The sequence below is a fragment of the Lawsonibacter hominis genome (assembly GCF_014287895.1).
GTDB lineage: Bacteria > Bacillota > Clostridia > Oscillospirales > Oscillospiraceae > Lawsonibacter_A > Lawsonibacter_A hominis.
Window position 1 is genome coordinate 1 of the sequence record NZ_JACOPP010000018.1, and the last position, 57671, is coordinate 57671.

The following is a 57671-nucleotide window of genomic DNA, read 5'->3' on the forward strand; positions in this document are numbered from 1 at the left end:
ACAAAAAGTACATGAATATGAAGCACCTGGAGGCTGCCGTTGAGGACGCCTCCATTGCTGGCTGACTTCATTCATTCCAGAGCCTGCAAACCAATTTGCGCAAAATCCTTGACACTACCTGTGCGGCGGCTTTTCGTTCGGCTCGCTTTAGCCGGAGAGTTTAAACGCCGGCAAAGCTTGCTTTTTCAACAACCTTTAAGCCTCCGCCCCGTTTTCAGGGGCGGAGGCTTCTTGCCCGCCGCGGCGGATGCGGGTGCTATTCCTTGTGGTCTTCTACGATGGCGCCGCTGCGATAGGCCCACAGAAGGGCCATCAGATCGTCGATCTGTTCCTGGAGCTGGCGGCCAATATCGGTACCGGCGATCTTCATACGCGACTCCAGCCGTTCGAATACGGCGGAGCTGGAGGCGATGTCCTGGTTTTCCCGAATGGCGTTGGCACGCCCGGAGAAGGGCTCATGCGAGACCAGCCGGAAGCAGGCGGAGTTATAGATCAGGGTATACCCTGCGATCCCCGTAGTCTTTTGATAGGCCTTACAGAATCCGCCGTCAATGACCAGCAGCTTGCCCCCGCCCTTGATCGGGCTCTCCCCTTTCTTGGACTTAACGGGGATATGGCCGTTGATGATGTGGCAGTGCTCGCCTTCCAGGCCGAATTCCTTCAGCAGTGCATCGCACACCGACGGATCATTGTAGAACCGATAATAGGGATTTTTGGGCTCGGTCCAAGTGGACTCGTCCAGGATCAGGCGGCGTTCAAACGTGGTCATCCGCTCCCGGCCAAAAATGGGGCTGTTGCGGCCCGCCCATAAAAACCAGAGGAAATCCATCCCAAATTCCCGCTCCGCCGTGCCCTGTTTGCTGTAATAGGCGCGGCGGGCGGTCAGATCGGCATAGTCCAGGAAGGCTTTTCCGGAGAGCGCCTCGCAGCCGATGGAGAACTCCATCTGTGCCCCCTGCTCCGTCATGGGGATGCAGCCGTGCAGGAGCAGGTTCCCATTGAAGACCTTGTACAGGCTGCCCTTGGAGTAGAGGAAGCGGATATGCCGCTGAAGCTTCTCACTGTGACGGAAGGAGGCGGTGAGCTGATCGATCAGAGCGGCCTCCTCCCCCGTAAGAGCATAGGGATCGGCCCGGTCCACGGTGGGGAAATCGGTATCCTCCAGGGGATAGGTGACGCCCTGAAGGGTAATGCATTTCCCCTCGTAGTCGATCTTATCCAGCAGCAGCCGGTCGGCCATGCCGAAGCTGGGGTTGCGCAGCAGCTTTTGCCCTTCCAGCTTGAAGAGAATGATCGTGATGGCCTTGTGCATCCGGGCAGCCAGCAGTTTGTCTTTTTCAGTGTAGTGGGAGGCGTCCTCGCCGGTCAGCTTGACTTCGAAGCAGTGTACGTCGCAGTCCCGGTATACCTCGTTGGCAAAGACCGACAGAGGGCGCAGGGAGATGCCGTAGCCGGTCTCGATGACTTCCAGGTTGTTGTAGCGCAGGGAATTGGCCAGCACGGTGGCCACCAGGGTGCGGGAGCCGGAAGCGGCCCCCATCCAAAGGATATCGTGGTTGCCCCACTGGATGTCCACGCTGTGGTAGTCCATCAGGGAATCCAGGATGATGTCGGCGCGGGGACCGCGGTCAAAGATATCGCCCACCAGGTGGAGATGATCGACCGCCAGGCGTTTGATCAGTTCGCACAGCTGGATGAGAAAGCTGGAGGCCCGGTCGATGTCAATAATCGTGGAGATGATATTCTCATAGTAGTCCCGTTTGTCACTGTCCTCGTAGTGGGTGTGGAGCATCTCGTCGATGATGTAGGCGTACTCGGGCGGCATGGCCTTGCGTACCTTGGAGCGGGTATACTTGGAACTGACCAGACGGCAGACCTCGATCAGCCGGTGGAAGGTGATGCGGTACCACTCCCGCATATCCTGGGTCTCTGCTTCGATCGCCTCCAGCTTTTCTCGGGGGTAGTAGATCAGGGTGGCCAGCTGATCCCGCTCGGCCTTGGAGACGGTGGTGGAAAACAGATCGTCCACCTTTTCCCGCACCACGCCGGAGGCGGAATTCAGAATGTGAAGGAAGGCTTCATATTCCCCGTGCACGTCGGAAATAAAATGCTCGGTGCCCTTTGGAAGATTGCGGATGGCCTGCAGATTGACGATCTCGGTGCTGGCCGCCTGTACATTGGGGTACTGCCGGGCCAGCATCTTGAGATAATGGAGGTCTTCCGAGCGGTAAGGCTTTGTCGGCTGCATAGAATCCCCACCTTTCCTATTCTGGGCCTATTATCCCACGATGTACCGGACCTTTCAAGTAGACGTTTCAAAGAAAAAGGGAAAAGCGGGAGACCTTTGTGCTATACCAAAGATAGAAGCCGGGATTCCGGGCCGGGCGTCTGCACAACAAGCCGCGTGGGTACGCCGTATAAGCGGCATGCCGAACAAGCAAAAACGAGTCCGAACGCGGCGCAAGATGCCAAAGGGGAGGGCGGCCTTCGAGGAGGCTGCCCTCCCTTTTGGGTGAGCGGACAGAACATCATGCCAGTTCCATTTTAACGAAGGGATGAAGGGTCACACAAAACGAGGATATGCCCGTCTGTTTCAAATGCACTTTCTCACAAATTCGACGGGGTGCTGAATGATCTCCGAAACTTCCTCAACAGAAAGGCCCTGAGACAAATAGCGCCTTGCGATCACTTCCATTGATTCACCAATTTCGATCATATGAAAATCGGGGTCGTAGATTCGGACCACTCGTTGCTGCCATTCGTGCTTTTTAGGGGGATGGACAAGCTTGACTTCCTTATGCTTTTCCAAAAGAAGCAGGAAGTCATCAAAATTTTCCACCTCAAAGTACAATTCCATGTTGTTTGAATGTCTGACAACAGAAGCAGGGTCAATGTCCGTAAGCCATGCAAAATCTTGCTGTATTGCAAATCCGCCGCTAAAGGTCACGTTCTTGCCTAAGTCCAGAACGACCTCTTGTCCAAAGAGCTGCGTGTAAAATGCTTTTGATGCTTCGACGTCTTGCACGGCTAACAGCGGCAAGCAAAATTTCATTTCATCCGCCCCCGATTCCATCCATAATTTACTGTTATTCTATCATGATTTCAGGAAAAAAAAGACATGCCTTCTCCATAATAGAAGGTATGTCTTTTTTGTAACATCAAAACGCTGTAGATGTCATGTTATCTCCGCAAAACTCAAATTATTTATTCTTGTTTTGATGAGTCAACTTCCGATTCGGAGATACCCCCTTCAATCAAATCGGTTATCACTTGATTGAGTTGGGCAGCATTCTTTTCCGTAATAACAGGGACACCTGTTTGCAACTCAATAGCCTTTCGGGCATCTCCAGCGACTTTACCGCCTGCACGAGCCACTTCGATATTATCAGAAAAAGATTCCGGTGCTTTCTGCTTGGAAATTTCTGTGGTCGTAGCCTCGGCCAGCATATTCAGAACCAATTCCAGTGTAGTCATATTGTCCCGCAGGTTTTCCTTTTTCAGCCCCTTGAGATTCTTATACTGTCTGGTGGACATCCCGGACCATGCTCGGGATATCTCATCTGTAAGAATGGCATACTCAATGCCCTTTTGAACACCACGGGCATCCCATTCATCGGTCAGCTCTTTGCGGACCTGGATCGCCTGCAGTCGCTGATTGATCCATTCACGGGTATAGCCTTTCTTCAGATAGGTTTCCAGCGCCCGTTCAATGGTCAGTTCCGGATCTATCGTTTCTTCGATTCGCTCCCGACCAACCTGTGCCAACCATAGCTTAAACGGCTCAGCTTTGGGAGATGGTATGGACTGGATGATACGCAGAAGCTGTTCCGTATCTGCCACATCAGTATTATACCGTTTTCCATCCTTTGGGGACCTCAATTTCAGTTGCTGACAATTTGTCAGCAACTGATCTGCACCTTCTTCTTTAAGGCGTTGTTTCAACTTTGCCCAGTAGTTGCTTGCGCCACGCTGATCCGGCTGATCGGTCAAAACTGCAACGACATCAACAACAGAAAAGTACCATTCCTCTTTCTCCTCGTCCCAGGCGGTGCGGATGCGCTTATCTTCAAAAAGCTGAATCTTATCCTCTTGCCCCATTCATATCACACCTCTTTTCTTCAGCAAATCATCAAGCAGTCTCTGACAGCCTTCCATAACATCCCGCCAGGTCGCATCGAAGTCGCCGGTGTACCACGGGTCGGCTACCTCTCCGGGTCGGCTTGTAAAATCCATCAAAAGGTGCATTTTGTCGGCAAAGTCGCCACCACAGATCTGGTACATACTCCGGATATTGGCGTGATCCATACCGATCAGCAGGTCGTACTTGTCGTAGTCGCTGTTCTGGAGCTGCCGTGCTGTTTTGCCGGAACAGTCGATTCCATACTCGGCCAATTTCCGGCGGGCAGGCGGGTAAACAGGATTTCCGATTTCCTCGGTGCTGGTAGCAGCTGATTCGATCTGGAACTCCTGTGCCAGACCAGCTTTCTTCAACATATCTTTCATCACAAACTCGGCCATCGGGCTTCTGCAAATATTCCCATGACAGAGAAAAAGTATCTTGATCATTTTCGGAACTCTCCAATTGATTTTCTTCATGATCAGTATAACATGGAACCTCAAATTCGTCGAGCGTGAGTTCCTGATGAGCACATTCCTGGATAGCGTTCTGAAGTGCGGATTTTGACCATCCGTACTGTTTTGCGGCCAGCAGATACCAGCGTCGCTCCGCCATGTTCAGGTCCGCCTCCAGAATCACAACATTTTGTGTCCAGGAGATCTCTGCGGCGAGTTTCAAAAGTTCTTCGTTTTCACCATACATCCGGTAAAAATCACGCATCCTCCGCAGATTGCGCGGGGAGAAGCCAGGGACATTCGGATACTGTTCAGACAGGTATTTGGCAGCAGCAACCGCAGCACCCTTTTCAGAACGACCACATACAATTCGGCCTAATTCGCAGTATAGTTGCACTTGAGAAAAGTCAGCAGTTACTGCTGCATCCAAATCCGCAAACATAGCAGAATAGTCGATGTTTTTGCGAGTGTTCATAGTTTCTCCTTTCTGATAAATTATGCTTAACCGAAAACAGGCCAAAGAGAAACGCAGGATATTCCTGCACTTCTCTTTGGCCTGTTTACACCACCCGGATCATCTGTTCCCAGAGAAGAACGAATCGGTCATCCAGGATTTTGTTGTCATGATAGTGTCCGAACAGCCAGTAATGAAACCGGGTTCTTTCTTTGACTTCTTCCAGATAATCTGTCAGGGGATCATGGGCATATCCTCCTGCGCCCAGTTGGTCTACAATACTGCTGGGAGCACAGTGGGTGATGATATAGTCCACTTCATGCCGGACACGCTCCAGATTGTTTCGGGCTTCTTCATATTCCGCAGCACTCGGAAGCTCCTGTTTCCACCAGGAACGATGGTTTACACGGAAACTGACCCCCATCCTGCGGAGTGTACAGTACTGTTCTTCAAAATCTGGAGCGTAGGGATTCAGTACACCGTATTCCATATCGTGGCTCCTTGCTCCACCCATAGTAAAGAATGTGTATCCCTGCAGTTCAAATACCTGTCCCCGCATCAAGTGGATCACATGCGGGCGGATGCGCTGGACTTTCCCACCGTTCCATTCCTCGACAGGGTATTTCTCCAGCAGATCAAAGTTCTCGTGATTGCCGCTGACAAACAGCACGGTGAAGGGTAAGGATTCCAGCCAGTCCAGGTTCCGATTATCTTTTTTTCGCCCGTCCCACAGACCACCAAAGTCGCCGCAGATGATCATGTAATCCTCTTTGGTCATTTCAGCTTGCTCCGGGAAGTATTCGGGCTGAAACCGCTCGAAATTGCCATGGGTATCGCCGGTCGCACAAATCATATCGTTCACCTTCTTTTTCTCATTATATCATATCCTGCTCCACTTGAATGCCCCCACGCAGGATCACCGTGATATGTTCCGCAGAGACGACCTTCACCGTATCCACCAGCTGTCGGATGAGGGTTTCATCCCATTCCTGGATCTCTGCAGATACGCCCTCCATGACCGCGGCAGCTTCTTCGATCCGTCGAATTGCCTGCGTATTACTTTTTCGCTGTTCTTCTATGGCTTGCCGTTTTTCCTTCAGAACAGCGGCCTCGTCCATAATTTCCTTGAGCTGGACTGTATAGATGGATGGATTTTCTGCATGAGCGGCTTTTGCCACCAGAGTCCTTGTCAGGTCATTCAGCTCATCCAGCCGACTTTCTATATCTGACAGGCTCATGCTCTCGCCTGGAATCGGTGCCAGCACCTGTTCCATAGCTCCGGTGATTTTCCGGATGAGTGTGCTTTTCCGGCTCATTGCAGAGTTGATTGCTGCGAGAATCGACCGCTGAAGCTGATCTTCATCGACTGATGGCGAGTTGTGGCAATATTTTGTTCCATAGTCCAGTCGGCTGACGCAGCGCCATACAACCCGTTTTTTGCCCCGTTTGGACCATGTGCATCGGCGGTACAGTGTTCCACATTCTCCACATACAAGCCGCTCTGAGAGCGCATATTTGCTGGCATAGGAGGTCATTCCCGTGGGAGCATTCTTTTTTGAAGGACTTTTTCCTGCGTTGCGCCTTGCCATTTCTGCCTGTACCGCATCGAATGTCTTTCGGTCCACGATCCCATCATGATGGTTTTCCACCAGGTACATTGGGAGCTGACCTGTATTGCGGATTACCTTCCGGCTGATACAGTCACTGATGTAGGTCTTTTGGAGCAGGACATCACCGCAATATTTTTCATTGGTCAGGATGCTGCGGATCGATGATATGGTCCACTCTGCACCTCCTGCCACATTGGGGATCTGCTCCGATTCCAGCCAGTCTTTGAGCATCCGCAGACTGGCGCCAGTCAGGTACCGGTCATAAATCGACCGGACGACATCTGCCTGTTCCGGAATGATCTGGGGCATACCATCCTCGCCCTTCTCGTATGCATACAGGCGTTTGTACTGTATGATGGCTTTACCTTCCCGCATGGCCTGCCGCTTGCCCCAGCGGACATTGGCGCTGATGCTCTCACTTTCCGCCTGGGCGAAGGCGCCCAGCATGGTGATGAGGATCTCGCTGTCCGACTCCATGGTGTTGATGTTTTCTTTTTCGAAGATGACTGCGATACCCAATTCCCGGAGAGCCCGGATATAGTTCAGGCAGTCTACCGTATTTCTGGCAAAGCGGGAGATGGACTTGGTCAGGATGATATCGATTTTCTTACGCTTGCACTGGCGGATCATCTTCAGAAATTCAGGGCGCTTTCGGGCAGAAGTTCCTGTGATGCCCTCATCGGCAAAAATGCCTGCCATCGTCCAGTCCTTATTGCCCATGATTTTGTCGGTATAGTAGGTCTGCTGGGCTTCGTAGCTGGTGAGCTGTTCCTCGTCATCTGTAGATACCCGGCAGTAAGCGGCGACTCGCAGCTGCCGCTGGACAGCCTGCTGTGCTGTGCTCTCCACTTTCGCGGGGATCGTAATGACTCTGGGTGGATTGTCTCTCATTGTGGTTCACTCCTTCCTATGATTTGATTATTTTTCAGTCGTATGGCTATGGATTTATCACTGTATACACGGATTGCGGATACCGTGGTTTTCAGCAGTTTTGCGTCCAATTCACGCATGACCGGATGCTGGGCAAATATTCGCCGGAGCCGGATACTCTCATATTCATCTGCATCGATAGCACTATATTGTACAGAGGCAATGGAGCGGATAAGCTCTTGAGCTGCATCTTCGTCGATTGGCTGGCAGGATAGCACTGCATCCAATTGCCTTTGCAGTTCCACATTCTCGCTTTTAGGATGGGGCGACACCACTTGAATCCGTTCCGGATTGTTGAGCAGCATATTGAGCAGACCTAACACCTGCTGTTCTATCTGCTTCGTTTCTGTCCACCCACTGAGACGGCGAAGGATCTTCTGTGCCTCTGTAATATGGGTGGTCACTTGCTTGGCGTTGCGTTTTTTTATCGCACTTGTCATAGTTTCTTCCTGCAGGATAGCAGGATAGCCCTTGTCACCGATATAACGGCGATTCTCCAGAATCCGTGCTACCATATTTTTGTTCCAGACCCTTCCAACATCGTATGGAATCTTCTGCTCCCGAAGCCACTCAACCAGGCTGTTGTAGGATTCTCCGGCGATATACGCCTGGAAGACATGCTTTACCAGCACTGCCTCCGGTGGATGAGGTACGATTTTACCCAGTTCCATGTGATAGCCGAAGGGCAGTTTCCGATTTCCCATCAGCGCACCGTCCTTTCAATGGTTTCTGTAAGCTCCAATCCGTTTTTCAGGCGGAATCGAAGCTGTTCTTTACTATCCACAATAATCTTGTCAATCAGTTCACCGAACAGCTCTGCATCGAAGGCATCAAGGAAATCCGGCCCTGCTTCTAAGATATCCATCAGCTCCTGCGTTTGAGCGATGGTGTTGTCGCCATCGGAGGCTAACAGGCGTTCCTTTTTCAGCTTTGCAGCGCGGAGCTGTTCGGTCAGCTCATTGCTCTGGGATATAAAAATGTCAGGATCAATGAGGCCCTGCTGTTTCAGCGTGGTCAACATTTGATTCTGACTGGAAAGTTCAGATATTTGCTTGTTCAGCTCAATGACATCCAGACTCCAGAGCATTCTGCGGTTGCGGATCGTCAGGAGACTGGTGATCATCTGGGAGAGGATCGGCTCTCCATGGTGCTTGAGGTTATAGTACAGACGCAGGACGGCTTCCTCGATTTGGGACTCTGGTATCTGTTCCATGACACAGGCATCTTTTTGTCTGTCGTGTTTGCGGCACACCCAGTATGTTATGTCCTTTGACATTTTCCTTTTGAAGTATGTCCCACAGTTTCCGCACAGGATCGTCATGGTGAAGGGATATTGCTCCCGAGGTGAATGGGTAATTTTAGAGCTTTTCGCCTGATACAGCGCCTGCGCCCTTTCAAATATGAGCCTGTCCACAATAGGTGGGTGACTGCCTGCAATGTAGTACTGATCCTTATTTCCATGGTTTATCTTCTTTTTGACCGGAAGGGTATCAGTCGAATATCGTTTCTGCAGCAGGGAGTCACCGACATATTTTTCGTTTTGCAAGACATAGCAGACCGTTGTGTGCTGCCAGTATGGGATTTTATCTCTTGTGGGAATTCCTAAGCTTGTGATTTCCGATGCGATTTCTGTGGTGCTGTACCCAGCCAGGAACCTGTCGAAGATCAACCGCACGATTTGTGCTTCGGATTCTACGATTTCAAGCCTCCCATCGCACAACCGGTATCCAAACGGCGCCTTACAGGTAATGAACTTACCGCTTTGCATTCGTTTCTGATAGCTCCACCGCATATTACCTGAGATTGATTCGCTCTCCGCCTGAGCGAAGGCAGCGAATATGGCCGTCATCATCTCACCGGACATGGTGGATGTGTCGATATTTTCTTTTTCGAAGTAGATGCTGATTCCCAGCGCTTTCAGTTCTCGGATCGTCTCCAGACATTCTGTGGTGTTTCGGGCAAATCGGGAGATGGATTTCACCAATATCCGGTCAATCAGCCCTCTGTGGCAATCTGCCAGAAGTCGTTGGAAGTCCTCCCGCTTTTCAGCAGAAGTGCCTGTGATACCCTCATCTGCATAAATGTCCACCATGCTCCAGTTTTCTTTTCCGGAGATCAGGTCTGCGTAGTACCGATTCTGAGCGGCGAAGGAGTTGAGCTGGTCATCGGAAGCAGAGCTGACACGGGCGTAAGCAGCTACCCGCAGCTTGATGTCCTGCTGCTTTTCAGTAGCCTCTATCGTAATAACTCTGCACTGCTTTTCCTGCAGGGCCATACTTCCATCGGTCAGCTGCTTTTTCTCCATGTCAGTTCACCTCCTTACAGCAACAAACACTACCACACTTTTGCCCCAATAGCTATCACCAAATGCAACGAAAATCAGGGAAACAGAATGATCTCCACACCATCCTGCACAGAGAGGTAGCTTGCAATTTTTTGAGCCTCTTTTTCGGTGCATTTCCCAATCTGGACAAGGTTTTTAAGCAGCGTGATAATGCCACAGTAATCGATGTTTACATTCTGTACTGTCATAGTAATCCTCCCTTCATTTACGGTTTTACTGAACCTTGATACCACAAAAATAGAGGCCGCCCAATTTGGTTGGGGAAGCCTTGGCTTGCTCTACTACATTGCAGGCGACCTCCATTGCTTCTAATATCAAGAATTTTTGCCTGTATTCGACACTACTTCCCCAGGCAGGGCGGCAACATAAACTGTGCTGGCGCACATCACGGGAATCTCACCCCTCCGGGGAACGCCCGAAGCTGCGTACAGGAGTACCATTGTGGGCTGACGGGATCTTGGCGAAGCAGGGTGCCAATCCTGCTCTGGCCTGAGTGGGTATCGCTCTGCACCTTAATTGGCCGTCCTTAGATGCGGAAATGATCCGCACAGGTGGTCTTCGCGCACTCGGCCTGACGCTGGCTCCGTCAGCTGATGTATCTATGCTACCGGATATGACTGCCTGGAGCAGTATTTTTCAAGGTACTGTGAGATTTACTGATCTCACTAAGATTGTAACTCTGTGTGTTTCAGAATCACATAAACAGAATGGAAGGTTACCTACCCAAAATGGAAGGTTTTAGAGTTTTGCCTCCAATTCAGACAAAAATGCAATGGTCATTCGCAGGTTCTGCTTCTGATCCATAGCTTTAAATTCTCTCCCCGACAAAAGATAATCCAGGGAGACATCGAAGAATGCTGCAAGCTCCACAGCCAGTTCAACTGAGCCGGTCTGCTTTCCGTTTTCAATTTTCAGGATGTATGTACTGGTGATGTTCATTTTCTCTGCCAGCTGCTCCTGCGTAAGTCCTCGGCTTTTCCGTAAATTCTTGATTCGAGCGGCATAGCTATCTCTGTTGAAGCCCATAACACTTTCCTCCGTTTTCTGAAATTTGGATGAGACCGAATTTCAGTTCGGAGGATCACGGCACCCAACAGAAAGATTATCATTAAAAAATAAATTGCCGATCCCGTGCAAAAATGGAGAATCGGCAACCTGTGCTTGATCTGCATTAAGAAGTCCAGGGCGGGATACAGGGGCAGCAGGCGGAGGTTTTTCTTTCTTTCTCATATGCCCAGCTTGCGTACCCCGTTTTTTTCTTGACAGTCTTCCTCGTGCTGTCCTGAAAGCAGTGTGACTCGGCTTAACCAGATGGAACAACTTAATGCGGCAGCTGTTATCTGCCATGTTGCATTTCTCCTTGTCCACTTACGCGGCCGGCACACAGACAGCCAGCATCACCCCCTTAAAATTTTTGTTCTTCGGCAAATGCGACTGTCTTGCCGATAATGTAATTCAGTTTTATGTATCTCAGGCTTGTTGGTTCGTGCATCGCGATACATCTAACAAGCGAATTGTGTCGCATTCACCCGCAAAAAGATGTATTGTAGAATATCTTTGAGGTGAACTGCGATGTATGACTTCTCCTATCCATTGGGAAATGCGGTGAAGAGCACACGTTATCAGCGCGGTCTGACCCAGCTTCAGGTAGCAGACATGGCGGATATCGATGTGCGAACCGTGATGAATATTGAGAACTACAAGGCAAATCCCAAGATGGAGGTGCTCTACCCTTTGATCCGTGCCCTCCGTATTGATGCCAGAACCATTTTTAACCCTGAGTTGCAGCGCGAAACTCCCGCTCTACAACAGCTTCGGCTTATGATTGAGGAATGCAGTGAGCAGGAGGCCGAAGCGTTGATCCCGGTGGTGGAATCGGTCATTGCCGCACTCCGGACAAAGGACGCCATTGAGATTGGATGACTACATAAAAAAACAGAGCCTGCTTTTCCCCGACAGGGGGATCAGCAGGCTCTGTGCTTTAAGCATCCGGCTCGTCGCTTAATACCATCTTCAGTTTTACCACATTGACCATGAATTCCTTTTTACATTTTGGACAGTATAGCGGGAATTTTACTAAAACCGTTTCTTCATATACTTTGACTTTCGTTTCGCTGCCGCACTGAGGACAGCAGATCCATTTTGACTCATGCCGCATAGCAATCACCCATTTATTCGTAGTTACAAGTTAGATAATTGCAGTTGGTTTTTCTTCATTGATACCCAATCATTCTATGAAAACGCCGCCAATTTCGCCAGCAGATATGCCAGAGAACTATCATAGAAGACGAAATCATCGATCAGTCCGGCATTTTTTGCATCTATGACACGGCTGCATACGGCAGACTGTTCCGGCCTGACCAGAAGCAGGATCTTGAGGTCCTGTTCAACCTGCCGAAGAGGTTGGCAGATCCCGACCGCCTGATCCATATCCGCCTGATCCACAATATCCAATATCACCACATCCGCATGAAAGATATCAACGCCGACCACAGCCTGCGGATAATGGAGCTGGGCCGCCCACAGGAAGTCAAGCTCCGGCTTTGCATGGATGGCCGCTGACAACCCCTGTCCCAGCACCTTATTGGATGATATAAACAGCACTGTTTTCATGATCGGCACCCTCTATCCAATCCGATAAATACAGATGGTTTTCTGATCGCTCCCGCCTGCTCCGGCTTCCATGAGCCGAGCCTCCACAGCCGCGCCGCCTGACTCACGCCCAGGGGTCGGCGGACTTGGGGGTACGGACACCGGTGAGCAGGTATTGCTCCCAGAGGAACCACTTCCCATCGCTACCCCGCTGTCGGAGTTTGATGGGGCGAGGGCTGTCCGCGCCGCCGCAGGGGATAAACAGTTTCATATAGCCCTGCTCCTCACCGGAAACATGGTTGCTTTCCACCCGGATGGTATAGGGCTGGTTGGGTGTGTAATTGTTGTCGGGGGTAGAGCCGGCAAAGTAGGTGAAGGGAAGGTAGGTCTTTCCGTCACGGAAGCGGTCGTTTAAGAAGGAGATCTCCTGTCCGCTCAAAGGACGGGGCCCCCGCAGCCAATTCAGCATATCCGTGCCGATCTGCCGGTCAGCGGCATAGGCGCACAGGGCCAGCACGGTCAGCGCCGCCGTCTGAAAGGGTGTGTCAAGGGCCGCCTCCGGGAGAGCCTGCATCTGGGCAAGGCTTTCGGGGAGGGCCGCGAAGGTAAAGGTTTCCCGCTTGTTTCCAATGGCTGTGGCTGCTGTCGCCGCGGCATCCACGGCGGACTGCTTTAGCCTGTCAAAAATACTCATGCAAATACTCCTTTCACGCCTGTCCCACACTCGTGCGCCTGATGTTCTCTCAGCCATAGGCGCGTATCAGATCCATACAGGTCATGCCCTCGCCAAAAAAGGGCGGACACACACCGGTTTCACGATCCTGCTGGATATGGAGAGATTCGCCGGAGGGGTCGATCAGCACCGGGAAGCTGCCGCTCATGCGGGTGCCCGCGCCGTCCGAGAGGTCCAGATGCAGGCAGTCGCCCTCCATACGCCAGATGCCGGAATACGAGTACGCATACTCCTGCCCATCCTCCGGCTGATGGTAGAGATCGATGCGTCCGGAATAGTCCGGGTCGCTGTCGCCCCAGCCGAACTCTATGTACCAGTGCTCGCAGGTCCAATTTGTGTAAGCCAGCCCCCAGTCTGTGGGCGGCAGCCACCAGTCGTCCCCGGACGGCTCCCAGTCCTCGGGGTAGTCCAACCCGGTCACATAGCCCCAGATGCCGAAATCCATCAGCGTGGGAAGGTAGTTCTCCCCGGTGGGCACGATGGGAATGCCGTATTCATCGGTCAGCGGGAGCCACTTCATCTCCACGCCATCGTTTGTCACAAGGACGATCTCCGTGTCCGGTTCATCCCGCCATTGCTCATAATTTACGAATATCAGTACAGGCTGGGCACACTCCTCCCGGTAGAGCACCTCACCCGGTACAGGCCAAACGCCGTTACCGAGAGATTCCCAGGTGACATGGTTCACGGCAAGGCTGGTATTCTCATCCCGGGGAACGATGCAGAATAAATCCCCCCAACCTGCGCCGAGGATACGTTCGGCCGGTATATGCAGTAGAAACGGCATCGCCTCGACCAATCCGGCACAATTCTCCACCAGCCAGTCCGACAGTGGGGTGGAGTCCCCCTGCTTCCTGTATCCCAGATAGGCGACCGCGCCGGCGTACTGGTCATCGTATGCCATGGCGTCATACAACAGGTTCAGGGACTCCTCCGCCAATTCCGCCTCCACTGTTTCTTCCCCGCTGCCGGAGAACACACCCACCCCGGAATCTTTTTCTCCCTTGCTGCCGGAAAGTGTGCCCATCGCACCGTCCGTTTCCGTTTCAACGGGCGGTGTGTCTTTTCCTCCGCAGGCAGACAGGCCAAGGGCCAGCGCCATGCACAAAATCGCCGGGAGAAAGCGGCGCCGGAGCAAATTCTTCATTATCCGGCCTCCTTCTCAGAATTTCCCGCTGCGGCCGCTGCCGCCGCCCCCGCTTTCGCTGTAGGTGCTGCCGCCGCTGCCGCCCGAGCTCTCTTTCTGGATCTTGGTGCGTGTTTCGGTGGTATGGGTGTACCGGTCGTACTGCTTTGTCAGGTGTAAGCCGCCAGCGGTGAGGTACGCATCGGCTTCCGCCTTTTGATGGACGGACTTCATCTTACGCAGCAGCCACAGGCAAACCGTCCCCGCGGCCAGACAGGAGCATCCTGCTGAAATGACGAACCAGATCCAGTAAGGACGGCGCACCGGCTTGCCGGCGTCGGCTTTCGTCAGATATTCCTCACAGGCGTCTAAGTAATTGGAAATGCCGCCATACCAGTCGTCTTCCCCAAAATCACCCAGGAATTGCTCCTCCAGCTTCTCCTTCCCATATTCATCAAAGGCATACTCGGCGTATTCGCCGTAGACGAACATGGCATAGTTCCGCTCGGCCATGCTCAGGAGCACGATGATGCCGTCCCGCCCGCTGCCCATACCGAGCTCACTGCCGTGATAGAGCTGATAGGTGACCTCATAGATACTGCCGTTTCCGAATTCCGTGTAATCATCTACAAGAGCAAAATAAACGCCGCAATCCTGCTTTTGGGAAATAGCTTCGGCCCGAGCCTCCAGCTTTTCCCACTTCTCATAGGGAAGAAGGTCTGCAGCATCAAATACATACTGCATCGTGACGCTGCCCTGCACCGGTTTTTCCACACCGGCATCCTCGCCGGAGCCGGCCGGCGGGCAATTTGTGAGGATGTAATCCTCCGCCGTTTCTGCCATGGCGTCCACTGCCTGGGTCAGCGCCACGGCGCTCATGGTCATGTCCTCGCCGTTCCACGCCCGCGCCGCCATATAGGGCTGTACCGCATCGTAGACGGCGCCGGACAATTCCTGGCCGTTGCCCCGCTCATCGCTCAGTCTGGCGTAGACGCACCAGTCATTTTCGTCAACCATCCTGTAGGTATCCCCATCCTGCGCTTCCAGCAGAATGGTCAGCGTAACGCCCTCCTTGTGCTCGCCATAGCCGTAATCATATTCCTCATAGATCCCCGCGGCGGCGTCGCCAAGTCCGTCATAGCTGTTTTGGGTCAATACATCCACCCGCAGATCAAGGCCCAGCGCCTGGGAGAGCTGGGGGAGGGTCTGTTCTCCCTGCATGGTCAGTTCCTGCGATCCCAAGGATTCCGTTTCGTCATAGATCACGCCGTACTCCATTGCCGCCATTGCGGGAGTGCAGAGGGACAGCGCCAACAGGAACGCCAGCGCGAGAGCAGTATATGCTTTCTTCATATCCGGTCCGCCTCCTTTCTCACGGCAATAGGACCAGCGCCGAACTGATCACAGACAGGGGGACGGCGATGGCGGCAAACAGCCCCCAGAACTTCCCCCAGCTGACCGGCAGGTCGCCCACCAGCTTTCCGGTCTGTCCATTCATGGCAAAGAGGAAGTCCTTCCCATGCCACTTGGTATTCAGCATCCAGACGGGCATCAGGGCGTAATGCACCTTGCCCCTGCGCAGATGAACGCTGCTGTCTCTGAGAACGCAGAGGTCATAACGCTTCACTGTGCCGCGCAGCGCGGAGGCAAGGGTCCCCTCACAGCGCTGATCCGCCCGCTGCCGGCTCTGTTCCACCGTCACATCGAACTTATCGGCCAGGAAGCCGGGGAGATACGCGGTGGAAAAGGGCTTCAGCTCTTTGTAGTCATAGGGTTCAATGGAGTCCATGTGGCCGTCCGGCATCTTGCTGGAGGCGTCCACCGGCACCTTCTCAAAGGTGACGGCTCCGGCCCGGTAGACATCGTAGTGTTTCGTCTCCGTGATCTCGTAGTCGCCGGAGCGGTATGTACGGGAGCGGGCAGCCTCATAATGGGCGTCGCCCTCCGCCTCGCCGTCGAACATCCAGAAGGGAACATAGATCCCCCGGATCTCCTGCACATGATTTTCACCGGTAAAGCTTTTCGGCAGGAAAAACTTCCCTTTGTAGTGGGACTTGAGGGCCTTTACCGCATCCTCCTTGCTCAGCTTGAACGGAACGATGAAATCCGGCCGCAGTGCCCCGGAGAACTGGCCCGGCACCACGGTGGGGTTCCCGCAATAGGGGCAGGAGGTCGCCGCCGTGCTCTCCTCGCAGATGAGCTCCGCGCCGCAGCTGGGGCAGCCGTAGGCCCGCATACCGTCGCCCTCAGCCCCCCAATCCTCGCAAAAGTCAGAGGTGTCCCATGCGCCTCCATCCGCGGCTGGCGCGCCCTGCCCGGCGCCGCCTTCCTCCGTCGCCTGCTGGGCTTCTGCCGCCTTTTTTTCTTTCTCTGCGTAGAGCGCCTCGATCTCCGCCACATCATAACTGGCGCCGCAGTATTCGCACTCCAACCGGCCGGACGCACCGGAGAAATGCAGCGGTCCCGTGCAGCTGGGGCATTGATAATTTGTTACCTGTGTTGGCATCTGAAATTCCTCCTTCCCATGCCGGCGCTGTAACGGTCTATACCGAAACAGGCCGTAATCCGCAGAAGATCAGCCGAGCGGGTCGGTGAGCAAGCTGTCCAGCGTCAGGACGCACAGCTGCGCGTCGTACTTCGGCATAAACGGCAGGCTGACTTCGTTCTCCCCAGCGCCGATCACCATCTCCTCGCCGCTGGGACTCATCAAAATCGGATAAGTCTCCGAGATATAATACGGGCCGTCTGTGACGCCATAGTTATCACCGCCAACAAGGGACAGGCTGACGGTCACATAACTGGGCCCATCCATGACGGATGTGGTCGTCCAGAAACCGCTCCACACCTCTTCCCACGTCGTTTTAGAAGGATCGGCACCCTCGTATTCCCAATACAGTTCGACCGTTCCTCCCATCTCATCCTCGGGAAAGAACCACAGGTAGTAATTTGCGATACGGTCCGTATCCCATGCCGCTGCCTGCGTTGTCCAGCTGCCGCCAAGCCCGGAGGCATAGACGCCGCTCCAGCCGTCTGCCAGCCACGGTGCAAGCTCGGAAGGAACGCCCTGCCAGCCGTATTCCGTAAAGTCGAAGGAGAGGTAGTCTCCGTTTTCCGAGAAACATGGCACGATGTGCCCCGTTGATGTATAGAACTGCGGCTCCCACACGCAGCTGTTGCCTGCGTTGTCTACGATCTGAACCTGTATGTAGGACAGGTATGCGTATGCATCGTCCCCGCCGGCTGCAAAGATCAGCAGCGGATCTCCAACTTCAGACCGATAGAGAACCTCGATGACCTCTTCAGTATCTGATTTCGAATCCCACCGCATGAGATTGACGGAAACCGTGGCATTTTCATCAAGCGGCACGAGACAATACAGATAATCATCGTCCCCGATGGTATGCCCCGTATCGATTTCGGAAATAAAAGGGTATTTCTGCAGCGTCGCTTGGTCTGTTTCTGACAGCCAATCTCCATCAGACGCTTCTCCGGTATAGCCCAGGAAGGCCGCGCCGAACATGGTCTGCGGAAAAGCCATTCTCTCCCGCAGCCAAACAAGAGATTGTTCCGCTTCCGCGGAGAATCCGGTCGGTGTCGGCTGCATATCCGATCCCCCGGCCCCCGGGCGCAGCTTTTCCGGCAGTTTCTGATTGGGCATACCAGACAGCGTCTCACCATCGGCGCTTCGATTTGGTTCGTCTGTTCCCGCTTGCTGTTTTTGCGCGCAGGCACAGAGAGACAGCATCAGAACCAGTATTAGAAAAAATGCGATCACTCGTTTTGATGTCCTTTTCATAACTGCTCCTTTCAAATGTCACTGCTCCATACCATTGCGCAAATGGGGATCGTTCCCGCCCCAAATGGGGCGGGAACGATCCCCATTCTGGTGTCATCCAATGCTGTCCGGCATAGGCTCCTCCGCATCGATCAGAGGCAGATACCAGCTGTCATAGAGATTGGGCAGATCCTCCTCATCCACATCCACCCAATAGGTCCCCCACGGGCGCAGGTAGATATCATAGTGGAATGCATCTCCGCCGTTTTCGTAATCACCGTCAATGTGGATCATGTCCCCATAGTCCACCAGTCCCGGGTCAACGATCCAGTCCCCGTGCTCCAGCGCAATATCCGTGAAGGCACCGCCCTCGGATGTCATGGTGCCATATATGCTGGTCCCATCATCACTGAGGCTGACCGATGCGGAAACCATCGGTTCCGACTTCGTGTAGTCCTCATCCCAGAGGGTGACAGTGCCCGTGCCGTCCCCGCCGATGTCAATGGCGCCGCAGATGTCCCACCAGGCGCCCTCCAGATCCTCGTAATCGCCCGAGCAGCCGGTCATGATCCACCAGCCGTACCAGTCGCCGTTCCACCAGTCCAGCAGTATATCTCCGGTCCCAGTATCCTGACCTGTACCGCTTCCCGCCGTTTCCCGGCTGAGTGTGGACGGATCGACGGTGATCTTACCGGTTTTGTCGCCGAATGCCTCCTCAAAGGTCACCTCGACCTTGCTGGTGGTATCCGCCAGCACAAAGGCGGTGCGGAGTTCAAGGGTTTCACCCGGCGCGACATCCGTAAATTGACTGTCGATCACCGTGTCGTAGGAGTCGCTGTCCGTAAAGACGGTGGCGACGGCCAGCTCTGCGCCGTTCTGCATCGCTGTTTCAGAGATGGACCAGACATAGGAGCCGCTGTCCTTGCTGTTGTTGGTAAAATCCAGCGTCAGGACCAGCGCGTCGTTTCCATCTGAGTCCTCCATGATGCTGGCCCCCTTGTAGAGCAGCGCATAGTCCCCGATCTGGAGCGAATTGGACTCTTTCGGGTCGTCCTTGCCGCAGGCGGCCAGACTGAGCAGCATCGCCGCCGCAAGCAGGACGCAGAATAACCTCGTGCGTTTCATGTCAGATCCTCCTTAAAAGCCGCTGAGTTTGAATGCCACCAGTTCCATTGCGGACTCGTCCGCTCTGTCTTCGGTCATAATGGCAAGGATGCTGCCGTCAGCCAGCTTCGCGCCGCCGCAGAACCAGGGATAGTCCGTGCCGAACAGGTCGCCGTCATCCGCCTCGCCGAGATAGGTGCCGTCCTTGGTCCAGAGCACCACCTCACGCATATTTCCGTCCAGGGCCAGATAGCCATTTGCGGTCTGCGTAATAAAGGTAATGCTTCCCAGGCCGCTTCCGTCGGAATCTGCCAAAGTCATTTGCAGCGCGCCATTGCTGTCATAGACAAACACCTTGTGACCGCTGCCATCCACGGCAGACCCGCAGACATAGATGTGGCTGTCGTCGATCAGCAGGTGACTGAGGATGTCCACTTCCTGGAATACCATGGGCTCCGTCTTGAGGGCTCCGCCGGAGAGCGTGATCTTTTCACATTCCGGGCCGGAGAACCAGCTGACGCCCCAGGTCCCGGATGGGTGCATGGTGACGTGATCCGGGCCCTCATAGGACGCCGTCTGTGCGCCGTCCTTCCAGCTGATCAGCGGCTCCATAAAATTCGCCAGCCAGAGGGTCCCTGTGGTGTCGGCGGAAATATCCTCATATTCCGCGTCCAGCACAATATCCTCCGCAAAGTTCAGAGATGCGCCGTCGTAATCGAAGCGCTTCAATTCTCCGTCCACCAGAAGGTAAGCCTGATCTCCTGTGACAGCAGCTGCGTGATTGAAGGTCTCCTTTGTGATGATGCAGTCTGTAATAGGCAGCCACTGGCTGCTGAGCGTGTGCGTCCCCACCATGACGCTGCGGGGCTGGGCGGAAAAGGGCTCACCCTCCCAGTACCAGGGGCCATCCTCGTTTCCGGTATCCTCCAGATGGATCGTCAGGCCGGAGAGCAGCTTGTCTACACGCTCATCCTCGTACTCGCCGATGATCTCCATAAATACGGTGGCTCCCGCGCCCTCCACCCGGTTCATATACCGCAGGCAGGGGGAGCCCCAATAGTTTCCTTCTGCTTTGAGGCAACCGATGCCGCCGACGGGAGTAAGATCATAGGCCTGATCGACTGCATATTCGTACTCGTCAAAGCCGTAGCTGGTGAGATAGTCCCGGAAGGTATACGGATCTTCCACAGAAACGCGGATCTCCGCATCGACGATGCTTCCATCCTCGCCTTCCTTGGGAAGCGTCAGGATGATCTTGGAGGATGTTTCATCGTCATGAAGGTCGTCCTCCTCATAGACCCAGCCGTCCGCCTCATCGTAAGTAAGATCCCACAGATTTGTATGGATCGTTGTTCCGCTTCCCGCTTCCACAGGAGGCTTTGTCTGCTCGGTTCCTTCCGATGTCGAGCTGGGCTCCGGGTTGTCCTTGCCGCAGGCAGTGAGGCTGAACAGCATCAGCGCCGCAAGGAACAGGCACGACAGCTTGAACTTGGTTTTCATGGCCATTCTCCTCTCTGTCCTTTCTTATTTTTTGTTGCTGAAAAACGGCGTCAACAGTTCGGCCACCTTGCTGATGGGCATGGTCTGCAGGATCACCTTGCCGGGTCCCCGGACAACGGTATTGAAAATACCCTCTCCGCCCAGGAGCATGTTCTTTGCGCCCTTGACCGGAACCACATCCATGGTGCAGCTCTCCTCCATAGCCGCCAGGTACCCCGTGCTGACCAGAAGCTCCTGTCCGGCGCCCAGGTCATATTCTGCCGCGTGACCGTCGATCTCAATAAAGGCGATCCCGTTTCCGCTCAGCTTCTGCATGATGAAGCCCTCGCCGCCAAAGATGCCGGAGCCCAGTTTTTTCTGGAAGTGCATGGATAGTTCCACACCCTCCTCAGAGGCAAGAAACGCGCTTTTCTGCACGATCATGGACCGGCCGGCACTGATGTTCAGAGCCTTGATGGCCCCGGGAAAGCTGGAAGCGAAGGCGATGATCCCGTCCCCGCCCTCCGCAGTGAACTTGTTCTGAAATGCGGAATCGCCGGACACCAGCCGCCCCAGCATCTTCTTCATACCGCCTCCGGTGGTGGTCTCCATTTTCATATTTGGGCTCATCCAGCTCATGCTGCCGCTCTCCGTGATCATGGATTCGCCTGGGGACAATTCACATACGACGACCGGCAGATTTTCTCCTAAAATTTCATACTTCTTCATGGTGAAGCTCCTTTCATTTTCGTTGTTTTCTATTGCTCCAAGGTATTCTTATCCGTTGATTGCACCGCCGCAAAACTCGCAGCAGCCGCTGGCATCCGGTGTGGTGGTCGCCCCGCAGTACGGACAGGTCACCGCCGCCTTGGGTGCTGCGGCCGCGGCCGCTTCCTCCCGCGCCTGCTGCCGGACCTGCAGCAGCGCATCCCGGATCTCACAGCCCATTTCCTCATATTGCCGGTATTCCACGCTGGAGCGCACCTCCTCCGCGTTGGAGGTCAGGGAGCCGCCGCCCATTCCGCCGGCTTTAGCCCGGAGACCCCCGCGGGGTCTGCGCATGGCGTCGGGTCCATCCAGCAGTGTTTCCTCATCGTTATCCACTGAGCTGCTGTTGAGCTGGAAGCGGATCTCGCTGAAATAGGGATTGTTGACGTTGATCACGATGTAGAAATCGTAGGAATAGGCATACCGTTTGGGATTGAAGCTCTGCCGCTCTCCATCCTTATCCCTGTATTCGATCTCCGTCCTGCGCTCGTCGATGTCCAACTTGCAGCCAGTCACATCGGAGAAGGACAGCACATCCGGATTGGCCTCCTCCCAATTTCTGGCGGAGGTGACCATAAACAGACCCGCATCCTCGTCCAGCAGCACCTTGGTACGCTCACCCAGAGTACGGGTGGTGCGAAAAGAGGATACCTTGGCTTGATTGGTCTCCCGGTAGGCCAGCTGCTCCTGAATCTCCGCCACCGTGCTCTGGCGGCGGTCGCTGAACCAGGGGGAGAGCTTGGCGGCACATTCCTTGCACAGATTGCCGTCCTCCAGCTTGCGGTTGCCCAGCAGCCCGATCTCGCCGCCGCAGACCGAGCATTCCTTTTTATCAAATAGTTTTCCAAAGAGCCCCATCATCTGCACCCCTTTCTGAAGCCGCTTACGCGGTGCCCTTCATCTGCATGGCGCCGTAGACATACAATCCCGGCAGCAGAAGGTTGAGCACCAGACTGGTGATGCTGAACTGGCCTCCGCCTACAAAGCCGATGATGATGGAGATGATCGCTAAGATCGCAATGATAATGCCCCATTTGACGCAGGAAGCGGCCTTCTGGGGTGCGCTGCAGGCCCCGATGCCCTTAATGCCCGCGATAAACTGGATCACAGAGGCCACAGTCACAAGAATGGAGCTGGCATAGAGCAGGCCGGTACCCTCCGCGCTCCCCGACAGGGCTGCCAGGGCGCTGACGCCGAGAATGGCGATGACGCCGGCGATGGCGGCGATGATGCCGCCGATGATCATGAGAATGGATGTGACTTTCAAAATCTTCTGACCTTTCATTTGTAGTACCTCCTATGTTCTGTTTTTATGGATCGCTTTGCGTACTATGGCTGTTCATCCAGCAGGCACAGGGCCAGCTCTGTAAAATACGCCCGGAGCTGCTTCGCTGTTTCCTGATCCAATTTCTTCTGCTGCTGTTTGCCGTCAGAGTAATAGAGGGTGCAGGCCGGCTTTTCCGAGCTGCCGTCCGGCTGCTGCTCCAGACGGATCTCCTCCGCAAACGCGGTGAAGGCATCCCACTCCTCATCTGACACGGCCCAGTCACTCCAGATCTCCTGCTTCCGACCGGACGGGGTAAATCTGGCCCGGAGGATATAGGGGGCGTCCTCTCCGTACACAACAGACGGACCCCGGTCGAATTGGAAGGAATAGTCCTTGGAGAAGAGAGCCCCGGACTGACCCATATAGAAGCCGCTCAGCTCCGGCGTGGCATAGCGGGGGATCTCCCGTCCAATGGGGTCGGCCAGCTCCTCCAGCAGAGCGATCAGCGTATGGATACGGCGGTCGTTTGGCGGATCATAACGGATGCTCCGTGTTCCGTCTTCTGTGCTCCAGGTCAGGATCAGGCTGGTGGAGTCCCCGCCATCCATGACTTCGATCCCCGGTGGCAGCTTCACCTCACGCCGGTTTTCCGGGATGGGCTCCATCAGCGGGTAGAGCTCCAGAATGATCTGCTCCACATCCGACCACTGAGCCGCGGTGATGGGGACATTCTCTTTGGTGGACGGATGATACCAGTCCTCGTCCTCCGCCGTATCCGGAGCAAGGGCCGGATAATAGCTTGTTTCCAGAATGGCCTCCGGCGAAAGCGTGATGGCAAAATCCGCTCTGGCAACCATGCCGCTGGTGTGGCTGTATGTGACGCCGGTCAAGGTACCGGGCGGCACGGCAGATTTCTTCTGTATGGATGAATCACCTCCCTGATGACCTCTGAAACAATATCCCGCAGCCGCCAGAAGCAGGAACAGACCTACAACAGAAAATACGGCGGTTTTTCTTCCACGGGTCATCCCTGCACATCGCCATCGTCAAAGGGATCGCCGCACTCCGGGCAGAACTTGGGCGGATGGGCGGGATCATCCGGCTCCCAGCCACATTTGTCGCATTTGTACTGGGGTACGCCAGCGGGCTTTTTCGCCCCGCACTCCGCGCAGAATTTCCCTTTGTTCACCGCGCCGCAGGAACAGGTCCAGCCGTCCGCTGCGGGCCGGGGCTTGCCGCACTCTGGGCAGAATTTTCCGGTGACGGCTGCACCGCAGGTACACTGCCAGCTCTCTGCTGCCGGCTTGGGCTCCGGCTTTTTGCTGCCGCAGTTAGGGCAGAAGCTGCTGGTGATGCCGCTTTGTCCGCAGGCGCAGGTCCAGCCAGGGGCGGCAGGCGGGGGCGTGGGTACAGGGGCGGGGGTGGGCTGAGCCTGCTGCTGTGCGCCCATCTGATAGAGGTTCTGGGCGTTCATGCCGCCCATCTGTCCAGCCATCCCCATGCCCATAAAAGCCATAGCGGGACCGGCATTGGGGTTGCTGGCCGCGGACTGCATGGCGCTGGCCTGTGCGCCTACCAGATGGGCCGCCGCCCGGGTGGGGTCCATAAAGGCCGCGTTGCGCTGCAGCTCCTTGATCATCTGCTCGTCTTCCTCGTTGGCCTTGACACTGGAGACGCCAAAGGAAACGATCTCCATGCCCCGCAGGTCCCGCCACCGGGAGGAGAGCTGCTCGTTGAGGGCTTCTGCCAGCTCCAGGGTGTGACCAGGGAGAGCGGAGTAACGGATACCCATTTCCGAGATCTTTGCGAATGCGGGCTGCAGGGCGGTGAGCAACTCCGTCTTCATCTGCCCCGCGATCTGCTCGGTCTTAAAGTCCTCGCTGACGTTGCCGCAGACATTGGTATAGAACAGCATGGGGTTTTTCAGGCGGATGCTGTACTCGCCGAAGCAGCGGATGGCGATATCGATGTCGATACCCGCCCGCTGGTCCACCACCCGGAAGGGGACGGGGCTTGGGGTTCCGTACTTGTTGCCGGTGAGCTCCTTGGTATTGAAATAGTAGATGCGCTGGTCCTTGGGGGCCTCTCCGCCGAAGGTGAAGCGCTTGCCGATGTTCTGGAACACGCCCTTGATGGATTCGCCCAGATCGCCGGAGAAAAGGCTGGGCTCGGTGGACATATCGTAGGTGTACTCACCGGGCTCGGCGCACAGATCCACGATCTTGCCCTGCTCCACGATGAGCATACACTGGCCGTTGGCCACGGCGATGACAGAGCCGTTGGTGATGATGTTGTCATCCCCCTTGGTGTTGCTGGAGCGGCCTGTGGCCTTCTTCTTTCCCTTTACCGCCAGCACATCCGCGGGAATCGCTTCGCAGTAGAAGAATTCCTTCCACTGGTCGGCCATCACGCCGCCGGCTGCGCCCAATGCAGCTTTGATCAGTCCCATAATGCGATCTCCTCTCTTGTTTTATTTTGTTATGGTGTCAGGAATGTCCACCCATCCACCAGATACCCGTTTGTGTCGGTGATGGGCCAGAGGTACCAAAAATCCTCCCAGGAGCGCTTGATGTGCAGGCACAGGTTCGGTACGCCTTCCGGGATCGTCAGGGAAAACCACCGAGGCTCATCAATGTTGAGCGTTTCGTCGTACAGGATCTCGTCCGTGACCCAATCCAGAAGCCGTCCGCTGTCATCCCACAGGGGCTCGCCCGTACAGAACCGGATCTGTGTTTCATACCAGCGCCCCACCACCAGCAGCCTGTCCAGTCCATCCGGCTCCAGCTTTGTGACCGGCAGTACCTCCAGCCATGCGGATACATCGTCCGGTGGGTTGGGCCAGTAGAAGGTCAGGCAGTCAGAGGGCTCCTCATACAAAGCCGTCTGCAGCGTTTCCGGCAGGAATGCGTCTACTCTCTGATAGACCGCCGTGCGGAGCGCCGGAGCGCCGTCCGTCTCGTAATGCTCCTGGAGATACAGCGTATCCGGATCGGTCAGGGTGAGAAAGAACTCCGCGCCGGTATCATCGTGAAAGAGCCGGACGCTCCAAAGCTCGTTGGAGAGGCCGTGGAACAGCGGTTCCTCCAGCAGTTCCGTCCGAAGCTCGGCTTCCTGCCGGTATTCCGGCTCATCCGTATCCAGAAAGTCCGCGAAGTAATAATCCGCGCTCAGCACATATCCCTCGATGGCGTCGCTCCACCTGCTTTCAAAAACCAGCGTGGAGGCCAGACCTTCTTCCCGGGCGTTATAGCTCCAGCCCTCCACCTCGCCTGTGGTCATGCGCCATGTCCCATGCAGGTTTGCGATGCACAGTTCGCCGCCCGGGCCCGGCCGCTCCGCTTTTTCAAAATAGAATCGATCCCCATAGAAGGATTCCAAAATGATGCGGCCATCTTCAATGCGGCCATTCATCTCACCATCTTCATCGCCGTCCGAACTTGTCAGCCGCAGGGTGTGATCCGCGCCGAGCCACCAGGTCCCGCTGCCCAGATAGCTGTTAAAGCTGTCGCCCAGGACCTCACGGAATTGCGCCGTTCCGTCCTCGTTGAGAAAGAGATCGGCCCACCACCGCTCCGTGGGCATCTGGCTCACCTCTGTGCGATCAAAGAGATCGTTGTAGGACTCGTGCTGTACAGCCGTCCAATAGGTACCGCCCAATGAACTGTCGGAGTTATGGTCGGACGGAGGGGCGGAGGTCGCTGTGTCATCAGGAGACTCGGACGGCCCTTCTTCTCCGCCGCCGGGGGTGCCGCCGCAGGCCGTCAGGCAGAGCGCCAACAGCAAGGCCAGCATAGACATCCATACTCGTTTCATCTCACTGCACACCTTGACATCATCATTTTCCTGTTTGCAGTTACTTGCATGACGACACCTCTTTTCTTTCTGTTTTTGTTCCTCTGCGCTCTACTATGGTTTCATTTTACCGGGTGCCGCTGTTTTGCGCCCTACCCGCAGCAGGTAGTTTTTCGGACAAAACGCAAAAAAGCGGAGCGGCATTTGCCGCCCCACTTGGTAAGAATATCCTGTTATTATTCCACATACCGATAGAGGAAGGTGACGACCTGGGCGCGGGTGCAGTTGTTATCCGAACCGAACAGGCCATTGCCGATCCCGCCAGTGATGCCCTTGTTCGCCGCCCATGTGACCGCGTCGGCATAGTAAGCGCCGGCCTTTACATCGCTGAATACACTTCCTCCGCTGACCGCAGGGCTGCCCGCCGCACGGTACAGGAAGGTGACGATCTGAGCGCGGGTACAGGTAGCGTCGGGGCTGAACTTACCGCCGCCCGTGCCGCTGGTGATGCCGTTCTCAACGGCCCAGGCCACCGCTTTGGCATAGTAGGCATCCGCGGGGACATCGGCAAAGCTGTTCATGCTCTTGGGGGCGGGAGATCCGGCAGCCCTCCACAGGAAGGTGACCGCCTGGGCGCGGGTACAGATGCCGTTGGGGTCGAAGGTCACAGCGCTGGTGCCGCTGGTGATGCCCTTCTCAACCGCCCAGACAACAGCGTCCTCGTAGTAGGAGCCTGCGGGCACGTCGATGAAGGGGTTCTTGCCGGTGGGGGCAGAAGCCTTGAACGTGGCCGCCACAGTGACCTTGCTGGCGGGCATGGTGAAGGTATACTTGCCGTTCTTTTCGGTCAGCTTGAGATCCTTGTTGTTGCCGTCCAGCACAGTGAGGGTATCCAGTACATAGCCCTTGTCGGGATCGACCGTCAGGATGACGGTGGTGCCCTTGGCAGCGGACTTGTGGCTGGCAATCACGTCACCGTTCTTGGAATCCTTCACGGTGATCGCGTAGGTGGTGACACCGCCTCCACCACCGCCGGTACTGCCGCCGGTGGAGGTGTTCTTCTCGAAGATTGCCTTGATCTCGACAGCCTCGTCAGGCATGGTGAACTTGTTGTCCGTGATAATCACGCTGCCCGTGACGACCTTCCACTCCTTGAAGTGGTAGCCGCTCTTGGCCTTGGCGCTCAGGGTGATCTCAGTACCGGCGACAGCCTTTGCGGGAGAGGCGGAAGCCGTACCGTTGCCATCGTCCTTGACCGTAACGCTGTACTCGATGAGTTTGGGGATACTCTCGGTCTTGTCAGCTGCGCAGGCAGAGCACTTGTAATAACGAGTCCCCTCGGCGGTCACAGTGGGCGGGACCTCGTGATCGACTTCCCAGCTGTGGTTCTCGGTCTTTTCATAGCCGCAATCGGTGCAGGTGCCGGTGTGGGTCTTGCCGTCGCCCTTGTCCGTCCAGCTGGTGATGCTGTGCGGGGCTTCCTCGTAAGAACCGTCGTTCGTCGTGCAGTAACGGATATGCGTATCGGGAGTTGCAAAGATCCAGCTGCCGTAGGTATGTGTATGGGGCCCAGCCAGTGCCGGGAAGGCGTAGCTGAGGGTCACGCTGGTAGTCGTGCTGCCCGCTTCGGGAGTGACCTTGTGGCCGTTGATGGTAAATACCGCATCATTTGCGAAAGTATAGTCTGTCTCCGCAGTCAGTGTAACGGTTGCGGTATAAGCCTTCTCGCCAAATGCTGCCTCGTCGGGAGTCCATGTCACAGTGGAAGCCGTGCAGTGAGCAGTACCGGTAACCGCCGCCGTGGTGTTGGGCGTAGCGCCGGAGGCCGGAGGCGTGATGCTGACGGCTGCGCCGTTCACGATCTTATCGTCGGCAGCGGCGGGCAGCGTGTAGGTCACGGTGATCGCGCCGGACGGCATCTCGACAATCTTGGTTGCGGCCGTCGGATTCTTAATGGTGATGTGCGCCAGAACGTTTTCATTCACAGCGGGGATCTCCAGCCTGTAGGTCTGTCCGGCCTGTGCGGTCACGCTCTCGCCGGTGACAGTATTATTGTGAATCACACAGCTGGGGCCGCTCCTCCACGCCATTGTCTCGCTACGGTAACAGTCCTTTACGAAATCGAAGTTGGGGGTTCCTTCAAAAACGGCCCACTTTTCCTTGAGGTCGTCGCCGGCCTTCAGCTCCGGCAGGGTGATGTTCAGGTCGCCCTCGTTCCTTGCGGTGATCATAAATACGATCTGCACTCTGCTGGCGCCGGCGCTATTGTCAGCAGGCGCCTGAGTATACCAGCCCCAACCTTCGGGGACATTCGCATCATCATACGAAGGCTTGTTGCTGAAATAATACCACCGCCGGACACCGTATTGTTCGATGGTGATGCCTTCCATGTCGGTGTAGAGCTTGAAGTTATCCTGGTTGGTTTTGAAATCTTCGTAGAATGCATAGCCGTTCTTGGCGTCAAGCGTCAAATGGGCCTTGTACTTAGCGCCGGTCTTGAACTCCTTCTCATAATCAGAGTATTCCGTATCCGGTCTGAGCCAAAGAGTTCCGTCTTTCGTAGTCCACTTTGCAAAGTCGGGATTTTCCGCAGGATCGTCATAGGCTTCCGGGTTTGTTGCGGACAACTTGACCTTTTCATTGCCGGTCGCGATAGAGAAGGACGGGTATTTGATCGTCGAATCGCGGTGTGTCAGCTTATAAAAAGATTGTCCGGGAATTTCGGTATCCGCAACGGTCTCGTCGCCTTCCTGATGCACAAAGTTATGCGGTCTCATGCCGTCCATGGGGTAGTTTTCCATGTTCAGCACAAGGCTGGTAACGTGCTTCACATTTTTGTAGTCAATGGTGGTCTCGGTATAGCCGCAGCCACTGATGCAGGAGCGGTTATATACCACGCCGCCGCTCGGAAGCGTATCGCCCGCGACCCAATCGCTCATGGTGTGCTGTTCGCTGGTGTTCATGATCTTCTGGCCGCAGGAGCAGGCCTCCCAGTGATACTTGGCGTTATAGCTCACGTGATCTGCCTTATGCCGGTGAACTACATCCAGGGGGAAGCTGTAATTGAGCGCACCGTCGCCATCGACGTAGCCGATGACATCCACGCCGCCGAACTTCAGGGTCGTGACCTTGCCGTTCTCGCCGCTAAAGGTATAGCCATCCGGGGCGGGAATCGTAAAGGAGACATGGTTGATGCCCTCCTGAATGTTGTCATGTTCCCACGTTACATTAGGATGTATCGCCACGGTATTTCCGTTTTTATCCTTGGCCTCGAAGCTCAATTCACCCGGCTCACCGACGTCAGCCTTGTCCACGTTGAACGAAACGGTAGAAATGAAGGTATCCGCCGCTTCGCTCACCACCAGCTTAACGATATGCTGGTTGCCTATGATGCCGACGGAGCTGCCGTTCTTATCCAGATTCAGCTGCAAATCATAGGAATAGACCTTGGGGTCTGCGCCCGCAGGAATGGTGATCGTATGCGAGGTTTTATCGGCAGCGATGGTATCTGTCTGCTGTACTGCAGTAGAACCGGAGATATAATGCTCGCACGTGGTTCGATAGGTATAGCCCGCATTTACCAATTCACTCGCCAGAGGATACCACTCGAATTTGAGGGTATGCGCCGTGCTGTTGTCCATCCGCTCAACGGTGCCCTTCCAGTCCTTGAAGTAGTCGATGGGGTCGCCGTCCAGCGTGACGGACTTCATGCCCCATGCGTTGGGGATGACCTCGATGGGGCCCTTCAAGTTTAAATTCAGATAGAAAGACCCACCGTAAGGACTGTCGTCAAATATCACGCGCGAGCCGATGTTCTCGGAGGTATAGATCTTCCCGTTCACCTTTATCGCGCTGTTCGGGAAGAACTTCATAACGCGCTCTATCACCTGCTGTTTGACCCGCAAATCGTACCCACGCTCTCTGGTGACACCGTAAATATCGAGCTTGAGATACTGGCCGGACGCGTCAAATACGCCGCTTTTGATCAGCATCGCCGGCTCGTTCCCCTTATAATTGCTTTCTTTTATGCTTTCGGTAACATAAAGGCCATCGTTGAAGCGCGCCCCGTCGATGACCATCTGCGTCTTATTTTCCAGCAGGCTGGTCACCGCAAACGGGAAGTTGAACTCGCCGCCGTTGAGAAGAACGCGCGGCTCCGCATCTCCCTCTTTCCACGACAGCTTATCTGTCCAGACTATGCCGTTGAAGGTGCCGCCCTTGACCGTGAGATTGGAATAGCGCAGCAGCAGCGCCGTCGGCATATACTCAACCTGCCTCATACTGGCATTGCTCCTGTCCCAGCTGTACGGGCAGTTGATCGTGCCGCCGTTGATCGTGATCTGCGGGCGCTCACCGCCCTCGAACGGAACAAAATAGTTGTCGCTGATGCAGCCGTTGTTTCCATAGACATTCGAATCTATCGGATTCAGCCTTGTCAGCGTGCCGCCGTTCATTGTGAATTTGGCAGGCGCGCCAGCACTGTCGGGGCTTATCATGATGATGCAGTGCCCCTTGGAGTCCCTCGCAAATTCAACCTCGATCGCGCCGCCGCCCTTGCTGTCGTACAGCGTGAATTCGCCGGAGCGAATTGTGATCAGGTTGTAAAACTCCGCCCGCTTGCTTGCGTCGATCCTGATCTTATGGCCGTTCAGGTCCAGTTTTTGGCTTTTCTTTATAAGGATCGCACCATCATCATATCCCGTCGTATAATCGATGTCATTTTCCAGCGTGAGATCTCTTGAAGTGGGCGACTCGAGATAGCTTTTAAACCAGTCCCAGTTCTTGATGTTGCCGTATCCGTAAGTATCATCCGCCGCGCTCGCCGTCACGCCCATGGCGGGCACGAGGGAGAGCAGCATGACCAGCGTCAGCAGCAGACTGGTAATTCGTTTTCTCATGTTCTATCTTCCTCCTATTTTGATTGGATACCCATTGTCCGCGCATTGTTTCTCGGCGTGCGGCCTCTTTTTTCCTCCCTTCTGCCTCCTAAAACCGCAGCACTTTTTCCGTTGTCTCTTGGTGTTCGCCGCCAGGCCGTCTTTGTGTATAAAACCGAATCGACCAGAGCCGGATCAACGCCTACCACGGTAGGCGTTGAAATGGGGGGTACCCCCCATTTCAAAATGATCTTTGCCTCTCTCAAAGGGATTGCAGACTGGCGGCCAAATAGTCCAGAGATACATCATAAAACACAAAGTCGTCGATCTCGCCCCTACGCTTAGCCTCGATGGCGCGGCTCACAGCCTCCGGCTGTCCTTCGGGGCACATCAGCATGAGCCGGCAGTGGGGCGTGACTTCCCGCAGCCATGCGCACAGGGCCAGACAGAAGTCGATGCCGTGATCGCCGTCCTCGGAGACCTCCAGCAGTGCCCCGGAGGCCAGATGGCTGCGGATGGCCACATCCGCGTTGGCATAGTCCGGCTCATAGCACAGCTGTATTCCCGGGGCGTCCCACACTTTCGCCATCAGGCCCTGAGCCAGCGATGCCCGCCGCATGATCAGGAGCACAGTTTTCAGCCTCCCCACCTCCCATACCTTCTGTATTACAGATTTATTGTAGAGCTTATTTCGAATTTGCACCCTACCCGCTGCGGGTAGTCTTTTCCCTAAAACAAAAAATCCACCGGCACAAAGCCGGTGGATAGGAAGTGCAATTCTTTAATACAGGGGATTGATCCAGCCGTTGGAGATCATGTAGAAGGCCAGATCCACCGCCTTGGAAAAGCCGGTCTTGCCCAGCATGTTCATCTTGTGATACTTGACGGTGTTTTCACTGATAAACAGCTCCTGGGCGATCTCTTTGTTGGTCATGTGTCTGCACATCAGCCGGAGTACCTCCATCTCCCGGTCGGTGAGGGGAGCCTCTCCCTGGGGCATGGGAATGGTCCTGGGCTCCGGGAAACTGCTGCCCCCCGCCATCACCGTCCGGGCCACCTCCAGAAAATCGTGCAGGCTCCGGCTTTTGTAGACAAAGCCGTTGGCCCCGGCGGCCCTGGCCCGGGGGATATAGGTGATCTCGTCAAAGGCGGTCATGACGATGATCTTGACCTCCGGATCTGTTTTGCGGATGGCCTCCACCGCCTTCAGCCCAGAGGCGCCGCCCTCGGTGCAGACATCCATCAGCACCAGTTCCGGATGCAGATGCTTACAGAAATCCAGGGCATAGTCTGCGTTGGGCACTTCGCCCACCACAGAAAAATCTCCCGCCGCCGTCAGCGCCGTGGTCAGCGATTCCCGCATGGAAACGTGATCCTCCACAATCAGAACGTTTGTCATTTCTCCACAGCCTCCTTTGGAACAGACAGTTCGATTCGGAATCGGGGGACAGTATAGAGCTCCATTCTGCCGCCAAGCTGACGGACCCTGCGGCGCATCCCGCCGATGCCGCCACCCTCCCGGATGGGTCCGGCGGGCGGGATGCCGTTGTCGGTGACCGTCATGCGCCAGCAGTCATTCTGGAAAAAGTGGAACTGGATGCGGGTGGCATACCCGTGGCGCACGGCGTTGGTGACACATTCCACGGCGATCTCGGCAAAACTGTCCGCCACCGCCCCATCCTCCGGCAGCGCGCCCTGGAACTCCACCGACACCTCCATGCCCTGGAAGGTCTCCCGCAGCATCTCCAGACGATGGGCAGGGCTGGGTGTGCGGTCCTCCCGGAGGGCCGTGGGAAGGCTGCGGGCAAAGTCCAGCAGCAGCGACTCATCCATCTGCCGGTCATCCCGCAGCGCCCGGAGCAGCAGGCTGATCCGCTGTCCCAAAAGGTCATGTACCCTCGCCTTGCTTCGGGCGATCTCCTCCGCTTCACAGATGGCCTGTAAATGCGCAATGGTGCTGCGAAGCTCCTGTCCGCGCTGCTCCAGCGCCTGGTTTTGCCGGGCAAGAAAGGTCACCGCGTCCCAATGCTCCGTGACATCATCGGCAGTCAGCAGAAGCATGGTCTGGCGCCCCATGGGGAGCTCATGGGCGGAAAAGCTCCATACGGAGGAATCGGGGAGGCGAAACACCTGCTGTCCACCCAGAACTTCCCGTGCGCAGCCGCCGCACAGCGGGCCGCACTCCAGCAGCCGCTGAAACAGCCTTCCGTCCTGTACCGGCTGCCCCGTCATCTGCCGTGCCAGCTCCTCCATGCTGCGGTTGCATAGCAGGAGTTCCCCCGACCGCCGAAAGAACAGCAGACCGGTATGCAGGGTATCAATGGCTTCCTTGACGGATACGGAGGAGAGCTGGGTGTAGAGCTCCCGCCGGCGCAGCACGCAGATATGTACGCTGCGCAGCAGGAAGAACGCCATACTCATCAGAAAAAAGACGGGATAGGCGGGCCCTGTGACCGTCTCTGTCAGGGGGAGCAGGACAGCCGCCCCGCCCACGGCAAAAAACGGCCAGATCAGTTCCATCCCCACCGCGGCGGTGGTTCCCAGCACCGCAGTCAGCAAAAACACCGCCTGCCGGACAAGGCCGTAGGCGCTGGGCGCCAAAAAGCCGCAGAACAGCCCATACTGCACCTGTGCAAGAAGGGCGGCGAAGAGGAACAGCATCCCGAGGATGGCGCACTCCATCCCATTTTCCACCCGGCGCACCCAGCCGGTGGGCAGACGTCGGATGCTGTAAGAGATGGCCCTTGTTTGAAACACGATGCACAGGGCGGCCGCCATCACCAATGTGGTCAGCGCCCAATGGGGAAACCGGTAAAATTCAGCCACAGGACTCACCTCCCAAGGGCAGCGTCATGCAGATCCCAACGGCATCGTCCAGATCCTTGCAGGCGATCTGACCGCCCAGCGCGGCAGCCGCCGTCGTCAGTTCCTCCGAAAAGCGCCATTGTCCGGGATCACCGCCCGGAATAAAGCGGAAAACCAGATGGGCGCCCTCCGGCTCCAGATACCCCAGCAGAGGAGAGGCGTTCTCCCCCAGGGCCCAGGATATGGCTTCAAAGGCAAAGTCGTAGCACAGTGCCGCCCTGCGGATCTCCAGCACTCCACGCTGCCCGCAACGAATGAGCAGCTGCAGTCCTGCATAGCGGGCCAGTTCTGCCAGCTCATCCAGATAAATGCTCAATTCCTCTCCGGGCAGTCCATCTCCCTGACGTGCCAGGAAAAACAGATTGCATCTGCGTTTGATATGGCACAGGCAAAGAGTGATATAGGCGGTCAGGTCCCGGGGATGGGGGGTCTCCGGCAGAGCCTCGATCAGCCGTCCCAATGTCTGGATGCGGCGCTCCATGTCCCGGTCCAGCTGTTCAAACATGGTGCGGTTTGTCTCCGCAGCCAGCAGGCGCTTTTTCACATCGCCCTCCTCACGCAGCAGGGCGTTGGCCGCCTCCAGACGGGCCTGCACAGCCTGGATCTCTCTGCGCAGCCGGTTGAGCTGGGAGAGGTCCTCCTGCCATACCGCCATACCGCCGTGAATAGGAACCGCGTGAAGCTGGGTGTCGCTGTCCCGCAGCAGCGGATGGGCCATATCCATGGAGATCCTCCGCCAGATGGAGCGGGAGACGGGAGGCGCGCCCCGGGAGGACAGGACGGTGCGGCCCTGCTCATCCAGCAGCGTCAGCCCAATGGGAGTGGCGGTGAACAGGCGCTGATACTGAAGATTGACCGGGATAAACCCCGCGTGGAGGGCCGACTCAAAAAACAGGGCGGACAGCACGCAGATGTTCACGGTAAGATCGCTCTCCCACGCCAGAGGCACCCGCCTGATGTAAGCAGTGATGTAGGCCAGCAATCCCACGCAGAACAGCAGCGGAACCACCCTGCCGGCCCAGTAGGGGCTATACCGCCCCCTGTGGAGCAGCTTCCAGACTGCGCAGGCCAGGAACAGGAGGGATAAAGCCATTACGCCCCAGTATCCCGGACCGTACCGGTAGTCTGAGGCCCAGTCCCCGGCCGGGTCAAAACGAAACACCAGCTGGTGGAGATCGTTTGTGAGTACCAATAGCACAGAGAGGGCATAGCAGGCCAGAGGCGGCCACAGAGGGCGCAGCGGCTTTTTCTCACCCTCCGGATGGTCCAGGATTACGGCCAGATACAGCAGCGTTACCGGAAGGGCGAGCTGAAAGATGTAATAGCCGTACCAGCACATCCGGCACAGAAGCCCATCTGCTGTCAGCTGATATTTGAACAGGCGCAGCAGCAGCCATCCCACCATCAGCCAGCCCATGACCCCGACTACTCTGCGGACATCCCGACGGATCATCCGATGGGATACCGTCCCCTTCCACAGCAGGATGGCGGCGGCAAGGAACAGGGCGGATAAAATATGCTCCCGGAGATCTGCTGTAGTATAGCGCCGGATGTGGAGCACCTGCCGGCGCAGGTCCCGGCTGCTGTCCCCGGTCAGTTCCAGAAACCAGCCGTAGTCCTCCTCGCTCAGGGTACGGGCCGACCGGTAATCGCCGGGGAAGTCAGTCGGCCGCTCCCCGTCCGCCAGGGGCAGCCCTGCTGACAGAAGGGTTTCATCCAGCCCCGGCTCCAGCGTCAGAGGGACATCGGAGAGCAGCCCCATACGGCAGGACAGCGTGCCCTCCGCCGGCACGATGATCTCATAATTTCCTCCGTTCCGGTTCCACGCGGCGGCCTCCCAGTCCAGACAGATCAGAATGGGGGCGTCCGGCGCCTCCAGCCGGAAGTTTCCGTTCTGACCGAGGTGCTCCAGCAGCTCCAGAGCGTCACGCTTGGAGGGCGCCTCCCGGTCCAGACCGTAGGACAGGGCGCCCAGAGCCAGCATATTGCGGATCACGGAACTGCTGCTGATACCCACGGGGACCGGACTCTCCCGAAGGCTATTCCAGCCGGTGACGGCGGCGTCCGTCCGGCTGCGGTCCACCGCCAGAATCACGGTGGCCGTGACATGGGGATACCAATACCGGCCAATGCCCCGCTCCAGCGCCGGGATGGCCTGTACATCAAAGCAGGCCACGGCGCTGCCTCGGCTCACCTCCGCGTAGAGGGTATCCTCTGCCGTCTGAAGGGAATACCCGGGGAGGAAGGGGGCGAGAGCCGCGCTATACGCCTCGGCGCCCTCCGCCGCGGAGATCAGACGGCCCCCTGTGTCCACCGTGCCGCACCCGGCCAGGATCAGGCACAGCAGGAGGAGCGGCAGCCAACGCCCTTTCATGGCGCCACCGGCTCCCCGGACTCCTCCATCCGGCCGGCACACTCCCGGCACAGATCCATCTCATCGCAGATGAGGAAACAGGCGTCGCAGACCAGCCGCCGGCAGATGGGGCATTGGCTGAACCGCTCCCTGGCCTCCTGACCGGCCGCCTGCATGGCCCGCTGCTTCTCCCGCTGATAGATGGCGTCATAGAGTTCCTTCTTCTCCCGGTGTTCCGCCGCCTGCAGCGCTTTGGAAAAGGGGATGCTGCTGCTGTACCAAAATTCTCCGCACACCTCGCAGCGGATGGAAAAGCAGAAATACTGGGGCGTGGACCGGTCCTCTAAGTGGCTGGACAAGAGATTTGTCATATTCCGCACCTCCTCGTTTCTACTCCTGTTATAACAGGAGTAAGGGGCGGGAGTATATGGTCCGTCGGATACTTTTTCCCACTTTTTCGCAAAGGTATCCATTGGATAATAGAGAAAGCGCACAAAACCAGTCCTCTGGTTTTGTGCGCTTTGCTGTGATGGAGAAACTTGTCTTAGAACAGCTCCTGGAGCCGTCCGCACCGGCGAAGCAGATCGATATAGAGCATCAGTTCATCCCGGGAGGCCACCCCCAGCTTCTCGTAGATGCTCCGGTTGTGCTTTCGGACCGTGCTCATGCTGATAAACGCCAGATCCGGGATGTCCGCGATCTCATGTCCATCGATGTAGTAACGGAGGATATTCCGTTCCGCCTCTGTCAGCAGATCCTTCCGCGCCACAAACTGGTCGAAGAGCTCGGCAATATTGGGGGGAAGCTCGCCCTGCTCCAGACGCTGGTTCCGGGCCCGGGCGTTGAGAAACTCCGCCAGTTCATCCACCTCCGAGATCCCGGAGGACAGCACCTGTTCCGGCAGTTCTTCCTGCTGGAACCGCTTCAGGCTGTCGGTAATAGGCCGGACAAATCTCCGCGCCAGGAAGAAGGAGAGGGCCAGCAGCACCACCAGCAGTCCCAGGGCCGCAATGATCCATGTTTTTTGTATTTCAGCGGTGTATGCCGCATAACTGTCCTGGGGGATCAGGATCGCAGCGGCCCAGGCGGTGTCCTCCGTCTCTCCCTTGGAGATGGAGATGGTCTGATGCAGGCCGATATACCGCTCGGCGCCTGTGTCATATTCGTTATAGTATCGTCCCTGATGGATGGCGAGCGTCTCCTGACCGTCCAGATAGGTACCGTTGACGCTGCCCACCAATCCATCCGACAGCAGAAGACGGCTGTCCTGAATGGGAGCCAGAACGGTAACGGCGGAGCCGAACTGCCCCTCCGCCGCGGGATAGGACAGCTGGAAGTACAGCGCGCTGAGCTCCACGCCGCAGACGCCGTATACGCTCCCATCGCTGCCCACGATGGGGACGCACAGCAGCATGGCGGATTCCCAGGTACCCTTCAGGTCAATGCGGCGGGACCAGAAATAACGCTGCGCAGGCCGGTCCAGAGGAGAGTCCATCAGTTCCCGGCAGCCCGGGATCAGATCGGTATCAAATTCCAGATTCCACCGGTTGTGCAGCTCCAGATCCTTTTGCCGGGCGATATCCGGGATACCGCGGAAGTAGACCACGGTAGGGGCAACCGGATTGCTGGCGCTGAGGTTGGTGTAACGCAGGTGGATCCCGCTTCTGGAGTGGTCTGCCACCTCCAGGGTGGTATTGGCCGTGGCATTTAAAATTACATAGGCTCCGTTGCAGTTGGCGGTCTGGAGGGTGGTATTGACCAGCGGGTACATGATCTGCTGCAGCTTCAGCAGCCGCTCCGGGTCATCGTTGACCTCTTGCAGTGAAATGCCCTCCCGTACCAGCTCCCCTTCGATCTCGCGGCTGAGTTCTTTGGAGAGATTCAAGCTCTGGGCGGTCAGCCGATCCAGGCGACTGGCCAGGCTATCCTGTGTATTTTTCAGTTGGAGCTCCATCACCTCATGGAGCTGCTCGTCGTTTTGGGAAAAGGCCCCGGCGATGGACAGAAGGAGGATCACCGCCGCAAAGACCACCAGGATCATGGACACCCAGTAGAGCATCAGTTTTCTCTGCATGCCCACGCTCTGCTTTTTGGCAAAGGCGTTCAGCGCCCGCAACTCCCGGAATTTGTTCAGCACGGTGTTTCCTCCTCTCTTTTGTTTATCGCTCCATGATCTCCCGGAAGGCCTGGAGCCGCTCTGCGCTGATCTGCTCCAATCCGGTTTCTCCGGCCCCCAGATAATCCTGACGGCCCAGCGCAAGCTGTGAGCGCACCTGATCTTCCAGGGTCGTTTCCAGACTCAGATAGCTCTCCAGCTGGGGCGGCACATAAAACTCATAGTTTGCCTGGGTATCCAGGTACGCCTGATAGAGGGAGGCGTATTTGGCGCTCTCCAGTCCCTCGATGGCCTTCGGCAGTTCGTTTTCAAAGGCGGCCCGAGTCACCGGCATGTAGCCCGTTCGGGTCACGAACTCCACATTGTGGTCCGGCTCGGTCAGCCACTTGAGGAGGGTCACGGCGGCCTGCTCCCTCTCTGGGGTGGAGCGTACGGTGCAGAAACCGGCTCCGCGCTGCATGACCAGTTTTTCCCCGTTTTCAAAGACCGGGCAGGGGCGGGAGACGATGGTGATCTCCTCGGACGTATTGTCCGGATAGGTTACCACATCGCTGTAATAGAGGATGCTGGCCGAGGATGCCACGCTCACAATGCTGTCACCGGTGCGAATCGATTCCGTGGCGTAACCGCCCTTGAGCCAGACGCCCCCACGAAGCGCGGCCCGGGCCAGCGGCTCCCACGCCGCCTGGAATGCGGGGCCAAAGGCCAGCTTGTCACCCTGGAAGAAATCCTCGCCCAGGGATTCCGCCCCCACCTGGAAATAGTTGAAATAGTAGTCGTGAACGAACATGGACTTGGCGTCGCCCGGAATATCCGGCGTCTGAGCGTCGGTCCAGTCCGCATAGACCTCTGCTGCCTTGAAAAGCCCCTCCCAGGTGTCCAGGTCCGCCAGCGTCACGCCGGTCGCCTGGGAGAAGCGGTCGAAGATCGTCTGGTTGATATACATGATCTCTGTGGATTTCGCCACGGGAAGGACCACCAGCCGGTCATTGACGATCCCCTCTTCCACGAAAGCCGGCAGGAAAGTGGACAGTTCTTCCTCGCTGAAGTAGTCCTGATAGTCCACCAGAATGCTGTCGTCGGGCAGCGCCATCACCGTCTTGGGATAGGATACGAAAAGGTCGGGCAGCTCCGGAGCTCCCGGCTCTCCGTTGGCGGCGGCCAGCACCAGCTCGTGGATGGTGTTGGTGTTGGACACGGAGGTGACCTGCACGTTGATCCGCTGCTCCTTTCCCACCGTCTGGTTGAACGCATCGATGAGGTCGTTGAGTGGGGAATCTGTCTGACCGCCATAGACATGCCAGACCGTAATGGTGGTCGGCGGCTCTTCTTTTTTGGCCGTGTCGGAACAGCCCGCGCAGCAGTAGGCCAGCAAGATACCTGCCAGCAAAAACGCCGCAATTCTTCGTACCTTCACATCGCATCACCTCGTTTTCATTATATCTGCTGAGGGTAAAAAAAGCCAGTTGAAACAGGATACTTTATTGAATTCATTTCGTGGAGTATCCATTTCAGTTCAGTATAACATGGATTCCATAAACCTGCCCTATCCGCAGCGGGTAGTTTTCATCGTTCAGGTTTTTCTTTTGATATCGTTGCCTTATCCGGGTGGATCAGAGTGATGGGCAGTCCCTTTTTTCTGGCGTAGTTGACGGTCATGCCCGTTCCGCTGCGGATAGAACGGTCGTTGTCATAGACCGCCAGTAAGCAGCCTGCACGGTCCACCATATACTCGTTGCGTCTCCGGTAATTGACCGCCGGGGGCGCTTCTTTATTACCCACGATAACCGTTTCCGCACTGTGCCGGATCAGAAAAGACATACGGCTGCGGCTGCGATCTTCCCAGTCTGTGTCGTGGCCCTCAAAGGGCAGAGCGATCTTCAGTTGGATCTCGCTATATTCCGGCTGTTCTTTGAGCCGCAGCAATATCTCCCCGGCCCACATATCCACACCCAGAGCGCCGCCTACCCAAAACTGGCGAAAGCCTTGCTCATAGAGCTGGATCAACTGATCCCGGATGCGTTTCTTGATCCGCTTGCAGCCGTTGTTGTTTTCATCATATTTGAAGCGAAAGCGTGTCGGTCTATGGCCGATGATGGCACAGGCAAGTCCCCTTGTCATATTGACACCTCACATAACATCGAACAAAATAGTGTTTTAATTATATATTGACGCTTTATAAGCGTCAATAATGCTTTAGGGTTAATTTTAGTATGCGCTGCCTTCGGATAAACTAATTCCGTAAGGTGGTGATAACTCTGGAATGGGATTTTGACTTTTCCGAGCGCATGGAAAACCTGTCTTATGCTATCGGATACTATCGCAAGAAAAAGGGATATTCCCAGGAACAGTTGGCAGAGATCCTTGATATTAGCCGCCAGCATCTCGCGTCCGTTGAAGCGCCCGGCATGAGTCATGGCCTGTCTCTGGATCTGCTGTTTAGGATAGCCACCGTCCTTGAAGTGGAGCCGTATCTGCTGCTGAAATTTCGACTTGAGAAGTAAGATTTTTCATTAAGATGATGATAAGTCTTTTCTCTGACCTAAATCTCTGATAGAGTGAGTCCTTCTGGGTGGTTCACAATGAACCGCTCCTGGGTCCAGCGAATGGGCGCAGTTCTCCCTTGGCGGAAGATTTTGAAATTGCCATTGATTCAGAGAGTGGTTTGTACTACATTTTGGTACAAACCACTCTCTCTTTTATTTCACGGTATAGAGATTGGAGGTGCTGCTCCCATTCGGCCTGTGCCGGGAAGCCTTTTTCAGATAGCCGTGCTGCTCCAGATCGTGCAGCGCCCGTTTGACCGTGGAGCGGGACAGCTTCATGTCCGAGGCAATGGTCTTGATGCCAGGCCAGCACTTTCCCTCGGCATCGGAGCGATCCCGCAGGTACATATAGACCGCCTTCGCTCTGGAGGGAAGCTCAGTGTCGGCGTAAATCGTTCCGAAGTAACTCATCGTTCCTCCTCTCCGAATGTCTTCATTTGCTTTCCTCTTTTTACAGCCCTCTCCTGAGCCGGAGCATGGGCGATGCCGCCCCGGCTGGATACCGCATAGCCGCGGCTTTCGTTCATCTCCTCCGGCTCACTGAGCTGCGGGAGATTCCGCTCCAAATCCACCCGGTTTGCATAGGCCACTGCTCGGTTGGCTCTCTCCGGCACGACATACGGCTCTCCGAAGGTAATGCCCCAGTTCAGGAAAAGCTGGAGCCGGGTCCGCATAGGATGTGTGCCGGTTTTCATGACAATGAAGCTGCCCTTGGGAATGGATTTCAGCTCGTCGGGCGTCAGCAGGGCACGCTCCATCATCTGGAGGCTCTGGCTGGGATCGTTCCTGCCCCGGCTCACCGAGCCGGAGAGGACGGTGCGGCTGCCCAGGGCTTTGGACAGTACTTCGGCAGTTTGGCTGTTGGGTGCAAAGCCGCCGAAGATGGTGTCCTGGCAGTTGTCCTGAATAATCTCGCAGCCCTCTTTGCCGTAGTTTTTTTCGAGCTGCGCCAGTGACTGGATGATGGGCACCAGCGTCAGCTTGCGAGAGCGTCCAGCTGAGAAAAGGGGCAGTATATCAAAGGGCGGCATGGTACCGAACTCATCACAGAACAGCACCACCCGGTTCTTCAGCTTGCCGCCGTTCTCATCGGCCACGGCGAACAGCTCCCGGCTCAGGTTCTGAATCATGAGACCGGCCATAAAGTTCTTGGTCGTGTCTTCTTCCGGCAGGATCAGGAAGATGACAGACTTCTCAGAAGCAAACTTCTCAGCGTCAATGGCGCTGTCAAAGCACAGGATCTGTTCCAGCTCGCTGTCCAGAAACGCATTCAAGCGGGACAGCACGGTGGACATGACGGAGGCCATTGCCTGCTCGGCGCTGTTGAGGGCGGCGCCGGCAAACCACCGCGCCTTGTGATCCGGCGGCAGTTTTGCCATCAGGAGTTGGAAGTGGCTCTTGCCCTTGACCCGGCTGGGCTCCAGAAGATCCTGTACCAGCTTGAATACGGATACGATATGGCGGCGCTCCTGGGGGTGGTCTTTATCGGGCGGCAGGAACTCGGCCAGCATCAGAATGACGGAGGTGAGCAGACCTTCCGCCGCATCGTAGAAGAACGCGTTCTGGCCGCGGTTGCTGTCATCGCCGTCCGGGTTGACAATGGTCTTGGACAGAATTTTGGCGTATTTCTCGGCCTTGGCACGAGCCGCAAGATTGTTCGGGTCATTCCGGGCAATGTCCATATACCGGTTGACCAGCGTCAGCAGATTATTGCCATCGGAGCGGGTGGGATTTCGCAGGTCGATCACGGCGACATTTTGATACCCATAGCAGTTCTTGGCGATGGAGCCGTAGTTGCGGGCCAGGTCGCCCTTGCTGTCCAACGCCAGCCAGCTCATGCCGCTGGCGCAGGCGTACTCCAAATTCGGATAGAGAAAATAGGCGGTCTTGCCGATACCGGAAGCGCCGATCATGAGGCAGTGGATATCGTCGCTGTCCACCAGAGCGGTGAGCTCGCCCTTCTTGCCCTTGCATCCCAGTACCAGCCCCTGCTCCGTGGGCAGGTTCTGGCCGTTGCGCCATTTCTCGACCTCAAAAGGGACATGGGCATAGGTCTGCCGGATCTCTTTGGTTGTGGCCCATCTTGCGGTGCCGTGCTGGCCGTCGCCGACCGTTTTGGATTTGATCCCGCTCAGGGTGTAGTAGTGGGACAGGCCCGCCAGACAGCCGATGACCAAAAACATCAGCCCGCCGGCGGCCAACAAAATCAGGACTTGGTGTGGCATGGTTAACCCCTTTCAGGGCACACCACTTCCTGCTCGGCATCATATTTCTGAATGCACACATCACTCTTGTTACGGCCTACTTCGGGCGAACAGGAAGTGGTGTGCGTTGTTGTTATTTACTGCATGACTTGTGCGTAGGACGGTTCCTCAGCGGTCAGATCATCATTCCAATCCTTGTGTGTGGGAATGAGCCTTTCCACCGTGTACCTCTCTGCCAGCTGTTCCTCCATGCGCCGACTGGCCAGGTGGCCAGCCTCGTCATTGTCGAGGCAGAGCAGGACGGTATTGATCTCCGGCTGCCGCTCCAGCAGCTTCAGAACCGGCTGAATGGAGGTGCCGCAGCAGGCCACATAGCTGTGGCTCTGCCAGTCCTCCGGATGGAGCGTGATGTAGGAAAGCATATCGATGGGAGCCTCAAACACATAGAGGCTTTCGTCTCTGCCGATATGGTGAAAGCTGTGGCGCGGGTCGCAGCCCTCCACATTGAGCCGGAAGGCTTTGCCGTAGCTGTTGGCACTGCGCTTGTGAGCATGGCGGGGAATACCATCTTCATCCGTACCCACGAAGACTGCGTTGTGGTACTCGGCATCCTCATACAGGAGCTTCACTCTGGCAAAGTGCGCCACAACGCTCCGGTCGATATTCCGGTGCTTGACCAGATAGGCATAGACCCGGCGCATATTGGAATTGGCCGGCGGAAGGACAAAGGGCTTCGGCGGCTCCTCTACCCGTTCTTCGGCAGAGGGATAAACCGTTCCCAGCTCGCCTCCCAGAAGCATGGTCACCGCCTCCGGATAGCTAAGGTGATAAAACCGCTGCACGAAGCTGACGGCGTGGCCGCCCCGCTCCTCGGCATGATCGTACCACTCGTTGCCGCGGATGGTGACACTATGGTCACGGGCCAGCCGTTTCTCTCTGCCGGAGGCAAGGAGCTTTTCGCCCCGGCAGCGGAGGAACTCCTCCAGATCAACGGAGGCGGCTCGCTGCTTCTGTTCTTCCGTGAAATGAATGTAAGTCGACATAGGCTCCTCCTGTTACATGGTCTGCTGATAGGATACCTGCTCCTCATGATCATCCGCCTTGTGGCCCATGGCCATCCGCTTTTCCGTCAGCCGCTTGCGCCGTTTGGAATCAATGCGAATCCCTGCCGGATTGCGAGGCGGCATGGAATTGTCCCGGAAGATCCGGCTCATGTGATGGAGCAGCTTGGTTGCCGCCAGCATGACGGACGGATCTCGGAACTGGTCAAAGCGGTCAAGGAAGAATTGAGCATACGCATTGCCCTGGGCAGCGGAGCGGGTGAACCAATCCCTGGCCTGCTCCCGATCCTGTTCCACATCCCGGCCCAGGAGATACAGCTTGCCCAGTGTGTACTGAGCAAACGGGTTTCCTTGTCTGGCGGCGGCAGTCAGGTACTCCAGAGCTTTTCTCACATCCTTCTTTACGGACTCACCGGTGAGACAGAGCTTCCCAAGGCGGTATTGGGCAAACGGATTCCCATGCCCGGCGGCCTGTCCAGCCAGCGCACCGCCTCATCGGTGCGCTTTTGAGAGAGCAGGAGCTTCCCGAGTGCGTATGCCGAAAAGTCATTTCCGGCCTCTGCGGATAAGCGAAACCAACGCTCCGCTTTTTCATGATCCCGCATGGTGGAGAGATCATCCCGGTAGAACTTTCCCAGTTGATGCGCCGCCACCGTGTATCCTTCCGCCCAGAGCTGTTCCAGCGCCCGGACGGCTTCGGCGTGTTCCTCATCCAGCGCATAGACATCCTGCAGAACCGTTTTGGCGGCACGATAGCGTCGAGCCTGTTCATATACGCTGCTGGATCGCTGCTCCTCATGTGCCGCCTCCGGCTCCGGCTCATCTTGCATTTTCTCATCTTCAAAAGTCGGGAGGCCGAGGCGGATGTTCTCGGCCTCCCGGATGATATCGTTTTTAATCCGGCGGAACTCTTTCTGCTGAGAGAGCGGGAGATGCTCCCGCGGTGTACGGCTGCCATAGCACTCGTTCAGCTCATCCCGGATCTGATTCCAGGTTTCATAGCACTTTGCTACTTCCGGCTGCCGGGCCAGCTCGTCCACGATGGTGTCCACCAATGCTTTGAGCGGTTTCTTCAGATAGCCATACTGCTTTTTCCTGGTGGTGGTTTCCAGCGCCTGCACCAGCTGGCGCATCTGCTTCTCGATGACAGGGTTGTCGCAGAGCTGATGCTCCATCTTCTGAATCAGCTCCCGCATGGTATCCTGCGCCACTTCGATCAGCTCTTTATAGGCAACATCCTTCCGCTCGTAGATCTGGATCATCTCATCCCGGAAGATGGTGTTGGTCAGCTTGGAGCGCATGGTCGCAATGCCTTCCCTGGTCAGGAAGCCCTCCTTCGGATCGTCTGACCAGACCATCATGTGGATGTGGGGGTGATGCCCCTCATTGTGGAAGGCCGCATACCAGCGGAAGTGATCAGCCGGTATCTTCATGGCCTTGGCCAGATCCTGTGCGTGCATCATGAGCAGGCCGCGCCATGCGTCCGCATTGTCGTACCCCAGCCGGGCAGCATCCTCACGGCGCAGGGAGTAGATGATGGTCCACACATTTCCGTCATGGGCTTCCAGCTCGGACATGGCTGCGTCGAGGTCTACTGCGGCGGCGGAGCTGAACAGGCCATGGGCCCCGCGGCGCTCCACACGGGGGCGGGTGGCAATGTAGGACAGGTATCCGCTCTCAGAATTTATTTCGTGGAGGTTTGCATCCAGCGCCATGGTGATGAAGGCTGATGCGGTACCAAGGGTAGGCGTCTTACGGTAATCCTCATACTCGAACAGCTCCACGGCATCAGGGAAATCATGCAGGAGCTTTTGGATCAGTTCCCGCTGTCCTTTGGTGACGGGACCGTTGCCGGTCAGCTTCTCCACACCTTCGCGGGTGGCAATGTATTTCATGTACCCGCCGGCCTTTTCGGATTTGATGTAGCCGCTTTTCTGTACGAGCTTTGCCATGAGTTACACCGACTTCTGGAAGTCCAGCGCATCCTTGAACGAGATGCGCCCGTTGGTGCGCTTCATATCCCGAATGGCGCGTCCCCGCAGACGCTGGTACTCGCCTTCGTCGATATCGGTGTCGTAGGCGATGATCTGCCCCAGCACATTGAGATCCACACCCTGCTTGAACAGGAGCGAGCCCATGCGTCCGGCAAAATTGTCCAGGGTGCCGGTGAGCATGGCGGAGAGTGCTTCGGGCAGGAAGCCGCCGGCGTTCTTCGTGTTCAGATAGCCGATGTAAAACCGGAGGGCATTCTCCACGAATTCGCTCCGGCTGGCGCAGTTGTCGAGGCGCAGGTAGATGTCTACCTTCTCGTCCAGATCCTCAGAGATCCAGAACCCCTTCTTCGTTTTTCTGCTTTCGGACTTCAGTAAAACCACTCCTTTTTTCGTCAAGTCCCCGCTGAGAACCCTTGCCACAGCGGAGCTTTTCCGCATCATAGGGTCCAACAGCTCTTTCCACCCGCCGGATTGTCCCCGCTGCGAAAAGCCGGAAACTGCCCGCACTGCGGGCAGAAGTGGGAGAGCCGGGGGCGGCATTGTCCCCGGCTCTTTCTCCTGCTTCGCTTTCGTCAGCTTCCCCCCTCCCTTGGAAAGCGGCCCAAATCCCGCATATTTCCCCAGGGTGGGGTACACGGTCGGCCAGCCGCTGAAAGCCGCACACAGCGGCTCACACGGGGCAACACGGCGCTACATCTGCATCTCCGGGGATGCCGGACTCTGCTCTGTCAGATAATCCGCACAGCACTCCTCCAAACTCTGCCCCCAATGCTCCTGACAGTAGGTGTTCATCTTGGGAATGAACAGAGCTTGTTCCTCTGGACTGAGCCGATATTTGAAGTCCAGCTCATCGCCATTGCTACACTGCAGGAACACTTCCAGTGTGTCGCAGACGCAGCCACGCTCCAGATCGTAGTTGGCGTAGATGTTCAGCCAGTCATCGTTCTCGGTGGTGTAGACATTGGTACCAAACACTTCGTCCGCATGGAACGATACTTCCATGTAGAACTCCAGCAGGTTGTCGTTCTGAATAATATCCTCCGCAAAGGAGATGTCCTCTGCACGGAGCGTCCGACTGCCGGTGAGATACTGCGGCTCCGTTTCGTATGTGACCTCTTTTCCGTGCAGACGATCCAGGAAGATACGCCACCGTTCTTTCGGCGAAGCGGTGCTTTTCTTCATGGCGAAGTAGACAGCGCTGCTGACATCCTGGATGCGAAATCGCTTCCAGCCGTCCATGATGTTGAGCGCATCGAGGTGTCCATTGTCCAGATCGATGTCGAATGCACCGACCACTTTGCCGGTGTTGTCCAGCCGCTCCGACACATATTTTTCGAACTGCTCACGGGACAGCTTCTCTCCACGAGGAAACATTTCAGTGAAGTGTGCGGGAGCATCACTGTCTGCCTTGCGGATATAGCTGCGAAGGCGTCGAGCAGTCTGGAGGAACTCAAGATTCTCCTCTGCCAGGAAGTAGTCGGAGCTGCCGCCCTCCGTGACATGGAACACCGCAAAGCGTCGGGCAGCTTCTCGTGCTTTCTGATCGTCCTGCTGCTCTTGCCGGATCTCTGCGCTGATACGCTCATACTCCTGCCCAGGAAGCTGGCGGCACATCTCATCGATGGTCTTCTCCAGATGTTCTTCCAGTGTTTCGTCTTTCAGATGCCTGTTCAGCGCATCGTACCAACGCTCGTCAATCCAGAGAGTGATGTCTTTGCTGTTCACTGCATCACCCCCATCTCCGGGCCGCTGTATTCCATCTCAGGGAACTGTGTCATGAGATACCACACCCCATCTTTCAGATTGGCAGAATGAATGGTCTGCTCCAGCAGCTCATCGGCGGAAAGCTCCATCGTGATCCCCGCAACGCCGGGATGTGCGACAGCACTCTGCCCGTCCAGAAGGGCTTCCGCTTGTGCGGCTGTCAGCTCTACAAAGCCGCAGGGTGTCATCATAGAGAAGGCTTCCCCGGCATGGTCAGTGAGAAAACTCCGAACTGTGGACGGACGGTCATGGTGATTCTGTTCCGTCATATACTCCACGGCACCCTCTTTGCGGCTCACTGTGCCACCTCCATTTCTTCTGCGGGTTTGGGCGTAACCGGCTTCGAACTGCGGCGGGATCTGGCGGGCGCAGACGCAGCTACATCGCTCTCGTCGATGTATTCACGCACCGGAGCGGGAACATATTTCTCATAGAGTTTCACCAGTGCGTCCGTCATTTCACGGTCCAGGTCGAGTTCCTTCTTGCTCATGTAGCGTTTGAGCGCCGAGAGCTTCTCCTCATCGAAGGTGATGGTCAGATTCACTTGTTTCATAGGCACATCCTTTCTCAGTCGTAGTTGATGTATTCGATCTCCAGCCAGTGCGTCCAGCCCCGGCCCTCCAGCTTCGTTTTCACCACTCCTTTTTTCGTGTTCATGGCCTCGATCACATAACCGTCACCGATATAAACACCAATGTGTCCGTCATGCCAGACAGTCAGACCGGGGGTGTCCGGCATGGTTTCAATGGGACCGGACACCGATGCAGAGTAGTACATCTGGTTGGCGCCCAGGTCAGGCATACCATTGGTAGCATATCCGATGGTCAATGTTTCAGGGTCGAGCCAGCCATAGCCTTTGATCAGTCCTACACAGTCTGTTGTCCGGCCGCCCAGCCAGTTAGCCCGGATGAAATCTGCGTAGGTACCCACGCCGTCCGGATACTGCTCCAGCTTGTAAGCGAAGAGCGAGTCAGTGAGGACATTGCCGTATGTCCCCCAGACATAACCCCAGCCGGACTCCCAAGCGTGGGTGGCATAGATCGCAAGGTCTGCTGCATTCTTAGTGGAGGGATCGGTGAAGGTGGAGATGTCCAGGTCGATGCTGGCTCCGCCACCTCGGAGATACTCGCCACCGTAACTGCCGCCTCCAGCGCTCCCTGCGATCATGGTATAGATGTGGTCGATGTTGCTTTTATCATCCTTTGTGATCGTTCTGCCTAAGTGCGCCTCCAGATTGGCGTATGCCTGGTACAGCGAGACTGGTACAGCGACGGTATATGCTTCTTCCTCTGTACTTGTGGTTCCATCCTCCAGAGTTACTTCCACAGTTCGTGTCCGGGTTTCTGTGGTGTAGAAGCACTCCACAAAGCTGTCTGCAGCACTCGCGGATGGAGCGTCCGCCCCAAAGCAGAGGGCATAAAAAACGGCCTTGACACGGATAGGGTCAAGGCCGTTGCTGCTGTCCATCTGTTCGTTGACAGAGGACACCGCCGAATCCAGAAGAGAAAAAGCCGAGCGCATCTCCTCAATGTGATACTGAAATTCCGCAGGAACATCGCTGGAAAACTCACCCCCGTAGAAGCACGCCTCCACCGAATAGTTGTTGTGTTCTGCGCCGCCGGAGCCAATGGCGCAGAGAAGAGCGATCAATAGAATGACCGGCGAAAAGATTGCCACCAGAATCCAGCCCACACCTTTTCGGGTCTTTTCATTGGTGAGGAGCATAGCGGCAGCTTTCGCCACAGCGGCAGCAGAAAGAGCCATCAGCGACCACCTGCCGATCCGAAGAGCTTCGCTTTGTAGGCCGGAGCGTGAACCTCCAGCAGGTATCGTTCATTGCCGCACTTATACAGACAGACACCCCGCTGGGGAAACTTGATGAGGTTGTACTCCGACTCCTCCAGCTGAAGCATATCCATGTAGGAACGCTTGTCGATGGAACCGGCGTTGAACAGGAACTGGTGAGGAGGGATGCTGAACAGGGGTTTTGTCATCTCACGGACGCCCTCCTGGTCGAAGTCCTCCAGATTCTGACTGGCCAGAAGCATGGCGGATTCCTTCTTTCTCACACGTTTCAGGCAGTTGCGGATGTACTCGATGGCGGTGGGATTGGACAGCCAGATATACAGCTCGTCCAGAGCTGCCACGGTATTGCCCACGGTCAGAAGTTTGTCGGACATGAAGGACAGCACGTTGAAGAGCATGGCGTTGCGTACATTTTTGCCGCACTGAGCATCCCTTTCACTCCGAACACCAGAAAGCGGCTGGAGGTGATGTTGGTGTGTCCATTGAAGAACTGAGCGTCGGCTCCCTTGCACATGGAGTGCAGGCCCAGAAGCACCTCTTGTAGGAGTTTTTCGGTATAGAGCTGGTGCTGACCGGCATCGTAGTTTTTGAATTCCTGCTCGATGAGGTCGTAAAGGTCGGAGAGAATGGGATAGTCCTCCGGACGCATCCGACTGAAGTTGGTGCGCTCGGTGATGCCGAACTTCTGATACAGCTTGGACAGCATGATCTCAATGGTATCGATATGCGCGTCGCTGAAATCCTTATAGGCCCGGAAGAAGTCCTTCAGGAAGGAGATGTGCTGGGCCAGCAGGGTGCTTTTGCGAAAGGCCTCCGGCGCATCAGTGGCATTGGGGTCGCCGCCATCATCCCAGCACTTGGGTTCCAGTACATTGATGATGTACTGTCCGGCCATGAGGTCGGCAAAGCAGCCGCCCACCGCCTCGCACATCTCCTGCTGTTCGTGTTCGGCATCCAGAGAGATGATGGACTTGCCGGACTCCAACAGGTTCAGGATGAGCAGCTTCATGAGGTAGGATTTGCCCTGACCGGAGTTGCCCAGGATCAGGATGTTGGCAGAGGTCTTGTCCTCGTCCCGCTGGTCGAAGTCCACCAGGATGTTGCTGCCGTATTTGTCTTTTCCAATGTAAAACCCTTTGGGGTCCAGCTTGCCGGAGTAGTTGAAGGGATAGAGGTTTGCCACGCTGGAGGCGGGTAGCACTCGTTCAAACTGGACGCCGAAGGCATTGTGACCGCTGGGATTGACACAGCGGAATCCCTGTTGCTGGCGAAGCAGGAGCTTGTCAACATTCAATTTGCTTCGTACCAGCTCCGTCAGCACATCGGTCTGAAGCAGCTTGAGGGTGTTGTAGTCCGAGGCGGTCAGCTCGATATAGACCGCACAGTGGAGCAGCGGCTCACGGTTGCGGTGCATGGCGGCCACCAGCGTGGCCACATCCTGCAGGTTGCTCTCGGCAGTGACTGTCTGCTGCAGGTCATTGGTGTTGGAGCTGTTCATGCGGTTTTTATTGGCTGCGTTCTGGATGATGCGCTTTTCCTCTGCGGGTGTGACCTGCCGGGTGTAGATCCGCAGGGTGATGCCGCCTTTTTCTCCCAGGTGGCGGAGGATGGCCTGCTCGTCCGTGCTGGTGGGGTATTCACGAAGCGCCCAGACGCAGCGATAGGTGTTGCCGCAGATAAAATGATCCGGCATGAAGCTGACCACAGAGGGAGCGATCATGTCCAGGAAGGACTTGATGTTTGCTTCCTCGGAGCTCTGAGACACTGGGGTTGCTCGTTTCTTTGCCATGGAATCCCTCCTTCTTATTCGCCCACAATGACCCAGCGGTCACCGTCATAATCCTCGTACTGCTCGGTGGTCACATTCTGTTCGAAGTAGACACCCAGCATCCGTTTGAGATCCTGTTCTGTGGCCCGGCGGGTGGTAAATCCGTTGTCATTGATGCTCTGCTCGATGCGGCTGAGGTACGGAAACACATCCGTCTCCTTTTCCTTCCGCAGCCGGATGATGATATAAAACTCCCGGCTGGAGGCCATCAGCACCTGAATGCGGTCCAGGTGTGTGCTGTCCTGCTCCAGAAGCTTGCGTATGGCGGGAAGCTCCTCGCAGGTCTGCCGCTCCTGATAGAAGGTCTTGTTCCGTTCAAAGGACTCCTTGGAGTTGAGTGCCAGCATCTCAATCTCAGCCTGTCCCTTGACCACATTCAGCAGAGCGTAGATTCTGGCACTGATGCTGGAGTCCGGCAGGACGCTGATGTTGGTGGGCTTGATGATGAAGAATACCAGGTCGCCCATGCGGGTGGCGATACAGTAGTCTTTGACGCTGTCGATCCCCATGAGCTGCCGGGTAGACTGGGCCGACTTATCTTTTTTCTTTCTGCTCATAATGTGATTCCTCCTTCGGAAAAGAGCGCCGGAAACAGACCGGTGCAGTGGATGGTGACGCGGCAGGTCACCGTCTTGGGGTGCTGACTGAACCAGTATTTTGCTCGGACGTTTCTTGCGCTATAGCAGCAGGAGCTTTCACACAAGCGTCCGCCCACATAGCTTTTCAGCAGGGCCCGCAGACTGCGGAAGCCGTGATAATATCTGCCGTCCTCACTGCGGCAGCACCATTTGTTTTGGGACTCGTGCCAGAAATATGCATTGTCACACTCCCAGCGTCTGCGTTTCCGGCTCCACCGAAGGGTCAACGAAGCAGACAGATCTTTTTCTTCGTATTCCCCGGCTTCCCTGAACGGGAAAGGAGGCGCAGTGCTGAACATGGTTTCGTCATAGCTCATATCACATTCTCCATTCATAAAATTGCTGTTTGGTGATCAGGAAGGCCACCGCATACCGGATAAAATCCAGAATGCTGGTTCCGTCAAACCGAATGCTGAGGAAGGCATAGACTGCCGTCAGCACCAGCGGAATAAAAATTCCGGTCTGGGAGAGCGCCAGGACAGAGAGCAAAAGCCCTACGCCGATGACGCCCACATCCTTGAGTTCCCAAAGCCACAGCATCGCTTTGGCAGTCAGGTTATCGGGATAGATGTACAGGGTAGTTCACCTCCAAGAAAAAAGCCGCCGGGGTATGTTCCCCAGCGGCCATGCGGTATCTCATTCTTCGGTTGTTTCCTCGGTCTGGTTCTGCGCCTCGTATTCGGCCAGCGCCTGTTCGATGAGTCCGATGACGAACTCCTTCTGGCTGATCTTCCGGCCACGCTTTTTTTCGGCGGCGATGAAGTTCTTCAGCCGCTGATCCAGTTCCTCAGAGATTTGGAATGCCAGGGTTTTGGTTGCTGCCATAATCGTTTTTCCTCCTTCGAAGTGTTCTTTGAGTACCAGTTCCACGTATTCTCCCAAGGTGCTCAGCGCCAGCTGCTCTTTCTCCGCAATGACCTTGGCGTGGAGGTCTGCGGGAATCATTGCACAGAGATTCTTTTTCGCATCCATGGAGCGTTCTCCTTTCTGTATTTTGCAAGCAAAGCATACTGCACCCAAGGGCAAATAGCTATTCACAGAACCCAACAAAGAAGCAAGCGTAAACGAAGCAGAAGCAACAAGCCAAGTTCAGCTTGCCAGAAGCACCAGTGAAATGCCATGGAGAACATAGTCCACGCATGGAATGGCAACACTGTTGCCCAGTGCTTTGTAGCGAGATGAGTCCGAGGCGTTGGGGATGGCTGTCCAATTGTCCGGGAAGCCCTGGAGGCGCTCACATTCCAGTGGGGTCAGCCTGCGAATCAGTTTTGGTCGGCCTGTCCCTTGCAGCACAAGATCTGTAGCGTCCTTGTGCTGACGGGCGCTCTGAGTGCTGACTACCTCGCCGTCCTTGAACACATCCACCCTCTGCCTGCTGAATACCGCATGGTGGTCGGTAGCGGTCAAGGTATAGGCGATGTCCTGCTGATAGCCAATGCCGTTCCCACCGTTTTGGGGCTGCCGGTCGATGGCATTGCCGGTGATGCAGAACACCGGCTCCTGCTCCACCAACGGCACATTGTTGCCGCCGGTACCGTACCGTGCGGACATGGTGGGAGCGACCCGATGCGGGCCGGTGTAGCGGGAGTCGATGCCGTGGTTTTCATAGACCAGCGGCTGGTGTCCGTGTTCCTGGGCTCGGAGAGTCCCTGTCACATTTACACTGCATTCCATGACGCTGCCGCCCTGGTCGTTGAGACACAAAACCGACGGCATACAGTTTCCTCCAGCGCTGCCCTTCAGCGTGGGGGCAAGTTCTTCGCCATAGCCGATACCTCCGGCGGATGCTCCGGCCCCGGCAGAGAAACCGGCAGTCAGGACGCAAGGGTAGCCTTGTCCGGCCTGACCGCCCCCTGCACTCAGGGATGTATGGCGCTCCGGCGTCAGGAAACAATCGCCGTTGCCCTTCGCCACCACTCCCTCCGCAATGAAGGTCTGCTGTTTCATTCCCGGTTGGGCTCCCAAGGCTCCGGCCACATCGTGCAGATCCCGGACTTCATCTCTCTGATTTGCCGCAAATGCAATCGGCTGGAGCAGACCATTTCGGCCTGTGGACATCCCGCAATTTACGCCAAGCGTTGCCGCAACATCGCCGGTCAAATCGCCATTGTACCCATCAAAGCCTTCCACATCATCCTTGTCTGGCTGTGTGACAAAGGTCTGCATTTGCATATTGTTAGTGGCCATCAGGGCGCCGGACACTCCGTGCAGGTTGATACCCTCATCCCTCTGGTTGATATGGTACGCTTCCAGCTTGGTCGCATCGCCGTCCGGTGGAGCGACTCCGGATTGGATTTCCAGCGCCCGTTTGAGCTTCTTTGGGAGCTCTTTCCCACGTTCAAGGGCTCGGCGCAGGATACCCAGGCAGGCTTTCCTGGTCAAATAGTATTTGTCCGGCGGATCGTCCTGCAAAATCTGCGACAAGGAAGATTCTTTTTCTTCTCTGGGGGACACCCCAGTATTGAGCGTCAATGCATCGCCACGCCAGGGAGAAATCAGTTCCCAATATGATTCGCCCAGCAGATTCCCAGCGCCCGGTGTCAGGTCGAGGGACTGAAACACCACCGACTTTAATTCGGACGATCTCCTCGAGGACGATCCGGAAGTCCTCACCTTTGGGGGTTCCGCTGGAGAAAGCTCCGGGAACATTCTCCCACACCATGAATCGAGGTCGTATATCGAGAGCTGTCCTGTTTCGTAATCGTTCTGCATTTCTCATCTCCTTTACAAGTCTGACCTGTTCCATGAACAAGCCGGAGCGCGCACCGGAGAGACCGGCACGGTTTCCGGCAACAGACAAGTCCTGACAGGGAGAGCCGCCGCAGATGATATCCACCGGCGGCAGCTTTGCACCGTCAAGCTTTGTGATATCGCCTACATGGACCATATCGGGGAATCGAAGCCGGGTCACTTCAATAGGGAACGCTTCGATTTCGCTGGCCCATACAGGAACAATGCCGTTGTGAATAGCGGCCAGCGGGAATCCCCCGATCCCGTCAAACAGGCTGCCCATGGTCAGCGTTTTCATTTGGCTACCGCCTGTACGATAGTTCTTGTGGTGGAGACTGCAGCCTGGGCAGTATAGACTGCGGACATGATGCTGGCACGGGTAGTCGTGTCCAGACCGAAGGTGCCGGCGATGCGGGGGATCTCACCTGCGGACAGCATCAGGCCAAGGCCCAGAAGCGCATTATCTTTAAACACCATCAATCCGGCTATCAATATGGTGGATTGATGGAAAGCGGTCAGGCACAGGCCGATGATCTGCTTGCACCACTGGATGAAGCCGTCGGTATAGCCACGGGGCACGCTGAACATATAGAGACTGCCTACCGCAATTTGAATCAGAAGAATACCGCCGCGCTTCAGGTTTGCAAAGAATACCTTGATCACCGCATAGGCCATCAAGATAATACAGAACAGCAGCATGATCGGGCTGGTGATGGATGCAAACCCAAAGTATGAGCCGGATGTCATGCCTGTCAGAGAATCTACTCCGCTGAGCGTATCGACAATCTCAGTTGCCACCTCGCCAATGGAGGTCCCGTATCCGGTAATTCCGGCGGTGAGGCTGGCCTGCAGCGTGACAGAGAGCTCATAGAGCCGAACCGGTACTACGGTAAACAGGCTTACCGCCATAAAGCCCTTGATGGCGTTGAGGGCAATCTCCTTGACATTTCCTCTGCCGGAGGAGTATTCGATGCCACATTCAAAACAGGCCACCACCAGGCCGGTGCCGTAGAGCGCCCAGGCCAGATAGGAGAAAAACAATACAACGCTCTGCACCCAGCTCATCTCGAACAGCTCGACGCCCATGTTCCCCATCTCGGCAAAGAAGTTTCCGAGGAAGCCCATGACCTGGCCATAGATCCAGTCAACGATTTGACCGAGGACGGTATCGGCAACAAAATCCCAAATAAACAATGGTTCGCTCACCTCTTTTCGGGGCGAGGCCGTACCAACTGCTTGGGATAAAGGGCCAGGGGCCGTACAGTTGGTACGGCCCCTGGGTCACTTACTTACATGGTTTGCTGCCACTGGGGGGCATCCGTCTGGGTCTGCTCCTGAAACACCTCCAGATAGTCCGACACCGCCTCCGTGAGCTGCTGGTAGTCCTGGCTGTTGGGATGGTAGACATACCAATCCGCTTTCCCATAGTCATCCCAGATGTAGGGGGTGATCCCGCTTTTGAAGTTCGGGTTGCTGGTATGCTTTTTGCCGAGGATGTCGGAAAGATTCAGGAGCAGCGCATCCACCTGGCCTTCGTTCCGATTCAGAATGGAGATGCGAAGACCATGGTATTGATTTGCCACAATTCCTGTGACGAACTGAATCTTTGCCCGATTCAACTCATCCAGGCGCACATAGCAGGCCCGGCCTACATAAGTGGCATCCGGATACTTCGGGGCAACGATCTTGTGAAGCTCTTGCTCAAAAAAGTTCATATGCCCTCCTTAGATGCCCACAATGTCCCAGAGATACATGGGAGCCGTCAGAGTAAACACCAGGCAGGCAAACAGAATGGCCGGAGCCGCCCACTCAAACTGACCGGACTTCCGATACTCGAAATAAGCGGTGCCCAGCTTGGCGAAGAAGAATACGGCAAGGATCAGGTCGATGGCGGGAAACACCACATTGTCGACCACCGACTTGATCTGGGTAGATGCAGTGGACCAGGTGCTTTCGACGGCGCCAGCCACATCCCCGGTACCTGCGGCGAAAGCTGTGGTCGCCATCAGGCAGGCCATTGCCAAGACCACGACCAGCATAACGATCAGGCGCTTATAGTTGAATTTACGCATAGATTTCCTCCATTGTGTTATTAAGTTGCGGGGGCGATATGCCAGTCCTCCCAGAGATCGCCGGAAATCCGGAGGGCGTCCGTGAGGTTCAGCGACAGCATTCCTGCCGGCGTCCAGCAATCCAGGAGCCAGGTATATGGCGTATAGCTTCCATCGGGATACCATATCGGTGTGAAATGGGTCGGCCGGTTATAGGTGCTGTAGGGGTTGTCCTTGAAAGCAAAGGTGGAGCGTTTGCCGCTGATGCTTCGATCCAGGAGCCTCCAAAAGC

General features: G+C 56.0%; 55 protein-coding genes and 3 pseudogenes (1 of these 58 running past the window's edge). 2 read left to right on the top strand and 56 right to left on the bottom strand.

The annotated features are described in order from the left end of the window. Positions 1-256: 256 nt before the first annotated feature. From H8S57_RS11980 to H8S57_RS17120, 12 genes and pseudogenes are all read right to left on the bottom strand, one after another. Complete coding sequence (locus H8S57_RS11980) at positions 257-2248, bottom strand: fructose-1,6-bisphosphatase (RefSeq protein ID WP_186908292.1); 1992 nt, start codon at positions 2246-2248, stop codon at positions 257-259. A 345-nt stretch (positions 2249-2593) separates the two neighbouring features. Then, on the bottom strand, positions 2594-3052 hold the full coding sequence (locus tag H8S57_RS11985; protein ID WP_186908293.1) for a VOC family protein: 459 nt from the start codon (positions 3050-3052) through the stop codon (positions 2594-2596). A gap of 152 nt (positions 3053-3204) precedes the next feature. Next, positions 3205-4098 carry a BRO-N domain-containing protein gene (locus H8S57_RS11990; RefSeq protein WP_186908294.1) on the bottom strand — a complete coding sequence of 298 codons (894 nt, stop codon included), beginning with the start codon at positions 4096-4098 and terminating at the stop codon, positions 3205-3207. Further along, on the bottom strand, positions 4099-4566 hold the full coding sequence (locus tag H8S57_RS11995) for a low molecular weight protein-tyrosine-phosphatase (RefSeq protein WP_186908329.1): 468 nt from the start codon (positions 4564-4566) through the stop codon (positions 4099-4101). An 85-nt stretch (positions 4567-4651) separates the two neighbouring features. After that, a pseudogene (locus H8S57_RS18070) lies at positions 4652-5047 on the bottom strand (DUF1016 N-terminal domain-containing protein); the annotation flags it as partial. A gap of 85 nt (positions 5048-5132) precedes the next feature. Further along, complete coding sequence (locus H8S57_RS12005) at positions 5133-5879, bottom strand: metallophosphoesterase family protein (RefSeq protein ID WP_186908330.1); 747 nt, start codon at positions 5877-5879, stop codon at positions 5133-5135. 22 nt (positions 5880-5901) lie between these two features. Then, entirely contained in the window at positions 5902-7527 is a 1626-nt protein-coding gene (locus H8S57_RS12010; protein ID WP_186908295.1) for a recombinase family protein, read from the bottom strand. Then, positions 7524-8237 (bottom strand): recombinase family protein, encoded by a 714-nt coding sequence (locus tag H8S57_RS12015; RefSeq protein ID WP_186908296.1) that lies wholly within the window; start codon positions 8235-8237, stop codon positions 7524-7526. Before H8S57_RS12015 ends, H8S57_RS12010 begins: the two co-directional genes overlap by 4 nt. A gap of 32 nt (positions 8238-8269) precedes the next feature. Continuing rightward, positions 8270-9871: a recombinase family protein gene (locus H8S57_RS12020; RefSeq protein ID WP_186908297.1), complete on the bottom strand. Its 1602-nt coding sequence runs from the start codon at positions 9869-9871 to the stop codon at positions 8270-8272. Positions 9872-9945: 74 nt separating this feature from the next. After that, positions 9946-10098, bottom strand: a complete 153-nt coding sequence (locus tag H8S57_RS12025) for a hypothetical protein (protein ID WP_165366523.1) — start codon at positions 10096-10098, stop codon at positions 9946-9948. Positions 10099-10648: 550 nt separating this feature from the next. After that, positions 10649-10936 (bottom strand): helix-turn-helix domain-containing protein, encoded by a 288-nt coding sequence (locus H8S57_RS12030; RefSeq protein ID WP_116721491.1) that lies wholly within the window; start codon positions 10934-10936, stop codon positions 10649-10651. 42 nt (positions 10937-10978) lie between these two features. Next, positions 10979-11257: a hypothetical protein gene (locus H8S57_RS17120; RefSeq protein ID WP_207723788.1), complete on the bottom strand. Its 279-nt coding sequence runs from the start codon at positions 11255-11257 to the stop codon at positions 10979-10981. Positions 11258-11482: 225 nt separating this feature from the next. Here H8S57_RS17120 and H8S57_RS12040 point away from each other — a divergent pair, with 225 nt between their 5' ends. Further along, entirely contained in the window at positions 11483-11833 is a 351-nt protein-coding gene (locus H8S57_RS12040) for a helix-turn-helix transcriptional regulator (RefSeq protein ID WP_186908299.1), read from the top strand. A 58-nt stretch (positions 11834-11891) separates the two neighbouring features. Here the strand turns inward: H8S57_RS12040 and H8S57_RS12045 are convergent, their stop codons facing one another. From H8S57_RS12045 to H8S57_RS12160, 24 genes are all read right to left on the bottom strand, one after another. Further along, positions 11892-12068, bottom strand: coding sequence for a cysteine-rich KTR domain-containing protein (locus H8S57_RS12045; RefSeq protein ID WP_186908300.1), 177 nt, complete (start codon positions 12066-12068; stop codon positions 11892-11894). Positions 12069-12142: 74 nt separating this feature from the next. Beyond that, the gene (locus H8S57_RS12050) at positions 12143-12523 is read right to left on the bottom strand and encodes a hypothetical protein (protein ID WP_116721486.1); all 381 of its coding nucleotides are present in this window, start codon (positions 12521-12523) and stop codon (positions 12143-12145) included. A gap of 103 nt (positions 12524-12626) precedes the next feature. Next, positions 12627-13196, bottom strand: a complete 570-nt coding sequence (locus tag H8S57_RS12055; RefSeq protein ID WP_186908301.1) for a DUF6935 domain-containing protein — start codon at positions 13194-13196, stop codon at positions 12627-12629. 49 nt (positions 13197-13245) lie between these two features. Beyond that, positions 13246-14382: a hypothetical protein gene (locus H8S57_RS12060; RefSeq protein WP_186908302.1), complete on the bottom strand. Its 1137-nt coding sequence runs from the start codon at positions 14380-14382 to the stop codon at positions 13246-13248. Between the two features lie 15 nt (positions 14383-14397). Then, entirely contained in the window at positions 14398-15714 is a 1317-nt protein-coding gene (locus tag H8S57_RS12065) for a TPM domain-containing protein (RefSeq protein WP_186908303.1), read from the bottom strand. Positions 15715-15733: 19 nt separating this feature from the next. Then, the gene (locus tag H8S57_RS12070; RefSeq protein ID WP_087347541.1) at positions 15734-16867 is read right to left on the bottom strand and encodes a TFIIB-type zinc ribbon-containing protein; all 1134 of its coding nucleotides are present in this window, start codon (positions 16865-16867) and stop codon (positions 15734-15736) included. Between the two features lie 69 nt (positions 16868-16936). Beyond that, positions 16937-18157 (bottom strand): hypothetical protein, encoded by a 1221-nt coding sequence (locus H8S57_RS12075; RefSeq protein WP_186908304.1) that lies wholly within the window; start codon positions 18155-18157, stop codon positions 16937-16939. Positions 18158-18250: 93 nt separating this feature from the next. Continuing rightward, positions 18251-19261: a DUF5067 domain-containing protein gene (locus H8S57_RS12080; protein ID WP_186908305.1), complete on the bottom strand. Its 1011-nt coding sequence runs from the start codon at positions 19259-19261 to the stop codon at positions 18251-18253. A 12-nt stretch (positions 19262-19273) separates the two neighbouring features. Then, positions 19274-20740, bottom strand: coding sequence for an NHL repeat-containing protein (locus H8S57_RS12085; RefSeq protein WP_186908306.1), 1467 nt, complete (start codon positions 20738-20740; stop codon positions 19274-19276). A gap of 24 nt (positions 20741-20764) precedes the next feature. Then, positions 20765-21448 (bottom strand): TIGR00266 family protein, encoded by a 684-nt coding sequence (locus H8S57_RS12090; protein WP_186908307.1) that lies wholly within the window; start codon positions 21446-21448, stop codon positions 20765-20767. A gap of 48 nt (positions 21449-21496) precedes the next feature. Next, entirely contained in the window at positions 21497-22345 is an 849-nt protein-coding gene (locus H8S57_RS12095; RefSeq protein ID WP_186908308.1) for a DUF4428 domain-containing protein, read from the bottom strand. 25 nt (positions 22346-22370) lie between these two features. Then, positions 22371-22772: a hypothetical protein gene (locus tag H8S57_RS12100; RefSeq protein ID WP_087347549.1), complete on the bottom strand. Its 402-nt coding sequence runs from the start codon at positions 22770-22772 to the stop codon at positions 22371-22373. 44 nt (positions 22773-22816) lie between these two features. After that, complete coding sequence (locus H8S57_RS12105; protein WP_186908309.1) at positions 22817-23644, bottom strand: hypothetical protein; 828 nt, start codon at positions 23642-23644, stop codon at positions 22817-22819. A 134-nt stretch (positions 23645-23778) separates the two neighbouring features. After that, on the bottom strand, positions 23779-25203 hold the full coding sequence (locus H8S57_RS12110; protein WP_186908310.1) for an SPFH domain-containing protein: 1425 nt from the start codon (positions 25201-25203) through the stop codon (positions 23779-23781). Positions 25204-25232: 29 nt separating this feature from the next. Further along, on the bottom strand, positions 25233-26567 hold the full coding sequence (locus tag H8S57_RS12115; protein ID WP_186908311.1) for a hypothetical protein: 1335 nt from the start codon (positions 26565-26567) through the stop codon (positions 25233-25235). A gap of 215 nt (positions 26568-26782) precedes the next feature. Beyond that, positions 26783-31444 (bottom strand): S-layer homology domain-containing protein, encoded by a 4662-nt coding sequence (locus H8S57_RS12120; RefSeq protein ID WP_186908312.1) that lies wholly within the window; start codon positions 31442-31444, stop codon positions 26783-26785. A 241-nt stretch (positions 31445-31685) separates the two neighbouring features. Further along, positions 31686-32054, bottom strand: coding sequence for a hypothetical protein (locus H8S57_RS12125; protein WP_186908313.1), 369 nt, complete (start codon positions 32052-32054; stop codon positions 31686-31688). 150 nt (positions 32055-32204) lie between these two features. Next, complete coding sequence (locus H8S57_RS12130; protein ID WP_186908314.1) at positions 32205-32822, bottom strand: response regulator transcription factor; 618 nt, start codon at positions 32820-32822, stop codon at positions 32205-32207. Next, a complete protein-coding gene (locus tag H8S57_RS12135; RefSeq protein ID WP_186908315.1) occupies positions 32819-34249 on the bottom strand; it encodes a sensor histidine kinase in 1431 nt (476 codons plus the stop codon). The genes H8S57_RS12130 and H8S57_RS12135 overlap by 4 nt, the downstream gene beginning before the upstream one ends. Next, a complete protein-coding gene (locus tag H8S57_RS12140) occupies positions 34242-36662 on the bottom strand; it encodes a histidine kinase N-terminal 7TM domain-containing protein (RefSeq protein ID WP_186908316.1) in 2421 nt (806 codons plus the stop codon). The genes H8S57_RS12135 and H8S57_RS12140 overlap by 8 nt, the downstream gene beginning before the upstream one ends. Further along, on the bottom strand, positions 36659-37012 hold the full coding sequence (locus tag H8S57_RS12145; RefSeq protein ID WP_075705368.1) for a hypothetical protein: 354 nt from the start codon (positions 37010-37012) through the stop codon (positions 36659-36661). The genes H8S57_RS12140 and H8S57_RS12145 overlap by 4 nt, the downstream gene beginning before the upstream one ends. A 173-nt stretch (positions 37013-37185) precedes the next feature. Next, positions 37186-38778, bottom strand: a complete 1593-nt coding sequence (locus H8S57_RS12150; RefSeq protein WP_186908317.1) for a helix-turn-helix transcriptional regulator — start codon at positions 38776-38778, stop codon at positions 37186-37188. A gap of 22 nt (positions 38779-38800) precedes the next feature. Next, positions 38801-40174, bottom strand: a complete 1374-nt coding sequence (locus tag H8S57_RS12155) for an ABC transporter substrate-binding protein (protein WP_186908318.1) — start codon at positions 40172-40174, stop codon at positions 38801-38803. A gap of 149 nt (positions 40175-40323) precedes the next feature. Beyond that, complete coding sequence (locus H8S57_RS12160; protein ID WP_186908319.1) at positions 40324-40878, bottom strand: SLOG family protein; 555 nt, start codon at positions 40876-40878, stop codon at positions 40324-40326. 125 nt (positions 40879-41003) lie between these two features. Here H8S57_RS12160 and H8S57_RS12165 point away from each other — a divergent pair, with 125 nt between their 5' ends. Next, positions 41004-41261 carry a helix-turn-helix domain-containing protein gene (locus H8S57_RS12165; protein ID WP_369807622.1) on the top strand — a complete coding sequence of 86 codons (258 nt, stop codon included), beginning with the start codon at positions 41004-41006 and terminating at the stop codon, positions 41259-41261. Positions 41262-41456: 195 nt separating this feature from the next. On the opposite strand, the gene H8S57_RS12170 is transcribed toward H8S57_RS12165, so the two are convergent. The 20 genes and pseudogenes from H8S57_RS12170 to H8S57_RS12265 form a co-directional block, all read right to left on the bottom strand. Beyond that, positions 41457-41714 carry a helix-turn-helix domain-containing protein gene (locus H8S57_RS12170; protein WP_006572730.1) on the bottom strand — a complete coding sequence of 86 codons (258 nt, stop codon included), beginning with the start codon at positions 41712-41714 and terminating at the stop codon, positions 41457-41459. Continuing rightward, positions 41711-43528, bottom strand: coding sequence for a type IV secretory system conjugative DNA transfer family protein (locus H8S57_RS12175; RefSeq protein WP_186908320.1), 1818 nt, complete (start codon positions 43526-43528; stop codon positions 41711-41713). The genes H8S57_RS12170 and H8S57_RS12175 overlap by 4 nt, the downstream gene beginning before the upstream one ends. Positions 43529-43644: 116 nt before the next feature. After that, positions 43645-44550 (bottom strand): DUF3991 and toprim domain-containing protein, encoded by a 906-nt coding sequence (locus H8S57_RS12180; protein WP_186908321.1) that lies wholly within the window; start codon positions 44548-44550, stop codon positions 43645-43647. 12 nt (positions 44551-44562) lie between these two features. Further along, on the bottom strand, positions 44563-44961 hold the full coding sequence (locus H8S57_RS17400) for a tetratricopeptide repeat protein (protein ID WP_369807623.1): 399 nt from the start codon (positions 44959-44961) through the stop codon (positions 44563-44565). A gap of 8 nt (positions 44962-44969) precedes the next feature. Beyond that, entirely contained in the window at positions 44970-46520 is a 1551-nt protein-coding gene (gene mobP3 / locus H8S57_RS12185) for a MobP3 family relaxase (protein ID WP_243204811.1), read from the bottom strand. Between the two features lie 3 nt (positions 46521-46523). Further along, positions 46524-46943, bottom strand: a complete 420-nt coding sequence (locus H8S57_RS12190; protein ID WP_087295557.1) for a hypothetical protein — start codon at positions 46941-46943, stop codon at positions 46524-46526. A 309-nt stretch (positions 46944-47252) separates the two neighbouring features. Then, positions 47253-48287, bottom strand: coding sequence for a hypothetical protein (locus H8S57_RS12195; RefSeq protein WP_186908322.1), 1035 nt, complete (start codon positions 48285-48287; stop codon positions 47253-47255). Further along, entirely contained in the window at positions 48284-48625 is a 342-nt protein-coding gene (locus H8S57_RS12200) for a hypothetical protein (protein WP_087293628.1), read from the bottom strand. Before H8S57_RS12200 ends, H8S57_RS12195 begins: the two co-directional genes overlap by 4 nt. Beyond that, positions 48622-48879, bottom strand: coding sequence for a DUF6103 family protein (locus H8S57_RS12205; RefSeq protein ID WP_087293630.1), 258 nt, complete (start codon positions 48877-48879; stop codon positions 48622-48624). Before H8S57_RS12205 ends, H8S57_RS12200 begins: the two co-directional genes overlap by 4 nt. Before the next feature lie 14 nt (positions 48880-48893). Beyond that, positions 48894-50090 (bottom strand): hypothetical protein, encoded by a 1197-nt coding sequence (locus H8S57_RS12210; RefSeq protein ID WP_186908323.1) that lies wholly within the window; start codon positions 50088-50090, stop codon positions 48894-48896. Next, positions 50090-51921: pseudogene (locus tag H8S57_RS12215) on the bottom strand (VirB4 family type IV secretion system protein). Before H8S57_RS12215 ends, H8S57_RS12210 begins: the two are co-directional and overlap by 1 nt. Positions 51922-51935: 14 nt before the next feature. Continuing rightward, on the bottom strand, positions 51936-52517 hold the full coding sequence (locus H8S57_RS12220) for a hypothetical protein (RefSeq protein WP_087295689.1): 582 nt from the start codon (positions 52515-52517) through the stop codon (positions 51936-51938). Continuing rightward, entirely contained in the window at positions 52514-52915 is a 402-nt protein-coding gene (locus tag H8S57_RS12225) for a hypothetical protein (protein WP_186908324.1), read from the bottom strand. Before H8S57_RS12225 ends, H8S57_RS12220 begins: the two co-directional genes overlap by 4 nt. 1 nt (position 52916) lies before the next feature. Next, the gene (locus H8S57_RS12230; RefSeq protein WP_186908331.1) at positions 52917-53174 is read right to left on the bottom strand and encodes a hypothetical protein; all 258 of its coding nucleotides are present in this window, start codon (positions 53172-53174) and stop codon (positions 52917-52919) included. A gap of 60 nt (positions 53175-53234) precedes the next feature. Continuing rightward, positions 53235-53570, bottom strand: coding sequence for a hypothetical protein (locus H8S57_RS12235; protein ID WP_087295694.1), 336 nt, complete (start codon positions 53568-53570; stop codon positions 53235-53237). A 117-nt stretch (positions 53571-53687) separates the two neighbouring features. Next, positions 53688-55626, bottom strand: a pseudogene (locus H8S57_RS17405) (DNA cytosine methyltransferase). Beyond that, entirely contained in the window at positions 55623-56522 is a 900-nt protein-coding gene (locus tag H8S57_RS12250) for a conjugal transfer protein TrbL family protein (RefSeq protein WP_186908333.1), read from the bottom strand. Before H8S57_RS12250 ends, H8S57_RS17405 begins: the two are co-directional and overlap by 4 nt. A gap of 95 nt (positions 56523-56617) precedes the next feature. Beyond that, positions 56618-57043, bottom strand: a complete 426-nt coding sequence (locus tag H8S57_RS12255; RefSeq protein WP_186908325.1) for a hypothetical protein — start codon at positions 57041-57043, stop codon at positions 56618-56620. A gap of 9 nt (positions 57044-57052) precedes the next feature. Further along, positions 57053-57400, bottom strand: a complete 348-nt coding sequence (locus tag H8S57_RS12260) for a DUF3852 domain-containing protein (RefSeq protein WP_186908326.1) — start codon at positions 57398-57400, stop codon at positions 57053-57055. 20 nt (positions 57401-57420) lie between these two features. Further along, on the bottom strand, positions 57421-57671 hold the end of the coding sequence (locus H8S57_RS12265) for a DUF8193 domain-containing protein (protein WP_186908327.1). 1507 nt of this gene lie beyond the right edge of the window; the window shows 251 of its 1758 coding nt (coding positions 1508-1758); its start codon lies beyond the right edge, outside the window; the stop codon is at positions 57421-57423.

Excerpts from the sequence above, each read along its gene's own strand:
- H8S57_RS11980 (WP_186908292.1), bottom strand. The coding sequence starts at position 2,248 with ATGCAGCCGACAAAGCCTTACCGCTCGGAAGACCTCCATTATCTCAAG.
- H8S57_RS11985 (WP_186908293.1), bottom strand. The coding sequence starts at position 3,052 with ATGAAATTTTGCTTGCCGCTGTTAGCCGTGCAAGACGTCGAAGCATCA.
- H8S57_RS11990 (WP_186908294.1), bottom strand. The coding sequence starts at position 4,098 with ATGGGGCAAGAGGATAAGATTCAGCTTTTTGAAGATAAGCGCATCCGC.
- H8S57_RS11995 (WP_186908329.1), bottom strand. The coding sequence starts at position 4,566 with ATGATCAAGATACTTTTTCTCTGTCATGGGAATATTTGCAGAAGCCCG.
- H8S57_RS12005 (WP_186908330.1), bottom strand. The coding sequence starts at position 5,879 with ATGATTTGTGCGACCGGCGATACCCATGGCAATTTCGAGCGGTTTCAG.
- H8S57_RS12010 (WP_186908295.1), bottom strand. The coding sequence starts at position 7,527 with ATGAGAGACAATCCACCCAGAGTCATTACGATCCCCGCGAAAGTGGAG.
- H8S57_RS12015 (WP_186908296.1), bottom strand. The coding sequence starts at position 8,237 with ATGGAACTGGGTAAAATCGTACCTCATCCACCGGAGGCAGTGCTGGTA.
- H8S57_RS12020 (WP_186908297.1), bottom strand. The coding sequence starts at position 9,871 with ATGGAGAAAAAGCAGCTGACCGATGGAAGTATGGCCCTGCAGGAAAAG.
- H8S57_RS12025 (WP_165366523.1), bottom strand. The coding sequence starts at position 10,098 with ATGACAGTACAGAATGTAAACATCGATTACTGTGGCATTATCACGCTG.
- H8S57_RS12030 (WP_116721491.1), bottom strand. The coding sequence starts at position 10,936 with ATGGGCTTCAACAGAGATAGCTATGCCGCTCGAATCAAGAATTTACGG.
- H8S57_RS17120 (WP_207723788.1), bottom strand. The coding sequence starts at position 11,257 with ATGGCAGATAACAGCTGCCGCATTAAGTTGTTCCATCTGGTTAAGCCG.
- H8S57_RS12040 (WP_186908299.1), top strand. The coding sequence starts at position 11,483 with ATGTATGACTTCTCCTATCCATTGGGAAATGCGGTGAAGAGCACACGT.
- H8S57_RS12045 (WP_186908300.1), bottom strand. The coding sequence starts at position 12,068 with ATGCGGCATGAGTCAAAATGGATCTGCTGTCCTCAGTGCGGCAGCGAA.
- H8S57_RS12050 (WP_116721486.1), bottom strand. The coding sequence starts at position 12,523 with ATGAAAACAGTGCTGTTTATATCATCCAATAAGGTGCTGGGACAGGGG.
- H8S57_RS12055 (WP_186908301.1), bottom strand. The coding sequence starts at position 13,196 with ATGAGTATTTTTGACAGGCTAAAGCAGTCCGCCGTGGATGCCGCGGCG.
- H8S57_RS12060 (WP_186908302.1), bottom strand. The coding sequence starts at position 14,382 with ATGAAGAATTTGCTCCGGCGCCGCTTTCTCCCGGCGATTTTGTGCATG.
- H8S57_RS12065 (WP_186908303.1), bottom strand. The coding sequence starts at position 15,714 with ATGAAGAAAGCATATACTGCTCTCGCGCTGGCGTTCCTGTTGGCGCTG.
- H8S57_RS12070 (WP_087347541.1), bottom strand. The coding sequence starts at position 16,867 with ATGCCAACACAGGTAACAAATTATCAATGCCCCAGCTGCACGGGACCG.
- H8S57_RS12075 (WP_186908304.1), bottom strand. The coding sequence starts at position 18,157 with ATGAAAAGGACATCAAAACGAGTGATCGCATTTTTTCTAATACTGGTT.
- H8S57_RS12080 (WP_186908305.1), bottom strand. The coding sequence starts at position 19,261 with ATGAAACGCACGAGGTTATTCTGCGTCCTGCTTGCGGCGGCGATGCTG.
- H8S57_RS12085 (WP_186908306.1), bottom strand. The coding sequence starts at position 20,740 with ATGAAAACCAAGTTCAAGCTGTCGTGCCTGTTCCTTGCGGCGCTGATG.
- H8S57_RS12090 (WP_186908307.1), bottom strand. The coding sequence starts at position 21,448 with ATGAAGAAGTATGAAATTTTAGGAGAAAATCTGCCGGTCGTCGTATGT.
- H8S57_RS12095 (WP_186908308.1), bottom strand. The coding sequence starts at position 22,345 with ATGGGGCTCTTTGGAAAACTATTTGATAAAAAGGAATGCTCGGTCTGC.
- H8S57_RS12100 (WP_087347549.1), bottom strand. The coding sequence starts at position 22,772 with ATGAAAGGTCAGAAGATTTTGAAAGTCACATCCATTCTCATGATCATC.
- H8S57_RS12110 (WP_186908310.1), bottom strand. The coding sequence starts at position 25,203 with ATGGGACTGATCAAAGCTGCATTGGGCGCAGCCGGCGGCGTGATGGCC.
- H8S57_RS12115 (WP_186908311.1), bottom strand. The coding sequence starts at position 26,567 with ATGAAACGAGTATGGATGTCTATGCTGGCCTTGCTGTTGGCGCTCTGC.
- H8S57_RS12120 (WP_186908312.1), bottom strand. The coding sequence starts at position 31,444 with ATGAGAAAACGAATTACCAGTCTGCTGCTGACGCTGGTCATGCTGCTC.
- H8S57_RS12130 (WP_186908314.1), bottom strand. The coding sequence starts at position 32,822 with ATGACAAACGTTCTGATTGTGGAGGATCACGTTTCCATGCGGGAATCG.
- H8S57_RS12140 (WP_186908316.1), bottom strand. The coding sequence starts at position 36,662 with ATGAAAGGGCGTTGGCTGCCGCTCCTCCTGCTGTGCCTGATCCTGGCC.
- H8S57_RS12145 (WP_075705368.1), bottom strand. The coding sequence starts at position 37,012 with ATGACAAATCTCTTGTCCAGCCACTTAGAGGACCGGTCCACGCCCCAG.
- H8S57_RS12160 (WP_186908319.1), bottom strand. The coding sequence starts at position 40,878 with ATGACAAGGGGACTTGCCTGTGCCATCATCGGCCATAGACCGACACGC.
- H8S57_RS12170 (WP_006572730.1), bottom strand. The coding sequence starts at position 41,714 with ATGAGTTACTTCGGAACGATTTACGCCGACACTGAGCTTCCCTCCAGA.
- H8S57_RS12175 (WP_186908320.1), bottom strand. The coding sequence starts at position 43,528 with ATGCCACACCAAGTCCTGATTTTGTTGGCCGCCGGCGGGCTGATGTTT.
- H8S57_RS12180 (WP_186908321.1), bottom strand. The coding sequence starts at position 44,550 with ATGTCGACTTACATTCATTTCACGGAAGAACAGAAGCAGCGAGCCGCC.
- mobP3 (WP_243204811.1), bottom strand. The coding sequence starts at position 46,520 with ATGGCAAAGCTCGTACAGAAAAGCGGCTACATCAAATCCGAAAAGGCC.
- H8S57_RS12205 (WP_087293630.1), bottom strand. The coding sequence starts at position 48,879 with ATGAAACAAGTGAATCTGACCATCACCTTCGATGAGGAGAAGCTCTCG.
- H8S57_RS12210 (WP_186908323.1), bottom strand. The coding sequence starts at position 50,090 with ATGGCTCTTTCTGCTGCCGCTGTGGCGAAAGCTGCCGCTATGCTCCTC.
- H8S57_RS12220 (WP_087295689.1), bottom strand. The coding sequence starts at position 52,517 with ATGAGCAGAAAGAAAAAAGATAAGTCGGCCCAGTCTACCCGGCAGCTC.
- H8S57_RS12225 (WP_186908324.1), bottom strand. The coding sequence starts at position 52,915 with ATGAGCTATGACGAAACCATGTTCAGCACTGCGCCTCCTTTCCCGTTC.
- H8S57_RS12235 (WP_087295694.1), bottom strand. The coding sequence starts at position 53,570 with ATGGATGCGAAAAAGAATCTCTGTGCAATGATTCCCGCAGACCTCCAC.
- H8S57_RS12255 (WP_186908325.1), bottom strand. The coding sequence starts at position 57,043 with ATGAACTTTTTTGAGCAAGAGCTTCACAAGATCGTTGCCCCGAAGTAT.
- H8S57_RS12260 (WP_186908326.1), bottom strand. The coding sequence starts at position 57,400 with ATGCGTAAATTCAACTATAAGCGCCTGATCGTTATGCTGGTCGTGGTC.